Annotated in this window: 54 protein-coding genes, 1 tRNA gene, 1 rRNA gene, 1 pseudogene and 2 riboswitches; of the genes and pseudogenes, 13 read left to right on the top strand and 44 right to left on the bottom strand. The window is 37.1% G+C overall.

Features of this window, described 5'->3' with window-relative positions; translation table 11 throughout:
* Window positions 1-85: 85 nt before the first annotated feature.
* From ACIQXF_RS12925 to ACIQXF_RS12880, 10 genes are all read right to left on the bottom strand, one after another.
* On the bottom strand, window positions 86-697 hold the full coding sequence (locus tag ACIQXF_RS12925; RefSeq protein WP_402783461.1) for a response regulator: 612 nt from the start codon (window positions 695-697) through the stop codon (window positions 86-88).
* 16 nt (window positions 698-713) lie between these two features.
* Window positions 714-1,859 carry a sensor histidine kinase gene (locus tag ACIQXF_RS12920; protein WP_483869730.1) on the bottom strand — a complete coding sequence of 382 codons (1,146 nt, stop codon included), beginning with the start codon at window positions 1,857-1,859 and terminating at the stop codon, window positions 714-716.
* A gap of 158 nt (window positions 1,860-2,017) precedes the next feature.
* Window positions 2,018-3,052 (bottom strand): Delta(5) desaturase DesA, encoded by a 1,035-nt coding sequence (gene desA, locus ACIQXF_RS12915; protein WP_402783459.1) that lies wholly within the window; start codon window positions 3,050-3,052, stop codon window positions 2,018-2,020.
* A 316-nt stretch (window positions 3,053-3,368) separates the two neighbouring features.
* Window positions 3,369-3,869, bottom strand: a complete 501-nt coding sequence (locus tag ACIQXF_RS12910; protein ID WP_402783516.1) for a GNAT family N-acetyltransferase — start codon at window positions 3,867-3,869, stop codon at window positions 3,369-3,371.
* Between the two features lie 208 nt (window positions 3,870-4,077).
* Complete coding sequence (metH, locus tag ACIQXF_RS12905) at window positions 4,078-7,509, bottom strand: methionine synthase (RefSeq protein ID WP_402783457.1); 3,432 nt, start codon at window positions 7,507-7,509, stop codon at window positions 4,078-4,080.
* A complete protein-coding gene (locus tag ACIQXF_RS12900) occupies window positions 7,502-9,349 on the bottom strand; it encodes a bifunctional homocysteine S-methyltransferase/methylenetetrahydrofolate reductase (protein ID WP_402783455.1) in 1,848 nt (615 codons plus the stop codon). The genes metH and ACIQXF_RS12900 overlap by 8 nt, the downstream gene beginning before the upstream one ends.
* Window positions 9,350-9,439: 90 nt before the next feature.
* Window positions 9,440-9,539, bottom strand: a riboswitch (SAM riboswitch).
* A 125-nt stretch (window positions 9,540-9,664) separates the two neighbouring features.
* Window positions 9,665-11,053: a protoporphyrinogen oxidase gene (hemG, locus tag ACIQXF_RS12895; RefSeq protein WP_402783453.1), complete on the bottom strand. Its 1,389-nt coding sequence runs from the start codon at window positions 11,051-11,053 to the stop codon at window positions 9,665-9,667.
* Between the two features lie 373 nt (window positions 11,054-11,426).
* Window positions 11,427-12,719, bottom strand: coding sequence for a protoglobin domain-containing protein (locus tag ACIQXF_RS12890; RefSeq protein WP_402783451.1), 1,293 nt, complete (start codon window positions 12,717-12,719; stop codon window positions 11,427-11,429).
* A 483-nt stretch (window positions 12,720-13,202) separates the two neighbouring features.
* Window positions 13,203-14,489, bottom strand: coding sequence for an SEL1-like repeat protein (locus ACIQXF_RS12885; RefSeq protein WP_402783449.1), 1,287 nt, complete (start codon window positions 14,487-14,489; stop codon window positions 13,203-13,205).
* Window positions 14,490-14,914: 425 nt separating this feature from the next.
* Window positions 14,915-15,931 (bottom strand): YdcF family protein, encoded by a 1,017-nt coding sequence (locus tag ACIQXF_RS12880; RefSeq protein ID WP_402783447.1) that lies wholly within the window; start codon window positions 15,929-15,931, stop codon window positions 14,915-14,917.
* 173 nt (window positions 15,932-16,104) lie between these two features.
* On the opposite strand from ACIQXF_RS12880, the gene ACIQXF_RS12875 reads away from it, so the two are divergent.
* Together ACIQXF_RS12875 and ACIQXF_RS12870 are read left to right on the top strand one after the other, a co-directional pair.
* Complete coding sequence (locus tag ACIQXF_RS12875) at window positions 16,105-16,572, top strand: hypothetical protein (protein WP_402783446.1); 468 nt, start codon at window positions 16,105-16,107, stop codon at window positions 16,570-16,572.
* Window positions 16,560-16,847 carry a DUF2653 family protein gene (locus ACIQXF_RS12870; protein ID WP_402783444.1) on the top strand — a complete coding sequence of 96 codons (288 nt, stop codon included), beginning with the start codon at window positions 16,560-16,562 and terminating at the stop codon, window positions 16,845-16,847. The genes ACIQXF_RS12875 and ACIQXF_RS12870 overlap by 13 nt, the downstream gene beginning before the upstream one ends.
* Before the next feature lie 58 nt (window positions 16,848-16,905).
* On the opposite strand, the gene ACIQXF_RS12865 is transcribed toward ACIQXF_RS12870, so the two are convergent.
* From ACIQXF_RS12865 to ACIQXF_RS12850, 4 genes are all read right to left on the bottom strand, one after another.
* The gene (locus tag ACIQXF_RS12865; protein ID WP_402783442.1) at window positions 16,906-17,274 is read right to left on the bottom strand and encodes an ion channel; all 369 of its coding nucleotides are present in this window, start codon (window positions 17,272-17,274) and stop codon (window positions 16,906-16,908) included.
* 287 nt (window positions 17,275-17,561) lie between these two features.
* Window positions 17,562-19,184 carry an S-layer homology domain-containing protein gene (locus ACIQXF_RS12860; protein ID WP_402783440.1) on the bottom strand — a complete coding sequence of 541 codons (1,623 nt, stop codon included), beginning with the start codon at window positions 19,182-19,184 and terminating at the stop codon, window positions 17,562-17,564.
* A 91-nt stretch (window positions 19,185-19,275) separates the two neighbouring features.
* Entirely contained in the window at window positions 19,276-20,442 is a 1,167-nt protein-coding gene (locus tag ACIQXF_RS12855; RefSeq protein ID WP_402783514.1) for an endonuclease Q family protein, read from the bottom strand.
* A gap of 114 nt (window positions 20,443-20,556) precedes the next feature.
* The gene (locus ACIQXF_RS12850; RefSeq protein WP_402783438.1) at window positions 20,557-20,727 is read right to left on the bottom strand and encodes a hypothetical protein; all 171 of its coding nucleotides are present in this window, start codon (window positions 20,725-20,727) and stop codon (window positions 20,557-20,559) included.
* A gap of 146 nt (window positions 20,728-20,873) precedes the next feature.
* On the opposite strand from ACIQXF_RS12850, the gene ACIQXF_RS12845 reads away from it, so the two are divergent.
* The 4 genes from ACIQXF_RS12845 (at window position 20,874) to ACIQXF_RS12830 (ending at window position 22,593) form a co-directional block, all read left to right on the top strand.
* On the top strand, window positions 20,874-21,452 hold the full coding sequence (locus tag ACIQXF_RS12845; protein WP_402783436.1) for a TetR/AcrR family transcriptional regulator: 579 nt from the start codon (window positions 20,874-20,876) through the stop codon (window positions 21,450-21,452).
* A gap of 62 nt (window positions 21,453-21,514) precedes the next feature.
* On the top strand, window positions 21,515-21,865 hold the full coding sequence (locus ACIQXF_RS12840; RefSeq protein WP_402783434.1) for a DMT family transporter: 351 nt from the start codon (window positions 21,515-21,517) through the stop codon (window positions 21,863-21,865).
* A complete protein-coding gene (locus ACIQXF_RS12835) occupies window positions 21,865-22,179 on the top strand; it encodes a DMT family transporter (protein ID WP_402783432.1) in 315 nt (104 codons plus the stop codon). Before ACIQXF_RS12840 ends, ACIQXF_RS12835 begins: the two co-directional genes overlap by 1 nt.
* Before the next feature lie 105 nt (window positions 22,180-22,284).
* Entirely contained in the window at window positions 22,285-22,593 is a 309-nt protein-coding gene (locus ACIQXF_RS12830) for a monooxygenase (protein ID WP_402783430.1), read from the top strand.
* A gap of 175 nt (window positions 22,594-22,768) precedes the next feature.
* Here ACIQXF_RS12830 and ACIQXF_RS12825 read toward each other — a convergent pair whose 3' ends face one another.
* Window positions 22,769-23,560, bottom strand: coding sequence for a heme ABC transporter ATP-binding protein (locus tag ACIQXF_RS12825; protein WP_402783428.1), 792 nt, complete (start codon window positions 23,558-23,560; stop codon window positions 22,769-22,771).
* Between the two features lie 5 nt (window positions 23,561-23,565).
* Window positions 23,566-24,612 (bottom strand): FecCD family ABC transporter permease, encoded by a 1,047-nt coding sequence (locus ACIQXF_RS12820; protein ID WP_402783426.1) that lies wholly within the window; start codon window positions 24,610-24,612, stop codon window positions 23,566-23,568.
* Window positions 24,613-24,759: 147 nt separating this feature from the next.
* Window positions 24,760-24,951: riboswitch (cobalamin riboswitch) on the bottom strand.
* Between the two features lie 161 nt (window positions 24,952-25,112).
* Between ACIQXF_RS12820 and ACIQXF_RS12815 the strand changes: the two genes are divergently transcribed.
* On the top strand, window positions 25,113-25,709 hold the full coding sequence (locus ACIQXF_RS12815; protein WP_402783512.1) for a biotin transporter BioY: 597 nt from the start codon (window positions 25,113-25,115) through the stop codon (window positions 25,707-25,709).
* A 102-nt stretch (window positions 25,710-25,811) separates the two neighbouring features.
* Here the strand turns inward: ACIQXF_RS12815 and ACIQXF_RS12810 are convergent, their stop codons facing one another.
* From ACIQXF_RS12810 to ACIQXF_RS12755, 12 genes are all read right to left on the bottom strand, one after another.
* Complete coding sequence (locus ACIQXF_RS12810; RefSeq protein ID WP_402783424.1) at window positions 25,812-26,354, bottom strand: NADPH-dependent FMN reductase; 543 nt, start codon at window positions 26,352-26,354, stop codon at window positions 25,812-25,814.
* A 63-nt stretch (window positions 26,355-26,417) separates the two neighbouring features.
* A complete protein-coding gene (locus tag ACIQXF_RS12805; RefSeq protein ID WP_402783422.1) occupies window positions 26,418-27,035 on the bottom strand; it encodes a nitroreductase family protein in 618 nt (205 codons plus the stop codon).
* A 91-nt stretch (window positions 27,036-27,126) separates the two neighbouring features.
* Complete coding sequence (locus ACIQXF_RS12800; protein WP_402783420.1) at window positions 27,127-28,110, bottom strand: ring-cleaving dioxygenase; 984 nt, start codon at window positions 28,108-28,110, stop codon at window positions 27,127-27,129.
* Between the two features lie 50 nt (window positions 28,111-28,160).
* Window positions 28,161-28,589 carry a MarR family winged helix-turn-helix transcriptional regulator gene (locus tag ACIQXF_RS12795; protein ID WP_402783418.1) on the bottom strand — a complete coding sequence of 143 codons (429 nt, stop codon included), beginning with the start codon at window positions 28,587-28,589 and terminating at the stop codon, window positions 28,161-28,163.
* A 179-nt stretch (window positions 28,590-28,768) separates the two neighbouring features.
* Window positions 28,769-30,988: a YcdB/YcdC domain-containing protein gene (locus tag ACIQXF_RS12790; protein ID WP_402783416.1), complete on the bottom strand. Its 2,220-nt coding sequence runs from the start codon at window positions 30,986-30,988 to the stop codon at window positions 28,769-28,771.
* 134 nt (window positions 30,989-31,122) lie between these two features.
* The gene (locus ACIQXF_RS12785) at window positions 31,123-32,295 is read right to left on the bottom strand and encodes a glycoside hydrolase family 18 protein (protein ID WP_483869731.1); all 1,173 of its coding nucleotides are present in this window, start codon (window positions 32,293-32,295) and stop codon (window positions 31,123-31,125) included.
* A 231-nt stretch (window positions 32,296-32,526) separates the two neighbouring features.
* Window positions 32,527-33,084, bottom strand: a complete 558-nt coding sequence (locus tag ACIQXF_RS12780) for a hypothetical protein (RefSeq protein ID WP_402783414.1) — start codon at window positions 33,082-33,084, stop codon at window positions 32,527-32,529.
* The gene (locus ACIQXF_RS12775) at window positions 33,084-33,620 is read right to left on the bottom strand and encodes a hypothetical protein (RefSeq protein WP_402783412.1); all 537 of its coding nucleotides are present in this window, start codon (window positions 33,618-33,620) and stop codon (window positions 33,084-33,086) included. The genes ACIQXF_RS12780 and ACIQXF_RS12775 overlap by 1 nt, the downstream gene beginning before the upstream one ends.
* On the bottom strand, window positions 33,620-34,129 hold the full coding sequence (locus ACIQXF_RS12770) for an RNA polymerase sigma factor (protein ID WP_402783410.1): 510 nt from the start codon (window positions 34,127-34,129) through the stop codon (window positions 33,620-33,622). The genes ACIQXF_RS12775 and ACIQXF_RS12770 overlap by 1 nt, the downstream gene beginning before the upstream one ends.
* A gap of 313 nt (window positions 34,130-34,442) precedes the next feature.
* Window positions 34,443-35,216, bottom strand: coding sequence for a hypothetical protein (locus tag ACIQXF_RS12765; protein ID WP_402783408.1), 774 nt, complete (start codon window positions 35,214-35,216; stop codon window positions 34,443-34,445).
* Complete coding sequence (locus tag ACIQXF_RS12760) at window positions 35,182-36,519, bottom strand: AAA family ATPase (protein ID WP_402783406.1); 1,338 nt, start codon at window positions 36,517-36,519, stop codon at window positions 35,182-35,184. Before ACIQXF_RS12760 ends, ACIQXF_RS12765 begins: the two co-directional genes overlap by 35 nt.
* A 221-nt stretch (window positions 36,520-36,740) precedes the next feature.
* Window positions 36,741-37,160 carry a hypothetical protein gene (locus tag ACIQXF_RS12755; protein ID WP_402783404.1) on the bottom strand — a complete coding sequence of 140 codons (420 nt, stop codon included), beginning with the start codon at window positions 37,158-37,160 and terminating at the stop codon, window positions 36,741-36,743.
* A gap of 558 nt (window positions 37,161-37,718) precedes the next feature.
* On the opposite strand from ACIQXF_RS12755, the gene ACIQXF_RS12750 reads away from it, so the two are divergent.
* From ACIQXF_RS12750 to ACIQXF_RS12735, 4 genes are all read left to right on the top strand, one after another.
* Window positions 37,719-39,467, top strand: coding sequence for a methyl-accepting chemotaxis protein (locus ACIQXF_RS12750; protein WP_402783402.1), 1,749 nt, complete (start codon window positions 37,719-37,721; stop codon window positions 39,465-39,467).
* 131 nt (window positions 39,468-39,598) lie between these two features.
* The gene (locus ACIQXF_RS12745) at window positions 39,599-39,748 is read left to right on the top strand and encodes a hypothetical protein (protein WP_402783400.1); all 150 of its coding nucleotides are present in this window, start codon (window positions 39,599-39,601) and stop codon (window positions 39,746-39,748) included.
* 301 nt (window positions 39,749-40,049) lie between these two features.
* The gene (locus tag ACIQXF_RS12740; RefSeq protein ID WP_402783398.1) at window positions 40,050-43,214 is read left to right on the top strand and encodes an amino acid adenylation domain-containing protein; all 3,165 of its coding nucleotides are present in this window, start codon (window positions 40,050-40,052) and stop codon (window positions 43,212-43,214) included.
* On the top strand, window positions 43,214-43,897 hold the full coding sequence (locus ACIQXF_RS12735; protein WP_402783396.1) for a 4'-phosphopantetheinyl transferase family protein: 684 nt from the start codon (window positions 43,214-43,216) through the stop codon (window positions 43,895-43,897). Before ACIQXF_RS12740 ends, ACIQXF_RS12735 begins: the two co-directional genes overlap by 1 nt.
* A gap of 85 nt (window positions 43,898-43,982) precedes the next feature.
* Here the strand turns inward: ACIQXF_RS12735 and ACIQXF_RS12730 are convergent, their stop codons facing one another.
* The 4 genes from ACIQXF_RS12730 to groES all read right to left on the bottom strand — a co-directional run bounded on the left by ACIQXF_RS12730 (window position 43,983) and on the right by groES (window position 47,334).
* Complete coding sequence (locus ACIQXF_RS12730; RefSeq protein WP_402783394.1) at window positions 43,983-44,519, bottom strand: DUF6241 domain-containing protein; 537 nt, start codon at window positions 44,517-44,519, stop codon at window positions 43,983-43,985.
* Between the two features lie 289 nt (window positions 44,520-44,808).
* Window positions 44,809-45,150: a hypothetical protein gene (locus ACIQXF_RS12725; protein WP_402783393.1), complete on the bottom strand. Its 342-nt coding sequence runs from the start codon at window positions 45,148-45,150 to the stop codon at window positions 44,809-44,811.
* A gap of 127 nt (window positions 45,151-45,277) precedes the next feature.
* Window positions 45,278-46,909, bottom strand: coding sequence for a chaperonin GroEL (groL, locus tag ACIQXF_RS12720; protein ID WP_402783391.1), 1,632 nt, complete (start codon window positions 46,907-46,909; stop codon window positions 45,278-45,280).
* Between the two features lie 140 nt (window positions 46,910-47,049).
* Window positions 47,050-47,334: a co-chaperone GroES gene (groES, locus tag ACIQXF_RS12715; protein ID WP_053584792.1), complete on the bottom strand. Its 285-nt coding sequence runs from the start codon at window positions 47,332-47,334 to the stop codon at window positions 47,050-47,052.
* Between the two features lie 173 nt (window positions 47,335-47,507).
* Here groES and ACIQXF_RS12710 point away from each other — a divergent pair, with 173 nt between their 5' ends.
* Window positions 47,508-48,272, top strand: a complete 765-nt coding sequence (locus ACIQXF_RS12710) for a CPBP family glutamic-type intramembrane protease (RefSeq protein ID WP_402783388.1) — start codon at window positions 47,508-47,510, stop codon at window positions 48,270-48,272.
* A 132-nt stretch (window positions 48,273-48,404) separates the two neighbouring features.
* Here ACIQXF_RS12710 and tatC read toward each other — a convergent pair whose 3' ends face one another.
* From tatC to ACIQXF_RS12695, 3 genes are all read right to left on the bottom strand, one after another.
* Window positions 48,405-49,229 (bottom strand): twin-arginine translocase subunit TatC, encoded by an 825-nt coding sequence (gene tatC / locus ACIQXF_RS12705; protein ID WP_402783386.1) that lies wholly within the window; start codon window positions 49,227-49,229, stop codon window positions 48,405-48,407.
* A 16-nt stretch (window positions 49,230-49,245) separates the two neighbouring features.
* Window positions 49,246-49,431, bottom strand: a complete 186-nt coding sequence (locus ACIQXF_RS12700; RefSeq protein ID WP_402783384.1) for a twin-arginine translocase TatA/TatE family subunit — start codon at window positions 49,429-49,431, stop codon at window positions 49,246-49,248.
* A gap of 166 nt (window positions 49,432-49,597) precedes the next feature.
* A complete protein-coding gene (locus tag ACIQXF_RS12695) occupies window positions 49,598-50,233 on the bottom strand; it encodes a redox-sensing transcriptional repressor Rex (protein WP_402783382.1) in 636 nt (211 codons plus the stop codon).
* Window positions 50,234-50,448: 215 nt separating this feature from the next.
* Here ACIQXF_RS12695 and ACIQXF_RS12690 point away from each other — a divergent pair, with 215 nt between their 5' ends.
* Entirely contained in the window at window positions 50,449-52,392 is a 1,944-nt protein-coding gene (locus tag ACIQXF_RS12690) for an ABC-F family ATP-binding cassette domain-containing protein (protein ID WP_402783508.1), read from the top strand.
* A 419-nt stretch (window positions 52,393-52,811) separates the two neighbouring features.
* Here ACIQXF_RS12690 and tsaD read toward each other — a convergent pair whose 3' ends face one another.
* From tsaD to rrf, 9 genes and pseudogenes are all read right to left on the bottom strand, one after another.
* Window positions 52,812-53,828: a tRNA (adenosine(37)-N6)-threonylcarbamoyltransferase complex transferase subunit TsaD gene (gene tsaD / locus ACIQXF_RS12685; RefSeq protein WP_402783506.1), complete on the bottom strand. Its 1,017-nt coding sequence runs from the start codon at window positions 53,826-53,828 to the stop codon at window positions 52,812-52,814.
* On the bottom strand, window positions 53,828-54,280 hold the full coding sequence (rimI, locus tag ACIQXF_RS12680) for a ribosomal protein S18-alanine N-acetyltransferase (RefSeq protein WP_402783380.1): 453 nt from the start codon (window positions 54,278-54,280) through the stop codon (window positions 53,828-53,830). Before rimI ends, tsaD begins: the two co-directional genes overlap by 1 nt.
* Complete coding sequence (gene tsaB / locus ACIQXF_RS12675; RefSeq protein ID WP_402783378.1) at window positions 54,270-54,980, bottom strand: tRNA (adenosine(37)-N6)-threonylcarbamoyltransferase complex dimerization subunit type 1 TsaB; 711 nt, start codon at window positions 54,978-54,980, stop codon at window positions 54,270-54,272. Before tsaB ends, rimI begins: the two co-directional genes overlap by 11 nt.
* On the bottom strand, window positions 54,977-55,426 hold the full coding sequence (gene tsaE / locus ACIQXF_RS12670) for a tRNA (adenosine(37)-N6)-threonylcarbamoyltransferase complex ATPase subunit type 1 TsaE (protein WP_402783504.1): 450 nt from the start codon (window positions 55,424-55,426) through the stop codon (window positions 54,977-54,979). Before tsaE ends, tsaB begins: the two co-directional genes overlap by 4 nt.
* Window positions 55,427-55,617: 191 nt before the next feature.
* Window positions 55,618-55,836, bottom strand: coding sequence for a hypothetical protein (locus ACIQXF_RS12665; RefSeq protein WP_402783376.1), 219 nt, complete (start codon window positions 55,834-55,836; stop codon window positions 55,618-55,620).
* Between the two features lie 93 nt (window positions 55,837-55,929).
* Entirely contained in the window at window positions 55,930-56,271 is a 342-nt protein-coding gene (locus ACIQXF_RS12660; protein WP_402783374.1) for a hypothetical protein, read from the bottom strand.
* A 329-nt stretch (window positions 56,272-56,600) separates the two neighbouring features.
* Window positions 56,601-57,077 (bottom strand): annotated as a pseudogene (tnpA, locus tag ACIQXF_RS12655) (IS200/IS605 family transposase).
* Window positions 57,078-57,257: 180 nt separating this feature from the next.
* A tRNA-Asp gene (locus ACIQXF_RS12650) sits at window positions 57,258-57,333 on the bottom strand.
* 235 nt (window positions 57,334-57,568) lie between these two features.
* Window positions 57,569-57,671 (bottom strand): 5S ribosomal RNA (rrf, locus tag ACIQXF_RS12645); the annotation flags it as partial.

The following is a 57,671-nucleotide window of genomic DNA, read 5'->3' as shown; positions in this document are numbered from 1 at the left end:
GTCGCTTTTGAGGAAAATTTTTTATAAAATTGAAAAGGCAGAAACGTTGATTTAACAATGTTTCTGCCTTTCTCTATTGCTTTTGCTATTTATTCCACCCTTTTTCCTTAAAGCGCGCAATAGCTTCTATACGATTCCCAACATTTAATTTTTCTAATATAGTTGAAATATAATTACGGACAGTGCCTGCTGATAAAAATAGCTCTGCAGCAATTTCTTTTGTTGTTTTACCTTCTGCAACAAGCGTAAGCACCTGACTTTCGCGATCCGTTAAAGGGTTTTCGCTATCGTCCTCGTAGACAAAATCAACGAGTTCAGGCGCGTAAATTCTTTTTCCGTCCATTATTATACGAATGCCACTAACCAGTTCCTCGATCGGGCTATCCTTCAGCAGGTAACCTCGGACACTGGCCTTTCTTGCACGCTCAAAATAACCTGGCCTTGCAAATGTCGTTAGGATAATCACTTTACAATTAGAACCAGAGCTATGTAGTTCCTCTGCAGCATCTAGTCCAGTTTTCACTGGCATTTCTATATCCATAATACAAATATCAGGCCGATGCTCTTCTACAAGTGCCAATGCTTCCTCACCATTTTTTGCTAAGCCAACCACTTCCATATCATCTTCCATACTAAGTAAAGAACGAAGTGCGCCTAATAGCATACCCTGATCTTCAGCAATTACAATTCGTATCATGTCACAAGCCTCTTTTCTATATGTTCTTTAGATTTTCTTTGACCTTTTGATGCGTAATCGCCACTGGAATCGACACTGTTAATGTAGTGCCCTCTTCACTTTCGATTTTAAAGGAACCGTTTATAAACTCTAAGCGTTCACGCATTCCCTTTAATCCGTTCCCCGTTTTCCATGCTTGCTTTTTCGTGATGCCTTGACCATTATCGCGTACTACTAAATATACTTCTTTAAAATTTTGATGGAAGGCAATTTCACATTTTGTAGCACCACTATGCTTCACAACATTATTGACCGCCTCTTTTAAGCACATGGAAAGAACATTTTCTACAAGGGGCGGAACCTGCAATGTATCTTTATCGCCATCAAATACTAATTCCATTTCAGCCGCCTTTAGTATTTGAGAAATACGCATAAGCTCATCTTCAAATTTAGTTGTTCGCATATCTGACACTAATTCACGAACCTCTTTTAATGCGATACTCGCCGTTTGCCGAATATCCTTAATCTCTACTAAAGCCTGCTGTGGATCACGTTCAATTAATCTTGAAGCTAAGTCACTTTTTAAACCTATCATCGATAACTTTTGACCAAGAGTATCATGTAAGTCACGAGCAATACGTTGTCGTTCCTCAAAAACAATTAACTCAGCTATTCGTTCATTAGCAGTCTCAAGCTGGCCCTCTAAATTTTCACGTTTATTTTTTGAATAAATCGTTAGTGGGAGAAGCACAACCGCTAGGATTGTTAAAACAACGAATGGTAGTTGTGATAAAAATAAGTGAAGCTCCACAAAGAAGCCAACACCTGTCGAAATAACCGTAAAGCCAATATGTAGTCCATACATAATATAGAAGCCAACAGGTCTACGAATATTTCCGATAAAGAAAGCGGTGAAAATTGATAAATACACATAGCCATATAATATTGTCATAACGATATTAATGGCCATCTCAAAGCTAATCCACATATAAACAAGACCGTTCTTCGAATTCATGGAAAACCGATAGAAAATAAAATAGAGCATTAAAAATGTAATCCCTATTGAAATTTCTAAATAGGATGATTTCCTAAAAATAAAGAAAAACGGTAGGAAACAGAAAATAATCCATAAATATACACTGAGCATTGGACTATTCGGAATAATACTGGGCCATTTCCTCAACGTAATCTCACGCTCTTTCCTACTTTTCCCTTATTATAACAAGAAAATTAATTTTATGCCCGCACATGGTTTTTACCCGTCGCTGTCGTACAATATTACATAGCTGATACTTCTACGTAAAACAGCCATCCCCTAGAAGAGATGGCTGGAAAATTCTACTAAGCAGCTAAACTGCCTCTTGCTTTTCGCTTAATTATTTCCGGAATATCTTTAAAACTTACAAACTTACCTTGCTCTTCATCATATAACTTGTATCGTAATGATTCTAAGCTTGTACGTAATGTAATAGTCGTCGCATTGTGTAATGGCGGTATTTCATCATGCGCCTTTTCAAGATTATAGTTCGGTACACGAGGAGCTAAATGATGTACATGGTGGAAGCCAATATTACCTGTAGCCCATTGTAATAGCTTTGGTAATTTATAATATGAGCTTCCTTCAACAGCAGCCTTTACATAATCCCATTCTGAGTCATGCTCAAAGTAAGAATCTTCATACGTATGTTGGATATAAAATAACCAAATGCCTAGTGAACCAGCAATAAACAATGTTACGCCCTGCACTAATAAAAATGCTTGCCATCCCATAAAGTAAATTAAGGCTACACAAATTCCACCGATGATTAAATTTGTTAAATGAGTATTAAAGCGTTCCTTTTGTTTAGCATCCTTACGATTAAAACGATTTAATATTAACACCATAAATAGTGGACCTAAGCCAAACATTACGAACGGATTACGGTAAAAGCGATACCATAAACGTTGTCCTTTAGATGCTTGTAAATACTCTTCTACTGTCATCATATCGATATCACCAATACCACGCTTGTCTAAGTTCGAGCTTGTTGCATGGTGTATTGTATGCTCACGTTTCCATTTTTCATATGGGAATGATGTTAGCACCCCAGTAAATAGACCTACCCAGTCGTTAGCTTTTTTACTTTTGAAAAATGAACCGTGTGTACAATCATGGAAAATAATAAAAGTTCGTACGACAAATCCGGCAGAAATTACACTTAACCCAGCTGTTAACCATGGTGAAACATCTACTAACATATATCCAGCTACCCAAAGAGCGATTAACGGTACAATCGTATTTACCATTTGAAAGATACTTTTAGCTGTATCCGATTTCGCAAATGGCGCTACATCTTGACGAAGTTTTTTTGTTTTTTCTTTATCTGTTGTTGCCATCGTTTTACTCCCTCGTTTCCTTTTTCTTATGACCTCATCATAATACATGAGTGTAAACTAGCAACAGAAGCAAACATCATAAAAAGGATATGACAAATGTCATATCCTTTTTCACAGTGTTGAAAACAAAATGGCTAAGAAATATTTGTGAATATTCAGAACTTCAAATGAGCTGATTTCCGTTCCAGGTTACTGCTTTGTCGCTGTTGCACAGAGCGAAGCGTCAGCGGCAAAGCACCCAGTCGGAACGGAAATCAACCCCTCCTTTTGCAGAAGTCATATTTTATTTAATAGGTTTCATTGACACGATAGTTTTTTATAATGTTTGCCCAGTTAATTGTAGTTGATAAAATACAAGATCTAGCCACTGTTCAAATTTATAGCCTGCATTTTTAATGGTCCCTGCATATTCAAAGCCTAGCTTTTCATGTGCTTTAATGCTTCCAATGTTTTCACCATCAATACCTGCTATGAGCGTCTTTATACCATGCTCTTGTGCAATTCGAATAAGCTCAAGCATTAGTTTTGTAGCAATCCCCTTTTGATAATGATCCCTATGCACATACACGGAGTGCTCCATTGTGTATTTATAGCCGGGATATGGACGGAACTGACTATATGTTGCAAAGCCTACTACTGCGCCATTTTCGTCAAAGACAAGCAGGGGATTGTTAGATGCCTGCTGCTCTTTGAACCATTGTTTTTTTTCCTCTAACGATTGCGTTTCGTATCGATATACGGCTTTGCTCGTTAAAATAATGTCGTTGTAGATGTCTAAAACCTCAGGTAAATCTTTTTCTTCCATTAATCGAATCATCATGCTCACGTCCTTCATAAAGAATAGCCTTTAGAGCTCTATCAAGATATCAGAATTAGCACTCTGTGCAAGCTTCCCGAAGCGATTGCCGACACATATTACTGCAGCAATTCTTAGAAGTGTCAAACAGAGTGCTAAATCCTTTATACTACAAAAACTATCAAATTTATTTTTATTGATTACTAAATGTTATACCACTTTTTTAACTTTACACATTAAAATAACGAGCATCCGGATGTGCAAAGACAATCGCTGATACAGAAGCTTCTGGTTCCATCATAAAGCCTTCAGTTAAATGAACACCAATGTCCTCTGGCTTTAAGAGGCCAAACAATTTCTCTTGATCCTCTAAGTTTGGACATGCGGGATAGCCAAATGAGAAGCGCTGTCCTTGATATTTTGCTGCGAAACGATCACGCATTGTAAAATCTGTCGTATCTGGGAAGCCCCACTGGTCACGAATTTCTTGGTGCATGCGCTCCGCAAAGCCTTCTGCAAGTTCAAGGGCTGTAGATTGTAATGCATGGCTTTCAAGGAATTTCCCTTCCTCTTTTAGCTGGCGAGCCTTTGCCATGACACCTTGTCCTGCTGTCACAACCATTAGCGCGATATAATCCATTTCACCGCTCTCTACTGTTTTTAGGAAATCGGAGAGACATAAAAACGGTTCAACCTGCTGGCGCGGGAAGGTAAAGCGTTCAATTTCTGTTTTACTATCAGTTGAATCATAAACGACCACATCATCACCATCTGCTTGGGCAGGGAAAAATTGATACATACCTGATGGTTTTAGAAGATCACTTTGCAAATAATCATCTACTAATTCTTTTAATTCTGTTGCTCGTGCATCTCCCGCTTCAAGCAATTGCTGTACTTGTCCCTTTAATCCTAGATGATGGCCAAGTAATGTACGCATATTCACATATGGATATAAATGTGATACAGCATATTCTTTTTTTACATGGCGACGTAAATCAGCTGGTAAAAACACAGAAGAATCCTTTACCGTGCGTGCAGGCTTTACTGTTAGTTCTTTTGCAGGTCGGGCAGCTCGTTTTTCATCTGCCTCTAAGCGTTTTTGGCGAGATTCTTCAATCTCTGCTAAAAATTCGACACGTGTATTTGTTCCCATTAATCGGTTTACCTGCTCTAATCCTTGCATCGCATCCTTTGAATAAATGACTGGTCCATCATATTCGCCGGCAATTTTTGTTTCAGTAAATCGTCTAGATAATGCCGCACCTCCTACTAAAATCGGCACGTCGATTCCTGCTTCCTTGAAATCCTGCGCTGTAATTACCATTTGCTGTGCAGATTTTACAAGTAATCCTGAAAGCCCGATGAAATCTGGCTTTTCCTTTCGAATCGCTTCGATTAGCTGGGCAGGTGTCACTTTAATACCAAGATCAACAACCTTATAGCCATTATTACTTAAAATAATATCCACTAAATTTTTTCCGATATCATGCACATCGCCTTTTACAGTGGCAAGCACCATTTTCCCTTTGCCAGCGCTCTCTTCATTTTTCTCCATAAATTGCTCTAAATGTGCAACTGCTGCTTTCATAACCCCTGCTGATTGTAATACCTCCGCAACGATAAGTTGATTATCATTAAATAAACGGCCAACTTCAGCCATGCCATCCATCAATGGTCCATTAATAATATCAAGCGGTGTTTCGAATATTTCTCGTGCTGCATCTAAATCTTCGATAAGCCCTTCTTTTGTGCCCTCTAAAATATAGTAAGCTAAGCGACCTTCAACTGTTTTTGGGATGTCTGCCTCTGTCTTTTCCTTCTTTTTATCACGGTAAAAATCTGTGAATACTGCTAATGTTTCATCATTCGTATTAAACAGTAAATCATTTGCTAGTTTAATTTCCGCTTCAGGAATGGATGCATAGCGTTCAAGCTTTTCTGTATTAACAATGGCATAATCTAAGCCAGCCTGTGTACAGTGATATAGATATACAGCATTCAATACTTCACGACCTACAGGAGGTAATCCAAATGAAATATTACTTACACCGAGCACCGTTAATGTACGAGGCATCTTTTCTTTAATGAGACGAATTCCTTCAATTGTTTCAAGAGCTGAACCAATATATTGCTCATCACCCGTACCTACTGGGAACATTAATGGGTCAAAGATTATATCTTCAGGTGCAAGACCCCATTTTTCTGTTAGTAATTTATATGAACGTTCAGCAATCTCTAGCTTGCGGTGTCGATCAACCGCCATACCTTGCTCATCGATTGTGCCAACGACTAAAGAGGCACCATATTTTTTCACTAACGGTAACACTGCGTCAAAACGTTCTTCACCATCTTCCAAGTTAATAGAGTTAATGATGGCTTTTCCTTGAGAAAATTTGAGTGCTTCTTCAATTACTTTTTCATCTGTAGAGTCAATGACAAGAGGTACTTTTACTTTTTTTACTACCTCCTGCATAAAGCCACGCATATCAGCTAATTCATCACGATCAGGATTTGCTAAACAAATATCAATAACATGTGCTCCATTTTTCACCTGGGCACGTGCAATTTCTGCTGCTTCCTCAAACTTCCCATCTATAATTAAATTTTTAAACTTACGAGAGCCAATTACATTTGTACGCTCTCCAATAAATAACGGGCGCATAGAATCTTCATACACTAATGGCTCGATACCAGATACAACATGTCCATGTGTCGCTTCCGGTAATTGACGTGGTTTTTCGTCTTTTAGCACCTCTCGAATTGCTGCAATATGTGCTGGCGTTGTTCCACAACAACCTCCTACTATATTCAGCCAACCCTTTTCTGCAAAGCCTTTTAGCTTTTGTGATAGCGATTCAGGTGACTCATGGTAACACCCTTCCTCGTCAGGTAAGCCTGCATTCGGATAACAGCTAATATAGCCTGTTGAAAGCTCCGCTAATGACCGAATATGATCGGTCATAAACTCTGGGCCAGTCGCACAGTTTAAACCAACTGACAATGGCTTAATATGCTCAATGGAAATGTAAAAAGCATCTATTGTTTGGCCAGCAAGTGTAGTACCCATCGGTTCAATTGTTCCTGATATCATCACAGGAAGCTCTTTTCCCGTTGCCTCAAAGGCACGAGATACTCCCAGAGTACCTGCCTTAACATTCAACATATCCTGACTAGTTTCTAACAACAAAACATCTGATCCGGCCTCGATTAAGGCCTTTGCCTGAACATAAAAGTTTTCCTCTAACTCATCAAATGAAATTCCGCCAGTCACCGATAAGGTTTTTGTAGTCGGTCCCATTGCGCCTGCTACAAAACGTGGCCAATCGGATGTTGAAAACTCATTCACTGCTTTACGTGCAATTTCTACTGCACGCTTATTTATCTCCTCTGCCTTTGCACCTAGATCATATTCATTTAATACAAGGGGAGTACCCCCAAATGTATTTGTACAAATAATATCTGCTCCAGCCTCTAAATATTTTCTATGAACTTTTTCAAGCACATCTGGTCTAGTTAGCACAAGATTTTCATTACAGCCATCATATTCATCACCACCAAAATCCTCTGGCGATAAATTTTCATTTTGTAGCATCGTTCCCATTGCGCCATCAAGAATTAAAATTCGTTTCTCTAGTTGCTCTTCTATCAAATGCTTAGCCATTTATACTTACCCCTTTTTTCTGTTCATCCAATTGCTCAATAAATTTCATTAACTCTAGTGTCATGTCATAGCGTAAAAACGGCGTAATGAGGTAAATACCATTGAAATATTCCGCTGCTACCTCTACTAGTTCCTTTGCAATTGCAATTCCTTCTTGTGTTGCGCGCTCCTTATCATCACCACAAGCGCTCATACGCGCTAACGCATCATCAGATAGTTTAATTCCTGGTACTTCATGATGTAAGAATTCCGCGCTTTTATAGCTCGTTACTGGCATAATGCCTATATAAATCGGTGCTTCTAAATGCTTAGTTGCCTCGTAAATCTCCACGATTTTTTCCTTTGTATAGACAGGCTGTGAAATAAAATAGTCTGCCCCATGCTCAATTTTCTTTTCTAATCGAGACACAGCACGATCTAATACACGTACATTCGGATTAAATGCAGCGGCTACAGAGAAATTCGCTTTTTTACGAAGTGGTTTCCCTGAAAACGATACACCTTCATTTAACTGTTTTATTAATTGGATTAGCTCCATTGAAGACACGTCATAAACGCTAGTCGCTCCTGGGAAGTCTCCTACCTTCGTTGGATCTCCAGTAACAGCTAAAATATCATGAATTCCCAGTGCATTTAATCCCATTAAATGTGATTGAAGACCAATTAAATTGCGATCTCGACATGTAATATGTGTTAACGGGCGAACTGCATGTGTTTCTTTCAATAGTGCCCCCATAGCAACATTACTGATTCTTGGCGATGCAAGCGAATTATCTGCCATCATGACTACATCTGCGCCTGCTTCATATAATTTTTTTGCACCTTCAATAAAACCTTCAATTTCTAAATGTCTTGGTGTATCTAGCTCCACTATAACTGAGCGTTCACGTTTTACTTTTACATGTAGTGGCTCGTAATTTGGTGGCTCTGCCTCACGAACAACTTCTATCTTTTCTGGCTTCGCATATTTTTCTTCTACTGGAGATAGCTCCTCTAAGTACTTTTTCACTGCGGCAATATGCTTTGGTGTCGTACCACAGCAACCACCAATTAAACGTACCCCTTGATTACGAAGTGCTATTGCTGCTCGGCCAAAATAATCCGCTTCTGACTCATAAACAACGCGACCATCTTCCAAATCAAGAAGAGATGCATTCGGATAGGCTGACATAAATGCCTTTTCAGGAAGCTCTACACCTTCAAATGCTTGAATCGTATGGTGTGGACCTAAACGACAATTAACACCTACGACATCAGCTCCTAGCGCTTCAAGTTCATGTAAAGCATTATTTAAACTCATGCCATTTTGCAAAATTCCTGGCTCGTGCATAGAAACTTGAGCAATGATCGGTAATGTCGTTTTAGCGCGTAGCATCGATATTGTTGCTGTCAGCTCTTCAAAATCATAATATGTTTCAAGTAAAAGTCCGTCCGGATTCCCTGCAAGTAAAACACTTGCTTGTTCTTCAGCAGCTGCTAAAATTTCTTCTAATGTTGCGTCACTCTTTCGAATACCACGGATTCCCCCAATAGTACCCAAGACAAATTGTCCGCCATCTGCGGCTGCTCGCTTTGCAATTGTCATAGCCGCTTCATTAAATTGTTGCACACGTGATTCCAATCCATAGCGAGCTAATTTTATGGCATTAGCTCCATAAGTGTTCGTTTGAATAATGTCGGCACCAGCAGCAATATATTCTCTATGAATCTTTTCAATTAATTCAGGTCTCTGAACATTCATTTCCTCATGACAGTACTCCAAGCCGTAGCCGTATAATACCGTACCAATTGCACCATCTGCTGTAAGAACATGCGTTTTCAACTTTTCAAGCAATCCCATAAAACTAGCCTCTCTTCCCTTATTTCTAAAATATAAAAAAGCCTTCTTTCACAAAAAAAGAAGGCTTTTACGTTACGTAATTGTTTTTCCTTCTCATCTTCGACACAATGGTCTTCTGGATTTAGCACCTGACAAAAAGTTGGTTGCTGAAGCTTCACAGGGCCAGTCCCTCAGCTTCTCTTGATAAGAATTTAGTATGAATTTTTTAAATAATTAAAAGAATCATATCGTTTACGAACGATTGAGTCAAGACTATTTCACTTAACAAAGGATATTTTATACGAAAAATATCAGATTTTGATTTAGATCAAACAATTATGATAGTTTTTCTGCTAGTTCCTCACCAATTTTTTTACCATTTTGAATACAAGCTCCGATGCCTACTCCAAAATAAGAGCATCCCGCTATTGATAGATTTGGATAGTTTTTCTCTAGCTCGTGCAATAAACCTTGTAATGCCTCACGATGAGCCAGGTCATATTTAGGCATTTGATCGATCCATTTTGTCACATTGACAGCACTTGGTTTTTCTTCAATCCCCAAGCTTTTTCTAACGTCTTCAAGGGCAACTGCTGCTAACTCTTCATCTGTCATCATACGTAATTCTTCGTACGCTGGGTTAATGCTCTTATAAAAAAGTCGCACAAGCAATTTTCCTTCTGCAGATGTATGCTTCCACTTGCGGCTTGTCCACGTCGCCGCATTACACGTAACATCAGAATTATGTGACACTATAAAGCCAGTTCCATCTACTGGCAATCTACTATCAGGTACATCAAATCCTAAATAGATCGTAATGGCAGATGCTGTATTGAACTGTTCAAAATAGCGACTCAATAAATCATCCTGTAATAAGCTTTGTACAGCTTCATTAGGAAGTGCCATCACAACATGATTTGCCTCAATCACCATACCGTTTGCTAATGTAACAATGTATTGATTGTCCTGTTTTTTAACATTCGTTGTAGCGACTCCTTTAATAATGTCTACATCCGTCAATGTTTCTTCAAGTCGTTCAATTAACGACGATAAACCATTTTTAAAGGAAATAAATTTCTTATTAGCAGCTTTCACAAATTGCTCACGGTTTGCATCAAAACCTTTAATAATACTGCCATAATCATTTTTGTAATCGATTAAATACGGTAAAGTGGAAGCAATCGAAAGCTGACTTAAATCCCCCGAATATACCCCTGCAAGTACTGGTGCGATTTGGTTTTGAACAAGCTCCTCACCTAAATAATAGGTTAAAAATTCGCCAATTGAACTTTCCTTTGTAAAGCCTTCATTAGGCATTGTTAAATCTTTTAATGCTGCTTTTTTCCCCTCTTGTGAAACAAGTGTGCTTTGCTCTAGAGATTGTAAGCTCATTGGAATACCGAACGTAGAGTCTGACGGGATAGCATGCAACTCATTATTTGTGTAAATATACGAAATACCAGTTTCGTTGTAAACAAGATTTTGTTCAAAATTAAGTTCCTCAACTAACTCCATTACACCTTTATGACGGGCTACAATAGAATCTGCTCCTGTCTCTAGGACGAAACCTTGCTCGTATGCCGAATGTAGCTTGCCACCTAAGTATGTATTTTTTTCGATAAGCACAAGCTTTACATTTAATTTCTTCTCCCGAACCTGACGTTGTAAATAATGCATTGTACACAATCCTGTAATTCCGCCACCTAATACAACAACTGTTTTCATATTATACCGCCCCTATTTTTTATTTCTCTTTCTTCAGTATAAACTTTTTTTATTGAAAATTACGCTAAACCCTTTACAAATTTAGCAAAAATGGAGCCATCCAACAATTTGGATAGCTCCATTTTTATAACCAAATATGATCTCGATTATAGAAAATCAACAATTAATGTATTTACGTGATTTCCTACAAATTGTATTATGCAACACGATCATCTTCAAAATGCTTGATTTCCCTTAGAGGCTTTATGTTAACTAATACGAACACTCACCCATCTATTCTAATTCTATCCACATATTAATAGTTAATATAGTGTTTTTTGTGCTTGAATGCGTGATGCTGCCATTAATGCATGACTTGAATTTTTACTGTTATTTAATTTAAATTTTGTGCAACATTAGCCAATTTTTCAGCAGAATTTGTTACTTCATCAAAGGCAAGACCTAACTCTTTGAGAATTTCTGCTATCGCTAGTATTTCTTTTTCCATACAATCATTTTGACCTTTAGCTTCTGTCATAGAGTCTAATATTTTGGTAAATTGTCCTTCCGTCTGCGCCATATTTTCCTCGCCAGATGTGACCTCTTCTTTAATATTACTAATCGAGCAAGCAAGTTTATCTGTTCGCTCATTCGTTTTTTGTAATAACATCGCTACAGAGGTAACTGATTCTTTTGTTTGAATCGATAATTTACGAACTTCATCTGCAACAACACTAAAGCCTTTGCCCGCTTCTCCAGCACGAGCCGCTTCTATAGCTGCATTTAACGCTAACAAGTTTGTTTGGTTGGCAATATTCGTGACAACACTCATAATCGATTCCATTTCCTTTGACATTTCGCTCAACTGTCCCATATTTTCTGTTATATCATTAAGCGACAAAATAATATTACCCATATTTTGTGATTGACTCTTTAATCGCTCACGACCTTCTAACGCCTGACTCTCGGCAACCGTCGATACCTGAAGGGATTTTTTGGCTAATTGTTTAATTTCCTCTGATTGCTTACTTAAGCGATGAAATGAGCTATTCGTTTCCTGAGAAATTGTGGCAAGACCTTCTGAAGACTCTACGATTTTGTTCTCTATCGCTTCTTTTTTTCGTTCCATATTTTCCTTGAGCTGTTCAACTGTATTTTCAAATGCTTCTAAAACTAACTGTTGCTCGAAATTTGAAATTTTAGAAATGGCTCGAATTGTATTGAACTGATCCTCTGGGTGAGCTATATGCCTCTCCACTAAGTCAATAAATGAGATCGATAACTCTTGGAAAGCACAAATATACCACTGAGTACTTAGGCCGATGTGTACATGTACCTTTGCAATAATAGTTCGTCTCTGATAAAATTCTTCATCAATTGTACCATTAAACATTTCAATAATATGACGACGTAATGTGATTTTCAGTTTTTCGACAGAACTATGGCTATTAATAATAGCCACCAAATCATCTTCGGTCTCAACCATTGTGTAAAACCGGTCAACAATGTTGTCAATTTGATCCACAACAAATGGCTGGAAAGCTTTTAAATATTGTAAATCCCGCTTTGTCAAATTTAGCATCTCTATTTGCTTTATCATTGACTGGCGATTAGGCACATCCATTTTTACACTGTATTGGTGTAAATCCAACGCCGTTGTCTTTCTTTGTTTTTGAAAAATCACCATTTTCCCTCTTTCATGACGTGTACTTTTAGAAAAACCTAATTCCCTTTACAAAATATGCCTTCTTTTTTGATAATATTACAAAAAAATAATATAACGAAATAACAATGTAATTAGCCATTGTACTAATCTTCTCTTTCAAAATTACCTCATATACCTTATACATTTTATAAATAGCTGTCAATTTATTGATATACATTTTTTTACATATTTTGTGCTAAAAGTCCCTTCTTTAAGCTGATTGTTCGATACAGGAAAAAAGCTACCACAATACTTTTGGGTAGCTAATTCACATCATTTTTTGTGTTTTTTGCTCATTTTTTTCTTCCTTTTAGCTTGTTGTAATTACACCTTCATTATATTAATATTTTTACAACTTATTAACACTAGGTATTTTCTCACATCAAAATCCATTACCTAAAACCTAAGACCTAAGAGGAAGACTGGAATAATTGAATCTAAACACCCACTAATTTTTAAAAAAATTTACACACCTTTTAATTCATGGAGTAAAATAGCTGCCTCCTCAATCCCTGCATCCGCCGCAAGTCCATACCATTTTATAGCCTCTTTAATATTCCTAACTATTCCTTCCCCTTTATTATATATATGTCCCAATTGTAATTTAGCTTCTGAATCCCCTTGAAGTGCGGCCTGTTTAAACCAATGAATGCCTTTTTCAATATTGCGAATACCAGTTAATCCTTGGCTCCAAATAAACCCTAAATCATAAAAAGCATCCACATGATATTGTTCAGCAGCTTTTTCATACCAATATAGTCCACGATTTACATCTCTCGGTTGCTCTAAACGCCCCTCTGAATAAATTCCTCCTAGTCTATATTGGGCCTCAACATAGCCTGCTTCAGCAGATTTTTTATAGCAGATAAATGCCTGCTCCCCATCAATGTCCACGCCTAATCCTTGCTCATATATAATTCCAAGTGTAAACATTGCCTCTGCTACACCTTGTTTTGCGGCAAAGTCGAACCACTTCTTCGCAAGTACCATATTTTCTGGTACACCCTCACCGTTAAAGTACATATCAGCTAAGTTATTCGCTGCATCTGGATGTCCCTGTTCTGCCGCAGCCTCATACAATGTAAAAGCTCGGTTATAATTTTCTTGAACAACTATTCCCTCAAAATAAAAATTACCAAGTGCATATTGTGCATCAGCATTGCCCCTTGAGGCCGCTAACTCAAACCATTTTATTGATTTTTTAGGCAAGAAAGGTGTACCGTCATTTGCAATATAATATTCTCCGAGTTCAAATTGAGCATTGGCATCCTGTTCTTCTATCGCATCTTTGTACAAATCAATGATTACCTCATGATCTAGATCTTCTTCGTCAAACGTCTCAATCAGCTCATCTTGATGAATAAAATACCATTCCAAAACATCAAGAACATCATCAACAACCTCAGCACAATTGGCTAACTTCTCTAATGAAGAAATTTGCCAAATTAAAATATAGATAGGGAGTGAAATCGCTTCACGCAGTAAATCATCGTATTCAGCTAAAAGCGTTAAAACATTTTCCTGTACTGATTGAGTCTGCTCTGGTTGAACAATTTGCAAATGTCTTTGTTGATTTTTTTTAAGAAGTCCCCGTACAACTTGATAAAAGATTTTGTGTAAGGTTGTTAATTGTACTTCTTCCAATGTTAGTAATTTGATGTTTTGTGCAAACCATGTACCTTGAGTTTGCGTAAGATTTTGTAGGGATTCAATTCGCTCTTTATTTTGTTTTGCTAAAAATTGCCCGTACATTAGTTTCCCCCCTTGCACACTATTAATCAATTTCGCCTTGGCGTAATTGCGTCCGGATTTTTGAATTGTGCTATTTGTAGGAAGTTAACCTAAAACCGTCACTTCCTGTGACAACGGTTAACTGACCTACATCGGTAAAAACGCCACGTCCTGTGGCTTTACCGAAATGACCGACATCGTGTCGGCCCTCGTGCAGGCCTCCTTTGAAAATCCGTGACATCCGCAGAGGCTTTAGGCCAACACGATGTTGCTTAAAAGTAACTTAAACCGCATTCATCTCACCATCTTTAAAGGTGGGAGACTTCTGTACCTGTCGCTACGCTTTCGGTACAAAAAATATTTGTAGCTAACGCTACCAAAACACTTGCTGAAAGAAGTTAAAAAACTGCCTTACCACTATTATATGGAAGACAGTTCAAAATTGGTTACACATATGCTCTCAGTATTAATCCAATGAACAATGTAATAAATAAAAAGACAGTTATATGCATCCACTTATACATTTCTAATAATCCAATAAATTCTCGAGTAAAGGCATTTGGTACATAGTAGAAGGCTGTCTTTGAACCAATACCTTGTGCATCTAGTTTTGCTTTTTTGGCATAAATACTTGCACGAAACACATGAAAATTATTCGTTACAAATATGGAGCGATAGGTTTTCCCTCGAGCATGTTTATCCATGATAATCTTAGAGAATACCATGTTTTGTTCAGTATTTGTCGATTGATCTTCCATTAATACTTTATGAGCTGGTATTTGATGTACATCGACTATATATGTTTTCATCGCATAGGCTTCTGATACTTTTTCATCGTTTCCCTGGCCACCTGAGACGATAATGTAAGGTCGATCACCATATTTTTTATATTGTTTCACTGCTTCGTCTAAACGGCTAGCTAAAAGTGGTGGTACTCTATTTCCAATTAACCCCGATCCCAGTGCAATAATATAGTTAGGTTCATAAAAGATAGGTGTAAAATGGTATAGTGTAGCATAGGCCATTACACTCGTGTATAAAAACATTGTATAACCAAAAATCAAAAATGCATAGAAGAATAGAATATGCCAAATTTCATGTTCGATATTAGCAAAAATAACAAATACATACCAAATCATCATGATAAAAAAGCTCAAGCCAAATACTGCTAACAATAAATTATGAGCTTTACGTCCTTCTTTTTCAAGTAAAACCTTACTATTAAAAAACGTTACTATCGATAGAATAAACATTATACTTGGGAAGCCCCCAAGTGTAACAATTATTCCCATCTGTGACATAATGCCCTGCTCATTTGGAAGCAATAGAGGATAATGACTAATTATTGTAATCAAAATACACAACCCTAAAAAACCTAATATTACTACATTGAAAAAACGCCTCTTCTCCGTTAAATACAACATTAAAAAAATTGAAGTTAACAGTAATATTGTTGTAAACATCGTCTCACTCCTTTCCTTCAATAACATTTTCTGATGACACTATTTGTACAAATTTGTTGATATCCCTAAATTAGTGAAGGTGATTATTTTATTTTTCAAGGTGGTTCATGTAAAATTACTATTATTAATTAGTTTATGACAAAACTAAAAATTATATTGGAGGAATGTAAGTAATGAAAAAAATTCTTGCCGCTCTTTTTGCAGCGACACTTATGTTTGCGACTGTTGGTGCAACAATGTTCATCTCAGATACACCAACTGCAGAAGCAAAATCCTACAAATCGGGTAAAAAGGGATTTTCAAACAATAACAATAGCTCTAATTTCCAAAAATCTCAGGATAAATCTAAAGATCAAAACAATACAACAACAAATAAAAATAATACAACGTCTACCAACAAAACTGATTCAACAGCTAAAAAAGGCGGCTTCTTCTCAGGCGGTCTTATGAAAGGCTTAATGCTTGGTGGCTTAGCTGGCTTATTATTCGGAAGTCTTTTCAGTGGTATGGGTATGCTTGGTAATATTCTAGGCTTATTAATTAATGTTGCAGCAATCGCTGTAATTGTAATGCTTATTGTAAAAATTATTAATATGTTTAAAGATAAAAAACGTAAAGAGGAAGCTCAATGGCACAAATAATAAATGAGCAAGATATTATAAATGCAATTTGCTTATCTCAGGCCTATTATAAAAATACACGCCCTGAAGATGTGCTTGTAGAGCTCACATACGATGATGACACTGGCTTTGGTGCAGAAGTTGAAATTAATGGACAAATCGAAGTGTTAAATACAGCAGCAATGATTGGCGCATTACGCGTATGGATTAAAGATGTCCTACATGGCGATCCATTTTCAACAGGCATTGAACTTGTATTAGATGACGAAGAAGGCATACTTGCTAGACTATCGTAATATAGTAAAAGTATAGCAGTTCAATAAATCTTTTATTAGATTTATTGAACTGCTTTTGTTAATTTTGAAGACGCTTTTTTATCTGTTCTTTCTGTTCTTCATCAATCGAATAATCGACAACTGATCGACCAAGCATTAATAGCATGATAAACATGACGCCTGTTCCAACAATTAAATAAATCATCGTAAATATTTTAGAAAAATCACTAGCAGGATATAACCCCGTCTCAACACCTGTTGGAATTAAGCTCACTACTGCAAAATACAATGCATCAAGCCAATACCAACCTTCCGTCCCCTTGTAGAATAATGTTCCTGAAAGAATGATTAAAAATAATGTTGTAAATAATGATAGAAACTGTGGACGCTTAAATGATCTCCACAATCCTATTAGTAATCTTTTAGCGGATAAAATAAATGAAAGCATCCCATTCTCCTTTTGATTAATTCTATATCTGCAATATTTACAATTCTAAATTGATTCATCACCAAAACGTGGGGTTGATTTCCATTCCGACTGGGCATCCAGACTCACTCCAATCAACTTATATACATGGTATACGGTTTAATAACCCAAATTTTGATGAACCCCTAAATTGCTCTAGATATTCATAGCAATTAAATACATATTTAAACTATACATATTTTTCATTGAAAACGTCAAAAGGTAGAGGTTTCTATTTACAACCTCTACCTTTAATTATTTCATTATCTTTATTTTTTTAATAGAGTATTGAAATTCACAAATATTTTTGCTGCATGGCTACGTTTTGTCGGAGCATCTGGTGAAAATTTTCCCTCACTACCTATAATAATACCTTGTTCATACAACATTGTAATTGCACGCTTTGTTTCATCATTATAAGCAGTAATATCAGAAAATGGTGCCTTGCCTTTCACAGCATAAGGTTGCTTTAGTTGAAGTTCATAGGCTCGGTTAATCCATAATGCTAATTGAGCGCGGGTAACTGGCTGTCCTGGGTTAAACTTTTCATCTGTTTCCTTAATTATCCCATATGCATAGGCTGCTGCAATTTCTGACTGCGTTTCAGTGTTATAGCTTGAGATGTCTGTAAACGGTGCTTGTTCCTTCGTCGTTAAACCTAAACTTCTAACAAGCATCGCTGTTGCCTGTGCACGAGTTATGTTTTGCTCTGGTCTAAACGTACCATCTGGGTAACCTTTCATAATACCTGCTACAGCTGCCTGCTGAATAGACTCTTTCGCCCAATGATTTTCTATATCAGTAAAGTTTAAAGTTCCTTCAGTAGTAAAAGTTATCGTTGGACTTTGTACACTTTCATTACCAGCTGCATCCATAGCCTTCACTGCTACAGTGTATGGTGTATTCTCCGTTAATTTATCAAGCGTTATAGCCGTTGTATCAGCATTCTGTGTAGCAGTTAGCTCCCCATTTACATATACTTTGTATTTTTGAACTCCTACATTATCCGTCGCTTTCTGCCAATTTACTTGGACAGTCGTACTATTTTGAGCATTTACTTGGATAGCTTTTGATACATCCCATAACGTACTTGCTTTAATGGCTGGTAAAAACGCCTCTTTCGCTACTGTTAAATAACCTGCTTCACTTAAATGTATATTTTCTGGGTTTGGAAGATAGCTTGGAATATCTTTTGCTACAATATCGTATGTGGGAACAAAAACGGCACCCGCTTTTTCAGCAGTTGCTTTTAACGTTGTATTCATGACTGTTAATAGCACATTAAATGGTTTCTGTAAATCCTCACTATAGTATGGGAAAGAGTTATAATAGCCCATAACATAAACTTTAGCGTTCGGATTAAGCTTCTTAATTTCTGCTAAAATAGAGGCTATATTTGTGACTGCCTCTTGTGAAGTCTTTAAAATTGCTGTTGCATTAATACCTGTTGTCTGTGACTCTTTTAAAATGGGTATTAAATCATTAGCTCCAGCTGTTAAAGTAATAATCTCAGCCTCTTTAATAGATGAGCGAAGCTTTACCTGCTCACTTTGATAACCAAATCCTATGACTGGCTTCTCCACATCATTTCGTAAATCTTCCAACACATTTTTCGTTGTATAGCCTGAATATGCAAACCCCTTATTATAAGAAGTGATTAAACCTTCTTGTTGTAAAGCTTGTGCAACAAAATCTGCATAACCTAATCCAATTATCCCAAATTCATTCATGCCATGTGCCAAGGAATCACCAAGTGCTACGTAGTCTGCCTGCACTACCCAGCTTGGAGCTATAAGGTCTCTCTGCTCCTCAGCACTCACTCCCACCGGTACTGCTAATTGTAATGTCAGTATACTAGCTGCTAAAAAACGAAATTTCTTGGATAATCTCATACCCTCACTCCTCCAACTTCTAATAATTACTATTTTAATAGATGGAGGATAAAAATGGGTTAAATAATAATAAATTGTTTTCCTCTATTTTCTATTCAATCTGTATTTTCCCGTAAACACCCCCACCTCCAATTTCAATCGCTAATTGACCAGTTCTTGCTAAATCGATCATCATTGCAATTTTATGTGGCACGATTTGTTCGAGCTGTTGTAGTGAAACTCGATGCAAGATGTTCATTTCAGAACCAAATGCTTGTACTAATCTATCCATCATTTTGGGCCCTAAGCCAGGAATAAAATCCAGTGGTACTTGATGAATATATGGTGGTCGAACACGTTTATCTGTAAATTGCTCTGATAGCTCTTTAATACGTAATGCAACACCCTTTATTATTTGAGTACTTTCACAGTTTGTACAGATTGTTGCCGCATTACCAAGTTGTTCACCACATTTTACGCAGACAGTCTGATGATATTTGCCGAGCAATGGATTTAAGCCATAATTGGCCGTTACTGCTCGACCTTGCTGTTCATGAAGTGCCTTCTTTAACTCAGTAAAATTGGCATCAGATAACCGTAATTTTTGATACTCACGTGCCATCTTTCCTAGAGAGTGTGCATCAGAATTGCTGACAAATGTATACGCTTGAAGCTCACGGATATTACTTACCATATCGGTATCAGAGCTTAAACCAAGTTCAATTGCATCTATAAGCTGTGGGTCGAACACTTCAGTTAAACTTCGATGCACCCCTTTACCAAACAAGCTTTTAAATGGCGTAAAAACATGCGCTGGAATAAAAAGTCCTCCTAACTCATGAACCTTCTGTTGTAATATTTGACCATCACAATATATTCGTTGAGAGCTTAAATGGATATTTTTCATATAATTAGACATCCAATTTGAGAATTCCCTCATAAGCTTAAGCGTTGGAAAATAGGCAAGTACATGGATAGGCCCAAGACAATGTTGATCATAAATTTCAATTTCACTACCAGGGATAAGCGTTGTTTCCTGGTAACGAAGCCCTCCTTGTGGCAACTCCTTCAGATGGCCTTGTTCAATCATCTCTATCATCTCAGCTAGAACCTCTGGTGAATGACAATCAATAATCCCAATAATATCTAGACCTTTTCTAGCACTAGCCGTCTCTAGAATTCTTGCTAATGTGAGTGTTTTACTGCCAGTAATTTTGACAGCTCGTCCGCTAGAGGTACGTCCAATATGAATATGTAAATCTGCATAAAATTCTTTCATCATTGTAACCACTCCCATTATTTTTTGCTCACTACCTGTAGATGTGGTGAGCTGAATAAAGATAAAATGAAAAAACCTCACATTGCTGCAAGGTATTTCTCATTTCTCTAATCATTATGATGGATGATTGCTATGAGTGCTATTATTTGTCTCATAGGAACCCGAGCCCTGTGATGGCATTGACGAAGAATCATATGCCACTAATGTCACTCCAATGTTCTTTTCTAGCTCATTAATTTTTTCCAGCTGTTGCTGATCTAGTTGCGCAATCTTTATCTCTTCCACTATCCTCAAATCCTTTCATGAATAAAGTTCCCCGAATAACAATACATATACATAAAAAATAATGACTGATTGTCAGTCATTTTCTTTGACTTTATTTCAGCTATTTTGTAACATATTAAATAAGCAGGCCAAAAGCGAGGGATTTCATGTCAAAGGAAGAGAAAATTATTCAAGCTGCAATTGACGTTTTTTGTGAAAAAGGAATTGAAAAGACAAAGGTTTCTGATATCGTAAAAGCTGCAGGTATCGCGCAAGGGACATTTTATCTTTACTTCCCATCACGACTTTCAGTTATGCCAGCCATTGCGAAAGTTATGGTTGAAAAAATTATTGCTGCTATTAACGATGGTATTTCAACACAGGAACCTTTTGCAAAGCAGCTTGAAAAAGTGGTCGATATTGTTTTTTCCCTAACAGAGGAATATCGAGATGTTTTTGCACTTATCTATGCCGGTATTACACAAACTGAGCATATGAAAGAATGGGAAAATATCTATGCACCCTATTACGAATGGATGAATCATTTCTTATATGAAGCACAACAACAAGGAACGATACGCGCTTCTCTAAATACTACACGTTCATCTAAGCTTATCATCGGTCTAGTAGAATCTGCTGCTGAACAAATTTATTTGTATGATGACAGTGAAGAAGAAACAATTAGATTTCAAAAGCTTGAGCTCCTCGACTTTTTACATCATGCACTCGGTTTACGTCACATATAAAGTGACGTTATTTTTTAAATTAAAAATGACTGAATGTCAGTCATAAAGGGATGAATATTACTATGCAAAAAGATTGGATATACGTTGGACTAACTAGTTTGTTTGAATTATTTTGGATTTTTGGCTTTAATGCCGCTTATTCTTGGTGGCATTGGGTTATTATTGTGTCATTAATTGCGTTGGATTTTCACTTCTTATCGAAGGCTTGTGAAAACCTACCTACAGGAACAGTTTATGCGATTTTTGCTGGAATAGGTACAATTGGTACTACGTTAATGGACATTTTTATTTTTGATGGTGAGTTTAATGCCGTTAAGGGTATTTTCATGTTTATTTTAGTATTGGGTGTTATTGGTCTTAAATTAGCGGATAACTCTTCAGATTATGATGACAAGAAAGGAGCTAATGCATAATGGGATGGTTACTTGTTTTATTAGCCGCAATCTCAGAAATTATCGGTGTTGTAGGTTTACGTTTTTACAGTCAGAATAAAACAATACGTAATTTATTAATATATGTAGGTGGTTTTGGACTGTCCTTTGTGCTTTTATACGCATCCTTTAACTATTTACAGTTAAGCATTGCCTATGTAGTATGGATTGGTATAGGTACAGTCGGTGCTGTCCTTGTGAATATTATTTTCTTTGGTGAATCTAAAAACCTGACTCGTATTATTAGTATCATTGCCATTATCATTGGTGTGGCAGGCTTAAAAGCAGTATCTTAATTATATAGTGAGAACTTCTTTTATTAAAAATTTGTTTTTTCGCTGAAACTATATTTTATAATTGCATTAATATAATGCATCCTTAAGGAAAAGGAGTTTTGATGAATGGTTTATTTGTTACAGGTTGACTTTACTATGGACGGTCCTTTTGGCGCTGAGATGTCTGAAGGATTTAAGGACTTAGCGCATAGCATTAATAATGAGGAAGGGGTTATCTGGAAAATTTGGACTGAGAATGCGTTAGCTAAAGAAGCAGGTGGAATTTATTTATTCGAAACAAAAGAAAGTGCTGAAAAGTATTTAACTATGCACTCCGCCCGCCTTACAAGCTTTGGTATAACAAATATTCGTGGCAAAATATTTGAGGTTAATGAAGTATTATCTTCTATTAACCACGGTCCTATCCATCAATAATCTTCTTGGGGATGTCCAATAAGTCTTTTTTTATTGTGAAATTGAATTGCCCCTATCAGTAGGCAAAGGCGGCTTGAGTCCTAAATACCAGTGGACTCAAGCCGTTTAATCATTTCTGACAGCGATGGTTATTATATTGTGTCATTCTTGCTCCATGAATGAGGGTGAGTATGTATCAATTAGATTTACGGAGTTTTGTGAATTGCTCAGAGACATACGTTAAATAAGGTTTACCTGTAAGTGGATGTGTTTGAATGTCGGCATAAACACCAAATACATCTTGCAATAATTGTGGCGTAAGCACCTCTTCAGGTGTTCCATTACAGACAATTCGACCTTGCTGTAAGACATAAATTTGATCGCAATACATAGAGGCAATGTTCAAATCATGTAATGCAGCAACAACTGTTAAATGTAAGGTTTGAATTAGATCCATGAGCTGTAATTGATGTTGAATATCTAGATGATTTGTAGGCTCATCTAAAATAAGTACTTGTGCTTGCTGAGCGAGCGCACGAGCAACCATCACTCGCTTTTTTTCTCCGCCTGAAAGAGAACTGAAGCTACGTTTTTCTAAATGAGTGATGCCTGTTTGGTTTAGTGCTTCTTTTACTATTTGAAAATCACGTTCTTGATCTAGCTCCAATAGTTTTTTATGAGGTGTTCTTCCCATACTCACTAAATCATGTACAGTAAAATCGAATAAAACTGGTGTTTCTTGACTCACAACCGCTAAATTTTTAGCAAGGGTTTTACTCGATTGCTTTAATATATCTTGTTCATTTAACAAAACTGTTCCACTTTCTGGTTTAAAAAAACGGTACATATTCTTTAATAACGTTGACTTTCCACTACCGTTAGGGCCAATTAGCCCAACAAATTGCTTTTCCTTTATTTGAATACTTACATCATGTAATATACGTTGATCAAAAACGGAGAAAGATACTTGTTTTGCTTCTAATGTCATCTGCTTTAATCTCCTTCACCGAAAGAATAATTGTTGCGGCGTAGTAACCAAATGAAGAATGGACCTCCACAAAAAGCCGTGATAATTCCAATTGGCATTTCTTCAGGAGCAATTAAAATTCGGGCAATTGCATCTGCCCAAACTAAGAAAATCCCCCCTAATAAGGCGCTAATCGGGATGACATATTTATAGTTTGAGCCTACTATTATCCGTACAATATGTGGAATGATTAAACCGACAAATCCGATTGAGCCACTAACTGCAACAAGCACACCCGTTAATAGAGATACTAATAGGATAAGCTGCAATCGAAATTGCTGTAGGTTAACTCCTAATGTAACTGCGGCCTCTTCTCCAAGAAGCAATAAATTTAAACTTCGATAGTGGAGCCACAGTAAGACACATACAGCAATAAAAATAACAATCGGAATGAATAGATTACTCCACTTCGCGCCAGCTAAGCTTCCTAGCATCCAAAACATGACGGCTTTCATTCCCCCCTCTTGCTTCGACGTCATTAGTATAAAGTTTGAAATAGCGGATAAAACAAACGACACCGCCATCCCTGCAAGTAAAAGTCGAAAGATAGAAATCCTTCCTCCAACACGGGAAAGGAAGAAAACTAACCCCATCGCTGCGAGGGAACCTAAAAATGCAGATACGGAAAGAGCGTAAGTACCTAGAAATGAAAAGGCACCTAAAATGATGACAGCTGTAGCACCAACCGCCGCACCGGAAGAAATTCCTAAGATATACGGTTCAGCAATGGAGTTACGAACAAGTGCCTGAATAGCTGCTCCTGCTATCGCCAAGCCTGCACCAACGATAGCGGCAAGCAATACACGTGGAACTCGTATTTGCCAAATGATAATTTCCTGTGAGCGGCTCCAATCTTGCTCGATTGAATTTTGTATAATCGGGATTTTAGACAGAATTACCTTCCATACATAAATTGGCGTAACAGAAACCGATCCGACCATGATAGCTATCGTCATGGAAATAATAAGAACTACTAGAAGGATCGCTGATAATAACATAAATTTTTTGTTCATCTGCTTATTAACTCCTAAGAAATCATAATAGATATGAAGCAATAAAAAAGGGTATTCCATGCAAATTACGCATAGAAATACCCTAGATTCAACAAAATCAGAAAAATTACCTTCTTTTGTCCGTAATTGCGTTCATCCTCGTGGGCATTACAGGTATCACTAATTGGCAGGTCTCCTGGCTTCGAATCAACGTTACTATGATTGCCTTCCCATTTAGAACAGTGGCTAAATCATCATAGAACTCATCGTTACAGTTGCGGGACAGCGTCGGATTTACACCGACTTCCCTTTTAAGCGACACGTTGTAAAAAATGTCACACCATTAGTATTTGATATTTTAAAATTATGACGATTCTATCATACATTTTAATAGTTAGTCTATAACTAACAGTGATTGAGTAACTTCAGCCCCTTTGTGTTAACCAATAATAAAAATTAAGTTGACACGAATACTTTATTTTTTTAAACTATTTTTAACATTACTATTAAGAGGTGAAATGATGTCAACAGTTGCGGAACACTCACATCACAAGTTAAGAACAGTAGATATTGCATATATTGGATTATTCTCAACCTTGATGATGATTGGCGCTAATATTACTTCCATTGTACCTTTCATGAGTATTGGTGGCGTACCTATCACACTACAAACATTTTTTACTATTTTAGCAGGACTTATTCTTGGTAGTAGAAAAGGTGCGCTCGCTTGTACTGTTTATATGTGCATCGGTTTAGCTGGCGCACCTGTCTTTGCACGTTTTAGTGGAGGCTTTGGACAAATATTAAGTCCTACATTTGGTTTTATCGTCACGTTTATTTTAGCTGCATTTGTCGCAGGGCTTATTGTAGAGCGCGGTGGAACAAAAAAAAGCTATGTTGTTGCTGCATTAATAGCAACAGCCATTAATTACTTACTAGGGACAAATTGGATGTACTTTGCCTACAAACTATGGGCTAGTGCTCCAGATGCCTTCAATTATAAGATGGCTTGGCTTTGGATGATGCCTCCATTACCAAAGGATATTATGTTAGCTATATTCGCGGGTATTTTTGCATACCGACTTCAAAAGGTATTAAAAATAATCCCCATTAAATAACATTTTCCATCTTTAACCTCTAGCTAATTACGTTCTATCCGTTTCTAGAAGTAAAAATAAGAAATGCCATAAGCAGACGTATACTTATGGCATTTCTTATTTTTATAGGTATTTTCTTACCCAATTTATGAAGTTGTCAATCACTACATCAAGGAATTCTATAGTACCCTCATCTGTTAAATTGCCTTCTGCATCAAATTTAGTATGCACAGCACCAATATAAACGTCATTACCACTAAGTAATGGTGAATTCACACCAGGTGAGAATAGAATATCTCGTAAATGTAATTGTGCTTTAACAGTACCTAAATTACCCATTGATGCCCCCATCATGAACGACGGTTTGCCAATCAATACTTGGTCTACACGAGATAACCAATCAATTGCGTTAACCATAACACCCGGCACAGTACCATTATATTCTGGTGTCACCCATAGTACTGCATCTGCTGCTTTTACTTTTGCTTTAAAATCAAGCACTGTTTGCGGTGCTTCGTTTTCGATATCTTGGTTATACATTGGTAGATCATTTAAGCTTAATACTTCAAGCTCAAATTTCTCTGCATAATGTTTTTGAATAAATTTAGCTAAATGCATATTATATGATTCTTTACGGATACTCCCTACGATTGCTACTACTTTCATGATGCTTCCTCCTAAATGTACATTCTTCATATTATTTGTAAAGCCACTTTATTTTATGCAGCACTAATAATAGGTTGCAAATTCCTCTACTGGTTTACGATAACCACGTAAGCGGCGGCTGCTTTCTTTTTCTTTGCCTATTGTCATCATTAGTGCTATTTCATGTGTTTCTGGAACATTGAAAAGTGCTCTCATTTGTCGCTGATCGAAGCCAATCATTGGACATGTATCCCATCCGCGATTTTTGGCCGCCAGCATAAATAACATGGCTGACAATGATGCGTTACGAATGGCTTCCTCCTTCATAAATTCCCCGCCACGTTCTTCATAAAATTTCGTATTTTCATCGACAAGATTTTCTAGCTCACAGTCTGTAATAATTCCTAAATCCACCATACCCTGACTAAGATTAGCGGTATTCTTATAGGCTTCTTTATCCCCTAATACAAGGATTACCCCTGAAGCTGAATGCACTTTATATTGCCCATAAGCAGCCACTCTTACTTTTTCCTTCATTTCTTCATCCAATACTATGATGTAATTGGTATGCTGTAAGTTAAAGGCTGATGGAGCAAGCTTTACATCCTCCAAAATTGGACGTATATCTTCCTCGGTCATTTTGATGCCCTCTATAAAATTATTAGCAGAACGGCGCTTTTCTATTAGCTTTGTAAACTCCATAATTTCTGACCTCCAATCAAATTCATTAGATCGTATGTAACTTTCATTCAGCAGAAACTTATATATTTTCTGCTGAATGAAGAAAAAGGTATTACTTATATTCTTTATCGAACGTAATCGTGCTTCTTACAGTGTCAATAGGACGAACTAGTCCTTCAATTTGTGCACGCTTTGGCTCTAAAAATGGCGGCAATGATAATTTTTCACCTAAAGTTTCATAAGGCTCATCTCCCATAAATCCAGGGCCATCAGTAGCCAATTCAAATAAAATTTGTGGTGCTACACGTGCATAGAGTGATTCAAAGAAGTGACGATTGACATAACCAGAAGTGTGGAAGCCGAAACCTTCGAATCGTTCAATCCATTCGTTTAATACAGCTCGATCCTCTACACGGAATGCTGCATGATGTACTGTACCAAAGCCTTGGCGTGCAACAGGTAATACACTGTTAAATTCTACAACTATTTGTGCGCCATTGCCTCCTTCACCCACCTCAAATAGGTGGAAATCCCCTTCTTCTGCAACTTCTGTGAAGAGCATCACTTTTTCAAGCATTTCTTTGAAATACTTAAAATTAGCAATTCTTACAAAAACCGGACCTAGGCCTGTAATGGCATATTCAAGTGGAATCGGCCCATCCTGCCAGGGTGTGCCCGATGCTACACCTTTGTTGTTTTCATCAGAAATAAGCTGATATTGCTGATCGTCAAAATCAACGAAGGATAAAGTTTTTTTGCCAAATTGCTCTTTAATACCTGTATGTTTTACATTTAATCGATCAAAACGTTTTACCCAATAGTCTAATGCTGCATCCGTTGGCACGCGGAATGATGTTTTTGAGATCTCATTTGTTCCATGGACACCTTTTGGAATGTTTGGGAAGTCAAAGAAAGTCATATCTGTACCGGCATTCCCTTTATCATCTGCAAAGAATAAATGGTATGTTTGAATATCATCTTGATTAACTGTTTTTTTTACTAAACGCATTCCTAATACATAGGTAAAAAATTTATAATTTTCTTCCGCACTACTTGTAATAGCAGTAACGTGGTGAATTCCTTTTAAATGATTCATGTTATGTTCCTCCTATTTATCTCGAATTCGAGATATTTGTGTAAAATTTTTTACTTCGTGTTTAAGCCAACCTTTTTCAAAGACAGAATCATTGTGTCCATCTCCTGTTGATCTAATACTCCAAAAATCTCGTTAATTTTTTGTTCATGCTTTGGAAAAATTTCTTCCATCAACACTTGTCCTTCATATGTTAATAAAGCATAAGTGACACGTCGATCCTTTGGACAAGCACGTCTAGAAACAAAGCCTTTCTGTTCAAGCTTATCAATAACATAGGTAATACTGCTACTTGCAATTAATATTCTCTTACCAATCACTTGAATTGGCTGCTCCCCACGATGGTACAAAAATTCAAGTACCGAAAATTCAGTTTGATTTAAATCATATTGAAGTAAATCTCTTTTGGTTGCATCCTGAATCGTTTGATATGCTCGGAACAAGACCGTAAAAGCTTTTAAATTACGATTGATTTCCTTCATACGACTCCTACTTTCTATTTACTTCGAATTCATTTATCTTTAATTCGAGATAATAATAACACATATATTTTTAAACAGCAATCATTTTGTTTCTAAAAGAGAGAATGAAATGAACAGATGATGTATATTCGCTAAAAAAGGTACCTCCCACCATCTGGAGATACCCTTTCAATTACTGATTAATAATAATTGCGACTGCCTCTATCCTCGGAAGCAGCACGTGCTAATCGAATTGCTGATACAGCCAAATCTGCATATGTCACTTTTTCTGTGGCATTAAATTTATTGTTTTGTGTATCGAATAGTCCTAATGCGTTTGCTAAAGCAACATAACCTGCATACCCTGGATCAATAGAATTTGCATCAGCAAAGTTTAACTTGTAAATATCACCATGCTTTGCCGCTTTTTCTAAACCTAATGCACGGATATACCATTCTGCAAGCTCTTGACGAGTCAAAGTTGCATCCACGTCTAACTGAGTTGCTGGTTTTAAAATGCCCATTCTTACAGCCTGTTCAGCTACTCCATATAATGGATGCTTTTTATCGATGTTATTGAAGGATTGCTTATCCCCCTCATCTCCATAATAGCCATAATAGTACGTTAGAGATTTAACCAAAACTTTCAGTGCCTCTCCTTTAGTCACAGCAGTATCTGCATTAAAGTTTGCCGGATCTTTTACATCTAAGACATTTTGGTTCAATAAATAATTTAACTCATTAGCTGCTGTCGGATGTGAAATTAATGGTTTGTTCGTTGATTCTTCTTTGTTAAATAGCCATTTACCAGTAGTCGCGTCAATTTGATTGTATAAGTTACCACCATAAATTGGTGAGTAAACTAAATTATAATGTTGTTTATCATCAGTATCTTGTTTAGCATATTGAAGCTGTAATTCAAGTGCCTGACTATAGGATTCCTTTGCTTTATCAATAGCAATTGCATTACTTACAGATGGCCAGTTGTCTATTTTTTGCTTATTAGTATACAGTGAACCTAGAGAACCATCTGAAGTAATATTGACAGATATTTCATCTCCAACAACCGCAATACCATTGACAATGCGTGGGAATGAGAAGTAATATTCATTACTATATTTGTTGAATGCTGGCTCATCTATTGGCATCGAATATTCGTGTAAATAAGAAGGTACCAATTGCTTTAAGTATTCAATAGCCTTCGTAAATGCAGCGTCTTTAGAAATTGGTGTCTTATTAGTATTTGTAAAATCTCTACGTATATCACTGTAATAAATAATTTCACCTGTTGCCTTATTAATTTCAACTGAAGAACCTGAACTACTATTACCATACACATACATATAATTTACTGAATAAATTGTTTCACCATTTTCATTTTCTCGCTCGTTAACCATATCAATTTGTAGCTTTTCTTTATCCGAGTCAACTTTTAAGAGGGATTTTGCTAATTCTTCCGCTTCAGCTATTGTCATATCACTCTTTCTTGGTGCTAATGGCTGTGATGAAAGTTTTTCAACACTTTTTGTTTTTGGAACTTGTGAAGAAAAACCATTTGCCGTTTGCCATTGACCTGTTAAGGCATGTACCCCATTAAAGCCTGTCACTGGCGCATAGACTAGCTTAGCTCTACGATCACTTGTTTGATAATCATAGTCAATAGCATAACGTAATTCTATAGCTAAGTTATCACGAACTTGTGCAAGAATATCTGCTGCATCCTTTTTCTGTTCTAAACCATCAAACGTTGCCTTACTAGAAATTGATTCTCCATTGCGATACATACTTGTAATTTCTCCATTTGCAAGGACATTAATAGAGATATACTCATCACTAATGACCACACCATTATGCATTGGTGAATAGACAAAAGAATAAGTTATCGGCTCAGATATCGGTCTATTTGTATTAACGTAATACTCAAGCCCCAAGCCATCCTCTCGAAGTTTATAATTTTCAGTATTCTCTAATCTTTTCAGGAAATTCTGTGCGAACTTTTGTGCTTCTGCCTCAGAATACTTAGCAGGATACACAGCCTCTGCAATATTAGCAGGTTGATAATAGAAACTTTCTAATTCTAGACCGTCTCCCTTAAATGTAAAGCTGCCATTCACATCTTTACCATTGACTGTTTTATAGAAGCTTAAATCGTAACGGATTGTCTTATCATCTCTAAAGTAATGTCCGCTCCCTGTATAGAACTCATTGTCTGATACAAAATTGAACTTGTCTGGGAAAAGTGTATGCAATTGCTTGATTAACATGCTTTTCGAGACTTTTGTATCCGTCGATGCTACTTGAATTTCAATTTTCTCTGGAGATTCCTTTACATTCGCAGAAGCTTGTGTAATAGGGGAAAGTACACCAACAGAAAATGCTGTAGAGGTTAGTATAATACCTAACTTTTTAAATTTACCCAAAATATCCCTCCTAGAATACTATTTACCATAATTATAATATAAATCCCTAAGACAAGGAATACTATTAACAGTTTATTTCCACTTTAAAGAAAATAGATTTGGCATTGAAGGATTTCTATATCTCCTAATGCTTGTCATTTCTTCACCACATCAAAATTCGATCCTATTAATAACCAATTTTGCGGGAATGGTAGACCCAACTTCCAATAACCGATTCCTCGAAGTTTGTATTGCTTGATTAAATTAAACTTCGCTTGTATGGACCTTGCATCTTCAAACCACACGATATGCGCTCTACCTTGTTCATCGTAGTATTCGAAGAAAGGTGCTTGTGATCTCCTATCAAACTGAATAGCTGCATTATATTTTTTAGCTATCTCAATTGCTCTTTGTGGACTAACTGCTTCAGCAATGGGGCCGCCCTGTACAAATGGCAGTGTCCAATCATAACCATATAAATTCTGTCCAAGAATAATTTTATTCCGAGGTATTTCACTAACCGCATATTTAACTACTGCCTCTACCTCTGGAAGTGGCGACACAGCCATAGGAGGTCCTGCAGAATATCCCCATTCATAAGTCATTAACATGACAAAATCCACTATTTCTCCATGGGCTTTATAGTCATGTCCCTCAGTCCATGGACCTTTCTCACTAGCACTTGTTTTTGGAGCTAACGCTGTCGATACTGTATATCCCTGTGGATGGAATTTACTCACAGCTCTCCTTAGAAAGTTGTTATATGCTTGGCGTTGATCGCCCGGCAAATTTTCAAAATCGAAGTGGATATCTCTAACTGTTCCTAAACGCTTTGCCTCTGCAAGAATATTATCAAAGAGCAAGTCTTGTACTGCTGTACTTTGAAAAATATCTCGCGCTAAGTCCCCGCTAAAACTAAAATTCTCCAAATTTGAGACAACCATTGCAAGAGATGCCCCTGTATCATTAGTAATTTGCGTCACACCTTGACTTGGTGGAATCTTAAGCGTCCCATCTCGCCTTGCCTCATAGCTAAATAAAGCAAGATAAGTTAAAAAAGGACCTGCTTCTCTTGCTTGACTTAACAATGCTTCACTAACCGATGTCCCCCTCGGCTCTAAATAGGCTAATGTTTCAGCTTTTGTTTTTGGTGGGGGCGGAATATAGAGTCGCATTCCAACTGATAAAGGTTGATTTGCATTAATACCATTTACTTGTGCAAGCGTTTCATAATTGATGCCAAATCGTCGACCGATAGTCCAAAGACTATCCCCTGGCTGTACATAATAGAAGCTCCCGACAATTGGTATCACAAGAGCTTGCCCTATGACTAATCGATTAGGCTCAGGAATTTGATTGGCGTCTACAATACTTTGAACTGTTGTTCCATAGGCCTGTGCAATTCCCCATAACGACTCCCCTGCCCGTACAACATGTATTTGAATGTCAGTACCTCCTTCTACCGTCTTGATATCATACCTATAAAGCTTATGAAACTAAGAAGTAAAAGATGCCATTGCACATAAGAACAGATTCCTAAAACGAGAAAAATCCATTGCTTATTGTAGCGAATGGATTTTACTTTCATTTTTTTTATAAATTTTTTCACACGTTCGACAATAATTTATAAATAATATAAAGGAAATCAACTGTAATAAAGAACCTATAAAATGAACATTTTCTTGTAGGTTTGCTCCAACATTTATCGAAAATGCCTGTATCACGAAGCCACTAAGCATGCATGCCATAAATACCTGATATGTTTTGAAAGTTTTAGTTTCTAATGGTTGATTATTATAAATGTGCATTAATAATTGGAAGACCAAAAGCATAAAGACCATGAAAAGGAATTGCATAAATTGCTCTCCCACTTGCCCCAGTATTATTAAACCTAGCCATTGATCTAGCTCCACAAAAAGCGACATTATCATTAAAATAATAGCGAAATTTTTCGACCAACGCTTTAAGTTATGAAACGTCGGAAGTAAGTGGATGCCATATATAAAAAGTGCAAATCCGATGAAGTCTGGTAAGATATCTGGCATTACTCCATATAGTCTCAAATCAATAAAGATAAAACTTACTCCACTAGATAAATAACTATATGGGTTTTTCATTATTCTGTACCTCCCTCAATTTTTTTCATCAAATAGTCCCGTTGAATCTCATCTATACTTTCTCGCTTATTCGTAAAATCGTAGGATTCGCTATAGCTTGGTTGCACAATAGGTTTATCAATGTTTTGATGTTCTGCATATACTAGATTTCCTACCCATGCTAAGAAGGACAGTGAGAACGTCATATAGACAAGTCTTCCTTTTGTAAGTCCCTTATAATAAACGAACATAATGAACAACGAGAGCGCAAGCATTAGAAGAACACACAATATATTAGTAAGATTTTTCTCCTGATTGATGGTTAACTGTGCTGCATTTTTCAGTTGGAACGATTGTCCTGTACCAATTATGAAAACAAATAGAAGAACAGCCAGGGTCACTGGAACGGTTAGTATTGTTGCGATAGAAAATCGTTTTGTCTTCTTTTGATAACCCTTTTGGAGTCCTCTACGCAATTGATTGGAGAAATCTATATCTGGGTCTTTATCAGGGCGTTTTTTTAGTGCCTCAAATATCTCGTAATCACGCTCTTCCATCACTCATCCCTCCCTACTTTTTTCCGAAGTCTTGCCATTGCTCGGTGAAAATCAACACGTACTTTGACTTCCGAGATATCCAAAATCGTAGCGGTTTCTTGAATCGTGTAATCTTTTAACATCCGACAAATAATGATTGTTCGATCATGCGATTTTAAAGTCATTAATGCCTCCTGCACTGTTAGCCATTGTTCATTTTTTTCTACAATTTCCAAAGGTTTTGGAACCTCCCTCAGTGCAGGTTGCCGTCCAAGCTTTTCTGTTAATAGGCGTTTAATTTTCTGTTTTCTATGTATATCTACTGCTGTATTTCGCGCAATCGACATAATCCACGTTTTTACTTTATCCTTATCCTTTAAATTACCCAATTGCTTCATCAACTTGTAAAACGTTTCTTGCGTAATGTCTTCAGCCTCTTGCTTGCTGTTTGTATAATAAAGCGCAAAGTGATACACATCACGATGATAATAATCGTACAAACGTTCTATTTCCGCTATACTTTTTTGCAAAACTTCACCCCACTTTCTACACTCGCGAATAAGTCGTTACAACAGATTTTTTGTTACACTTTTCCCAATTTTTTTATACAACTAACATAAATACTTCATTCTTTTCGTTGTTACCCCTCTTGTTTATTAGAAGTTCATGACAAACGCAATATAAGCTTCGTGTGCTTGTACTAATTCCTTTGAAAAAATCAGATATTAAGGATCCAGCTATTTTAAGACATATCTGTGCTATGAACAAATGCGCTAGGAAATTTGTCCGCACAAAAACAGGTGACGACTACTATTCATCACCTGTTTCATGAAAACTATTATACTAACTCTGACTTTTCGTTCCGACATCGGATTTAATCATTTCAAATAATAAAGGTACATTCGTGCCGCGCCGTAACGAATTACAGCCAGCCATTAAAAATGACCAGCTCTCTTTCATTTTTTCTTTATACATCAGGTCTGGAGAAACAGGTAGAAATTCTTTTAAATACTCCTCAATGGAGCCTGATAAGTTTTCCATAAATTCATCAGCTTTTTGCACCTTTTCTGTCGCTACTTCATTTCGTTCATTCCATAATACATGCTCCAAATTTGTAGAGAAGTAAAATAGCTGATACGGTATTTTTAATCGTTGAATGTTAAAATGGTCATTCGCCACGAGGATTTTCGCATTATTCGCCTTCATTTCATTGCGTTGCTCGATTTGCTTTTTGCGTTTCTCTGACTTCACAAATATGGCGTCCTCTGTGTAATACAAATTTTGCTCAATATCCTCTTTCACCTTTACAAAATCAGGTGCAATAAAGCAACCATCCGCATCCGTAATGTGTACAACAGCTGTTAAATCCTTTGCTAAAAACTTATATTTGTCTAGATAGCTCTGGATTACTCGTACAACACTATTTTTAATATTCGGTATCCGCTTATTTGCATCCCATTTTGTCAAAATATCCTCATGTTGTACATCAAATCGTATCGTCGAGTTCGCAAAATATTCATCTAGATAATCCTCTAATATAATTTGTTCTGTCTGTCCCTCAACAATGATTAAAAGAACCTTTTTAGTCAGGTTGGACACCCGCTTTTCTAAAGGCACGCTTGATTTTAAACGTTTTTGTTTCCTTATAAACCTCTTCATCCTGTCCGCCCAATTGAATTGCGCGTAAATATACATCTCGAGCGTTATTAACCTCTTTAATGCCTTTTAGCTGTATATAACGATGATCTTCATTCGTTGACGTGAACCATAAGTTTTTAATAGCAAGCACCTCTAACACACGTAAATTATGAGACGTAAAAATAAGCTGTCCTTTTCCATCCTCATCAATCACTGTTAACAACTCGCCTAACAAATATTCAAAAACACCAGAATCTAATTCATCAATTACTACACAAGCATTTGGATTATTATAAACAGCAATGAGCACACTGAGCACAGAAATAATTTTCAAAATGCCCTCTGACTCTGTCCGAAGCGGTAATTCACGCTCCCCTCGCTGCGATAAAAATTCAAATCGAATTCCTTTTTCCCCGTTATCCATCGTTTGTTTTGAAATCACGTTAATCCTTATCGTTAGACCTGGAATAATCGCTGATAATACACGATTGCTTTGCTCAATCACTTCACATAATACATAAAATGCATCCTCAGGTAATAACGCTGGACCTTTCAAATCATAGGAAATGGAACCTCGAGTTTTTTCTAGGTGAATACTAAAGGGCATAATGCGTTCTTCAAATAATGGAGCGATATTTTGATTATTCACGACATGCAAATCATGATTGAAATCTATTGCTATATTATGGAACAATTGCATTTCTAGCTCTGACAACCCGTCCTGTAATAATGGTTTTAAATCTTTGTGAAAGACAAAGGATGTATATTGCCTTTTTGCTAGTTGATGAATCACTAATAATTGAATACGCGTATTTTCATTCATATCAGAAAGATTAACTTTACGTATCTGTATATCTTCTTCTGTCACATAAACTAAAACCTTTGAGCGCTTCCCTTTCTCATTTTCTCTGTAAGTTATACGCTCAACCGTTGTGTATAGTCGTTTATCATCCTCTTGTAACTCTACATAATAATTGATGAAAAACGTGCCAAATGGATTTTCTACTAGAAACTCAAACTCAATACTGGCCGTATCCGCCCCTGCCATAATTAACCGCTTTTCTTGAGAGGGTAATTTTACTTCAGTAACCCAACCAGAAATAAGTACCTTCAATAAGCCAAATGCATCAACAATCGTTGTTTTCCCTGAACCATTCTGTCCGTATAAACCAATAACATTTGCCTTTAAAAATGTATTAAAGTTCACCGATAATACGATTTCACCTTGTCGTACATTGCGTAAATTCTGCACCTTTATTTTCTTGATTTTTATAATTGTCATTTAACTAAACATCCCTTTTGTATCATTTTCTTCTATTATAATTAAAATTGCTATATTTTATAACAATTCACATTTTATCAAATCCCAATATTACTTTATTCATTCATAGTCTAAAGCCTATGACAATCATAATAGACGGCATATGTTAGAAGAGAAAAATAAAGAAAGGTGTGTTCCATTGGTATATCCTAGATTAACTCCCGATGATTTTAACCGTCCGTTTAGTCCTGGCATGCCTCCTGGCTCTCGTCCACCTTCATATCCGCCGCAGCCATATCCACCACAACCATATCCACCACGTCCGCCGCATCCGTATCCGCCACAACCATATCCACCGCGTCCTCCGCATCCGCATCCGCCACAACCATACCCACCGCGCCCTCCACAGCCATATCCGCCGCAGCCATACCCACCGCGTCCTCCACAGCCATATCCGCCGCAGCCATACCCACCGCGTCCTCCACAGCCATATCCGCCGCAGCCATATCCACCGCGTCCTCCACAGCCATATCCGCCGCAGCCATATCCACCACAACCATACCCGCCGCGTCCTCAACCATATCCAGGTGGGCAATATCCTGGTTTCCCAGGTATGAATCTACCAGGAATGTGATATGTTGCTTCAAAGATAAAAGTAACAAAAAAGCCTTCCAAAAGTTCTTATTACGAACTACTGGAAAGCTTTTTTGTATATTAAATTACTGTCAAACTACCTCTTTTGTGTTTACGCCATTTTTAAAAATCAATAAAAAAATTGTTGTCTTGGCATAATAATATATGTAATTTACATGAACAAATAATAAAAAGAACCTATTTCTAACTCATTTGAAATCAATCTGAATAACTTCTTCTTTTTATTAATAAAAGCTAGCATTTTTGTATAAATATCAACACAACACAGAATTTTATAGACTAAAAAAACTATTTTTTTATTTTATGTCCGAAAAGCAAAAGTTGAAATAGTAAGTTTTCTGGGTTGTTAATCATTTTTTTTGGCAGTATAGTTTTTAATGTTAGGGATGAATGGATTACTTTACATTCATAAATATTTTAATAAAAAGGTACAGAGTCTTCCATGATTCGTTACAAACGGACTACCAATTGTAACATTTGCTTCTCATTACTATTGACTATCTCAGCTACGATTGTCCCTTTTTTTACTTAAAATATGTCTTGTATATAATTTTAGGAGGAAGAGCATGAAGAAAAGCAAGAAACAGTATATGTCCATCAGTATGAAATTAACAGCTATAATGCTAAGTATTTTATTATTATTCGGATTAGTTACTCTAGGTCTTTCCTATTATATAGTAAAGACTAGTAATTTAAAAGATATGGATCAATCTCTTTTTGATAAAGGGATGATACTATCAAAGACTATCGATCAAAAGACATTGTACTCTGTATTGAAGGAGCCAAACGCTAAAAACCCAGATGTCCTTCGTCTAACAAAAGAAATGGATGATATAAACGATCATTCAGATATTATCACTAACCTCTTTATCATTACTGTAGATGGAGAGAAAATAAATGCACCAGTTCTTTCATCTAGTGTACTGGATACAGGCGCCGAATATAATCAGGATATGATAGCAATGGGGCTATCTGAAGATTTCCTTGCACGGATTAAAGAGGTTTTTGATACGCAGAAAGCTACTGCTACTGAAATATATAGTGATGAGTTTGGTAGCTATAAAACAGGACTTACACCTATTTTGGATGAAAACGGGACTATTTTAGCAGCTTACGCAATCGACTATGATGTATCGATGGTAAACGCTAAGGCAATGTCCGAAGTATTATGGACTCTTTTAGTTACAGTAATTTTCTTAGTTGGTGCTTCTATTGCGGTTTACTCGCTTTTAAGAAGGAAATTGACACCAATCCAACAACTTTCTCAACAATCTAAAAAAGTAGCAGAAGGTAATTTAGAGCTTGAGCCTTTACCTGTAAAATCAACAGATGAAGTGGGCCTACTTACGCAAAACTTTAATTCCATGATTGAGAATTTGAAAACAGTTATTAAAAGTGCAACAAACGTTTCTGCTCAAGTTTCAAACACTGCAAATGTTTTATCCACAAACATGCAGGAAGCAACAGATTCATACAATGGTGTAGCCTCATCCATGCAAGAGATTGCTAGTGGCGCTGATTTACAAGTTCAAAAAGCAAAAGAAAGTGCCATTACTATTGAAGAAATGAGCATTGGTATTCAACGCATTGCCATGACATCAAATCAAATCTCTGAATCTTCTATTCTTGCTTCAGAGGAAGCTGAAAAAGGAAACGACTCTACAAATAAATCTGTCGCTCAAATGAATGCAATTAGTAAAGCGGTGAATCAATCAGCCGCTTCCGTAAAAATGCTTGGTGAGCATTCAAGTAAAATTGAAGAAATCGTTGGTATTATTACAGGCATTGCTTCTCAAACAAATTTATTAGCATTGAATGCAGCAATAGAAGCTGCTCGTGCTGGAGAAGCTGGAAGTGGCTTTGCTGTTGTAGCAGATGAAGTTCGTAAGCTTGCTGAGCAATCAGAAGCATCAGCTCGAGAAATTTCTACCCTTATCTCACATATCCAACATGATACGAACGAATCAGTAAATGTAATGGTACGAGCTGTGGAAGAGGTTGATAATGGTTTGGTGATGATTAATGATTCTGAGAAATCATTTAGTAAAATTTTAACTTCGATACATCATGTTACTGGACAGTTTCAAGAACTATCCGCCACGATTGAAGAAATGGCAGCCGGTATGGAAGAAGTAACTTCTGCGGTTAAAGATATGGAGGGCTTCTCGGTCCTTTCGAGAGATAATACGAGAGCAGTAGCTGAAGCCTCTGCATCCCAACTTAATACTGTACAAAGAGTTTCTGAAGAAGCCCAAGTGCTGACTGATTTGTCAGATGAATTGTTTAATGTTGTCAATACATTTGAAGTGAAATAATGAAGTGAACCTTCATTCAGAGGATTCACACAGGATAGAACTAATCGGACATTCATTGGCAGTTGAGCCCCCTTTATCTTTATTCAGTAGGTGTTTGGACACCCACTGAATGAAGATAAAGCCTCCGGCGGATGTCACGGATTTTCAAAGGAGGCCTGCACGAGGGCCAACACGATGTCGGTCATTTCGGTAAAGCCACAGGACGTGGCGTTTTTACCGATGTAGGTCAGTTAACCGTTGTCACAGGAAGTGACGGTTTTAGGTTAACTTCCTACAAATAGCACAATTCAAAATCCGGACGCAATTACGCCAAGGCGAAATTGATTTGCTTTAGTTTACCCTCATCAACTTAAAGTGGGGTTTTACTGCCAGCTAAAAGAAGGAAAAAATGATAGGGGCCATCGAATAAGCAGAAATAAAGTCATAATACCATTTGTTCGAAATAAGGTATCTCGCAGATTGTATTATACAACTGCGGGATCTAACCGCTTTGCAGAACGTGAGCTGTTTTTTGATTGACTATATAATTCTGCTTATTGATAGGCTTATTAGACGGTCCCCTTTAAATAGGAGTTGTAATGATTGAATATAAAACGAGACCTTGATTTAATAACACGACGTCAAACAAAACAACCTGAACAACAAAATCCTTTATCCAATCGCACACAACTGTTAAACGAGAAGGATTTGCTTTTATATCAGGCTTTAAATCAAACAAAGACCTATTATGATAAGAATAAATCAATACCAGAAGTGTTTTATCAAGCTGCCAAACAATTTGCTGACAAGATAGCGCTGTCTTTTGAAGGAGGCATGATGACTTATCATCAGCTAAATGAAGAGTCAAATCAGATTGCCCATATGTTAGTAGCTAAAGGTCTTCAAAAGGGTGATTTTGTAGCAATTGTCATGGAACGAAGTAAAGAGACAGTAATTAGTTTGCTAGGCGTATTAAAAGCAGGAGGTATTTATGTTCCTATCGATCCAAGCTATCCAAAAGAGCGTTGTCATTACCTTTTGAACGACACAGGTGCCTCATTTATATTAACAAAAGATGAACATACTCAATTGATTGATGAATGTATACATAATGATTCCCTACCTCGTACCGTCTTTACCCTGAGTCGGATGGAGCTATCCTATTCGAAAGAAAATATCCACTGTGATCTCAGCCCATCAGACTTAGCCTATATTATTTATACATCGGGGTCGACAGGCAAACCAAAGGGAGTAATGCTCAAGCATGAAGCCGTTATTAACCTGATTACAGATAATCAAAAAATCTATCAAGCCACAAAAGATGACGTCTTTTCTCAGTTTATCTCCTACAGCTTTGATCCATCTGTGACGGAAACATTTACAGCTTTCTTTTCAGGTGCAAGATTACATATGTTAACTAGTATCGAACGAATATCGGTTGAAGCATTCGCCGATATGATTGAACGAGAACAAGTAACGACAGCTACTGTTCCAAATGCATTTTTTACACAACTTGCTACATTCCTTTCCGAAGACTATCGAGTAAAACTATCCTCACTTAACTATTTGTCAGTAGGTGGAGAAGCTCTTATGCCCGCTGTCGTACAAAGATGGCAAGAAAAGTTTGGCACAACTACAGAGATTATTAATGTTTATGGGCCAACAGAATGTACAGTGTTATCTTCTTATTACAGGGTGAAAGATGAGATAAAAGACATTCAGGCAAGTATTCCTATCGGTAAGCCAATTGCCAATTATGAGATGTATATTGTTAATCAGGAAGGCCAGCTTTGTCCTATTCACGAAGCTGGAGAATTATGTATCGCGGGTGCAGGTCTAGCGGCAGGCTATTTAAATCAACCTGAAAAAACGGCTGAAGCATTTGTTCCCCATTTATTTAAATCCAATGAATTGATGTATCGAACAGGTGATTTAGTGCGTTTATTGCCAAGCGGTGTTATTGAATTTGTCGGGCGCAAAGACTCACAAATCAAAGTAAGAGGTTTTCGTATAGAGCTTGGGGAGATCGAAACGGTATTAAGTAATCATCCTCATATTCAAGAAGCTGTTATTGTGGCGAAGAAAATTTCAGATGGCAATAATACTTTATCCGCATACTACACTACGTCAGTTGATATGCAAGTAGAGCAAATCTCGATTAGAGATTATTTGACAAGTAATCTACCAGATTATATGGTTCCTGATCACTTCTTTGAATTACAACAAATGCCGCTGTCGCCAACAGGCAAAATTGATCGTAAACAATTAGCCGCAATGGAAGTATCTACATCTCTCAACAGTCCATATGATGCACCAGAAAATGACCTACAACAGCTGTTAGCAAATGCTTGGGAGTACGTGCTTGGTATTGAGCGTGTCGGAATTCATGATAACTTCTTCCACATTGGTGGACATTCTTTGAAAGTACTTGAGATACTAGTACAAGTTAAAAAGCATATTCCATTTTTAAAAATTCAAGATTTCTTCCAGCATCAAACGATTGCTGAGCTTGATCATTATATTAGTAACTATCAGCCTGAGGATAATGAAAATCAGGAGCAATCCGCTAACCTAATCGTGAAGGAATTAATGGAGCCAAGTGCCCACTCAGTTTTTCAAACGGTGAAACCATTACCTATGAATACAGTTTTGTTGACCGGAGCGACTGGCTACCTAGGCAGTCATGTTTTATACGAGCTGTTGACGAAAACAACCGCACATATCTACTGTCTGATTCGACCAAATGCTCATACTTCACTCGAAGAAAAACTAAAGGATAGTATGCTATTTTATTTCGGCAATGACATAGATCTCCTGATGAAAAATCGAATAACCGTTATACAAGGTGATTTAGGTAAACATGCACTTGATTTATCAAAAGAAGATGAACAGACAATGACGGAAGAAATTGACGCCATTATACATTGTGGAGCTGATGTAAGACATTTCGGTGCGGCAGATCATTTTAATGATGTAAATGTCGAAGGGACTAAATATTTACTTGAACTCGCAAAGCGTAAAAAAGGAGTCCATTTCCACTATGTTTCAACAATGGGGATTCCGGAGGAGCTTGCCGCACATCAATGGGGCCTTAACGAGGAGCAAGGCAACTTTAATTATGATATAAAGCTCGACAATGTTTATACGCAAAGTAAGCTAGTGGCTGAGAACCTTGTTCGAAATGCAATACACGATGATATTCTCGTTTCAATATATCGTGTAGGAAATTTAACATGCCATTCTGAGACAGGAAAATTCCAACGAAATATAGACGATAATGCTTTTTACCGAATGATAAAATCTATGCTTTATTTAGGTAAAACGCCAACTGCTAATTGGCATGTCGATTTTACTCCGATTAATTACGCAAGCCAAGCACTAGTAGCTCTAGCTAGTCAGCCAGCGGCAAATGGACATATATTCCATTTGTGTAATCCTGCTCCCCTAACTTATCTTGCGTTTATCAACATGATTAAGGAACTTGGGTATGAGTTAGAGATTGTGACGGCACAGGCATATACGAACTGGCTTTTAAATGGGAATCATTCTGAGGAAGCGCAGGACTATTTATCATTAGCCATTGCACAGCTTGAAGGCGATGGAGCAAGTGATTCTCCGTTTGTATTTGATTGTCGCCAAACACAGAAATTCTTAGAGAATACCGATATCACATGCGCGGTACCGAATGTAGCCTTTATTCGTAATATGATTAATTATGGCATTAAAATGGGTTATTTCCCTAAGCCAGAGCCTGTTGAAGTTGGATAATGCTAACATTTAATGACGGACACATATTTGCGCTTCCTATTGGTCCACAATTAAAAAAATCGGAACGGGATATGTTTCTCTCTTCCCTTTCCAATGATGAACAGCTAAGGATAGTAAAATACAAGCATTGGAAAGACCAACAAAGAGCATTACTAGGAAGTATCCTTGTCAGATGGTCCATCCAACATTTAACCGATGTGCAACATATCCAAATTGCTCGAGATAAACAAGGTCGTCCATATATGATAGGAAACGATAGTTGGAAAGGCGATTTTAATCTGTCTCATTCTGGAGAATGGATTGTTGTTGCACTGACGCATGAAGGTAGTGTTGGGATTGATGTTGAAAAAATAAAACTTGTGAGCGACGATGTCATGCGATTTGCAATGTCACAGGATGAATTGCAGATACTACAGCAACATGCAGAACTAGAACAATTAAAGTTGTTTTATGAGTTCTGGACAATGAAGGAAGCTCTTTTTAAAACGGGTTTATTGCCGATTACAGCACCGCATTTGTTGAATACAATTGCTATACGCGATACGTATAAAGATTTTCAGACACAATTGATCTATCTCGATAAGTTGCATCCTGTATCTATTTGCTGGTCTCAGAAGCAATTGCAAGTAGATGTAACGATATTGAATAAACAAGAGATCAAAAGCAAACTAGGAAGTTCCTAGTTTGCTTTTTCAAATAAAAAAACGGACGTACATTACCTTGATTTTCGCTAAAAACAAAAAGAATGCAGAAACATATTGCTGAGCGTTATTTATCATATAAGTCATATGTTAAATTGTTTTCAATATAAGCTTGCTCTTCAGCAGGAGTCAACAAACGAATTGCTTTCCCTGAATTTCTTGATTCGTCGCCTCCTTGCATCTCCCAAATTGCGTTATGATCTTCTACAGCATGAGAAAAATCACCTTCTGACCATCTTTCCAATATTTCAATGTAAAGTTCTTTATATTTATAATTGCTTTCTTTGGAAATTTCCAACAATCGATCAACTTTAGCTTGTGTTATTTGCGTGTGACCCCATTTTACTTTAGCTTCAACTTTTTGATGAGACATGCTATGAATGGCTTCGTTCACTTTGTGCTCTATTAAGTTATCAGGATATAGCAATTCTTCTTTTGTAACAATTTTATCTTCAAGCGTTACTCCATCATGTTCAACAAGTGCTTTTTCTTTTTCAGGAACAGGTTTTTCTATTTGTTCGGTGGATTTGATATAACCAAAAATTCCACCAAAAGTGAACAATATTACAATGATTACAATTGCCGATTTTGTTTTTCTCTTCATGTTATTACCCCTCAATAATTTTTTATCTTTATGTAATTATGTATTGGTTTATATTATGTAATTAGGATAATAATAACAGAAGATTGTAACAGGGTTCAATGAATATATATTTAACGTCCGCCACTTGAGACGGCGCCAGGGTGTAACCTCTAATTATACCCTTTAATGCGTAAACATTCCTTATTGCACTATAACCTATAATTATACTGCCATAAGCTATTACATACCTATTGCCAAGCAGGTAAACACATTACCTTCTCACCACATCAAGCGTACCAATGGTTCCCAACTACGACACATTGTCCGAGTTGGATTCCAACATCGGAGCCACCAATTTTGAAATTCTAATCGTCCCACCCATTTTTGCTTTAAACATGAAAGCAACGAATATACCAATAAACATGGCAAATACAAACAATCCTATTACTACAGTTTGTACGAAATTATTTTTGATAACTTTTAGTACAATTGCTTTCATCAGAAATGGTCTTGTAACAAAAGAGTTTCTTCTTTCGTCCACGCAATAATCAATGAATTTGCCTAAAAGCATTTTGTAGTTTTGAATGTTCACCTCGCTCGTATTTTTAAATTTCCTGTCATCTAAAAAATCTTGATATGCAAATTTAAGCAACAAAAAACCACTCCTCTTGATTACCGAGAAGTGGTTATTGTTATTGAAATTAATTATTTACATGACTGCTTCACAAATTGGGCGAATAACAGCAGTGACTATTTCTCAAAATGGAAGGGAAAAACCCTTACATCATTCCTGGCATGCCGCCCATACCAGACATGTCTGGCATTGCTGGAGCTGCTTCTGGAATGTCTGCTACAACAGCTTCTGTTGTTAAGAATAGAGCTGCAACTGATGCTGCGTTTTGTAGTGCTGAGCGAGTTACTTTCGCTGGGTCTACTACGCCCGCTTCCATCATGTTCACCCATTCGCCTGTTGCTGCGTTGAAGCCTACACCGATTTCTTCGCGTTTTAGGCGATCCACGATAATTGAGCCTTCAAGACCTGCATTGTTTGCGATTTGACGAACTGGCTCTTCTAAAGCACGTAGAACGATTTTCACACCAGTTGTTATATCGCCTTCTTCTGCATCTGCCACTTTTTCAACTGCTGCATAGACGTTAAGAAGTGCTGTACCACCACCTGATACGATACCTTCTTCAACAGCTGCACGAGTTGAATTAAGTGCATCTTCAATGCGAAGTTTGCGTTCTTTTAGTTCTGTTTCTGTTGCAGCACCAACTTTGATTACTGCTACACCACCTGCTAATTTTGCAAGGCGTTCTTGTAATTTTTCTTTATCGAATTCTGAAGTTGTTTCAGCAAGCTGAGCACGGATTTGACCAATGCGGCCTTCGATTGCATCTGCACCGCCAACGCCTTCTACGATTGTTGTATTGTCTTTTGTGACAACAACTTTCGCAGCACGACCAAGTGATGTAATATCTGCTGATTTAAGGTCTAAGCCTAATTCTTCTGTAATTACTTGACCACCTGTTAAAATTGCGATATCTTCCAGCATTGCTTTACGACGGTCGCCAAATCCTGGTGCTTTAACCGCTACAGCATTGAATGTACCACGAAGTTTATTCACTACAAGAGTTGCAAGAGCTTCACCTTCAACATCTTCAGCAATGATTAAAAGTGGGCGACCTTGTTGTACTACCTGCTCTAATAATGGCAATACTTCTTGGATGTTTGTAATTTTTTTATCCGTAATTAAAATGAATGGGTTGTCTAGTACCGCTTCCATTTTATCTGTATCTGTAACCATGTAGTGTGATGCATAACCACGGTCGAATTGCATACCCTCTACTACATCAAGCTCAGTTGTGAAGCCTTTAGATTCTTCGATAGTAATAACACCATCGTTACCTACACGTTCCATTGCTTCTGCAATTAATTGACCTACTTCTTCATCCGCAGCTGAGATTGCAGCAACTTGTGCAATTTCCTCTTTATTGCTTACTGGGCGAGAAATAGCGTGTAATTCTGTAAGTGCTGCTGCAACTGCTTTGTCGATCCCTTTACGGATACCTACAGGGTTTGCACCAGCTGTTACGTTTTTCAAGCCTTCACGAATAATTGCTTGAGCTAGTACTGTTGCTGTTGTTGTACCATCACCAGCGATTTCGTTTGTTTTAGAAGCAACCTCTGCCACTAATTTTGCACCCATGTTTTCGTACGGGTTTTCTAACTCAATTTCTTTAGCAATTGTTACACCGTCATTTGTAATAAGTGGTGAACCGAATTTTTTTTCTAAAACTACATTACGACCTTTAGGCCCTAAAGTAACTTTTACTGCATTTGCTAATTTATCTACACCTTGTAGCATTAATGAACGAGCTTCTTCTGAGAATTTAATATCTTTTGCCATGTGAATTTACCCTCCTGAAATGGAATATTCGTTAAGCTTCATCAATATATTTTAACATTTCGCCATACAGTCTTATCACTATCCCATCTGTGACAAACACTGAAGGCATTAACTTTATTAAAGCAAAATAAAGCGTTGGTTTATTCAATAATTGCAAGAATATCGCTTTCGCGTAAAATTAAGTATTCATTACCCTCATATTTAACTTCTGTACCAGAGTATTTAGAGAAAATAATGCGGTCGTCAACTTTAACGTCAAGCTCTACACGTTGTCCGTTCTCTAATACACGACCTGTCCCAACTGCTACAACTTTACCTTCTTGTGGCTTTTCTTTTGCAGAGTCTGGTAGGACAATACCGAATGCAGACTTTTCTTCTACCTCGATTAGTTCAATTACAATACGATCTCCTAGTGGTCTTAACAAGTGAAACAACCTCCTATTAATTAAATGTATGTGTTGAAATTTTATTAGCACTCTATACAGTTGAGTGCTAATACAATATTATGATAATCAATCACACTTTTTTTTGCAAGCCGGAACTTCGAAAAATTTTGTTTTCTTTCCATATTCCACTACAATAGAAAGGTAGCTTATAAATGGAAAGGATTTTGACTGTGAGTAATTCTCAAAAAGTAAATAAACATAAAAAAACAGCTCTTTATGTTTTGCTTATCTATATTCTCATGCAGTTATCAGGCAGATGGCTGTTAAAACCGTTTCATCAACTTGTTATGAGTACAACCGGGTTACCTCATGAACAAGCTGCTCCACTTACGCAAGGCTGGTATATCGCACTTAGCTTTGCCATTGCATTAATTCTAAGTTTAGTTCTAACCTCTCGTGATAAAGCGTTTTGGAATATCTATCAAGGAAAAAAAGAAACTATCCCACTCACAATAGTATGGGGAATTCTTGGTTTCTTCTTAGTATTCTTTGGTCAAATGATTGGTGCCGCTATCGAAATGGCCGTATTTGGTATCAAAGGCGGGTCACAAAACACTGCTGATATTGTAGCCATTGCAAAAGGCGCTCCAATCGCGATATTAGCAATCGTCGTATTTGGACCAATTTTAGAGGAATTCGTCTTCCGCCGTGTTATATTTGGATCGCTTGTCCAAACAACTAATTTCTGGGTTGCCGCTATAGTAAGTGCAATTTTCTTTGCAGTTATTCACTTCGACTTCTCACATATCTTGCTTTATACAATTTGTGGATTGATTTTTGCCTTCTTATATCACAAAACAAAACGCATATGGACGTCAATCATTGCACACGTCATGCTTAATGGTTTTGTGACCCTTGTACAAGTGTATGCAGAACCATTGCAAAAGTTTCTTGAAGAACTAGAAAAAATGCAATAAAAATCAGTGGGAGTTTTTCATCCCACTGATTTTTTATTGCATTAATGATCTATACCATATTTTTGTACTTTCCCACTTATCCAATTACACCAAAAAAGCTCGATGCTATTAAGATGCATCGAGCTTCTACCATTATTGTTGATTTAATTCTTCGATTTGAAGTCGCTGCTGTTCTAGTGCCTCTTCAACCTGACGCTTTTGTTCAGCTTCCTGTTCTTCCTTCAAACGTAGTTCCTCTGATTTTAAGTATTTCTTGTAACCGATACGAGAAATCATAATACTAACTTCATATAGCATAAACAATGGTACTGAAACCATTAAGTGTGAAGCTAATTCAGGTGGTGCAATAATGGCAGCACACACAAACAAACCAAAATAAGAATACTTTCGAAAACGAACTAGTATTTCTGGAGATAACATTCCGATACGTGAAAAGAATAGGACTACAATCGGTAATTGGAAAAGGAAACCAAATGGTATTGTAAGTCTAAATAAAAATGAAAAATACTCCTTTATGCCAATTGTCGGCTGTACTTCTAATTCATTCGATAAACCCATCATAAATTTTATGACATAAGGAAATAAGTAAAAGAATGAAAAGGACAACCCTGCTAAAAACAATAAAAACGCATACGGAATATACTTTAAGGTTGCTTTTCGTTCTATGTCCCTTAGTCCAGGACTTATAAATGCCCACAATTGGTACATCAATATCGGCGAAGAAAGAATTAATGATATTAAAAAAATAACTTGGATATAAATTGAAAGTGGTGTTACTACATCAAATGAATGGAGTACTATATTGTAAGATTCCCCAGTAATTTGAAGATATTTAACAATTGGCTTTGCAACAAAAAAGCCAGCAACCATAGCAAGAACAAAGAAAACGGCAACAATGAAAAGCCGTTTTCTTAATTCTTCTATATGCTCAATAACAGTTAGATCTTTTGGATTCATTCCTCAACATCCTAACTTACTTATCTAGTTCTTTCTTTTTCTTGTCATCATCGTCATCGTCTGCTAATCCTTTAGTAGCATTTTTGAATTCACGTAGTGTTGAACCGAATGCCTTACCAAGCTCTGGTAACTTCTTAGGGCCAAAAATTAGTAAAGCGACAACTCCGATAATAATGAGGCTCATTGGACCTATTGGACCCATTTCAGCCACCTCCTCTTTATATCCATCATTTTAACGCATCTTTCGTCATTTTGCTATTTAATTATATGTGAACTTTTTTCGTCACTCTAGTAGGATTATTTCTCGATTTATTTAATACTTCTACTGTACAGAGACTGTGAACTATACGTTTAATTATGTACAAATTTCACTCTTCTTGATTGCGAATTAAATAAATGAGTGCCTGCAATTCTACCGACAAATCTATTGTTAAAAGCTGCATTTTATCTGGTACGGTAATACGCTCTGGTGTAAAGTTTAAAATACCTTTTGCGTTCATTGCTGCTAATCGGTCTGCCATCTTCTGTGCAGAGTGTGGGGAAACCGTTAAAATCGCAAGCTCCGCTCCGTATTCGGCATATTTTTCCTCCAATAATTCCGGGTGGAAAACGGGAATATTACTAATCATTTTTCCTTCCTTTGGAGCCTTAGGATCGAACGCTACAACGATGTGGGTATTATGATTTTTTTGAAAATTGTATTTTAGTAAAGCACTACCTAAATTCCCTACGCCAATTAACGCTACTTTTGTCGTTTCATGTTGATCGAGCGTTTGACTAAAAAATTTTAATAAATGCTGCACATCGTAACCATAACCCTTTTTCCCAAGTGCGCCAAAATAAGAAAAGTCACGACGAATTGTTGCAGAATCAATTTTCATCGCTTCACTTAGTTCCTTCGACGAAATGCGTTCCATGCCTTCTTGCGCAAAGTTTTGGATAAATCGATAGTAAAGAGGAAGTCTTTTGGTAGTAGCTTGTGGAATTTTTAATTCTTGTTTCAAACTTTTTCCTCCTTAATAATGTATAAACTATTTATGATACATGCTTAAAGTTTATTGTATTTACTGAAGGATTTCTCCTTAGTCAATGGTGCTGTTACGCTATTAATTAAAGGGAAATCGTTTCAATCTTACATGACAGCTTGGAATAAGTAAAGCATCGACATTGCAAGCAAATCTCTCATCCATTACACTAAGGAAGAATTGAGGTGTCAAGAATGATTGTTTTACAAGTCAATCAACTATATAAATCCTTCCTTGTAGATGAAATTTTAAGTGGCGTTAAATTAGAGGTCCAACACCGTGACCGCGTAGCTTTAGTAGGACGTAATGGTGCGGGTAAATCCACTTTACTTAAAATAATTGCTGGTCAAATGTCATATGACTCTGGCGATATTATCATTCCTAAAGGTATACAAATCGGATATTTAGAGCAGCATGCTGGTTTAAACTCGACGTTATCAATTTGGAACGAAATGATGACAATTTTTGAACCACTTATTGCACAAGAACAAACACTTCGGTCACTAGAACAACAAATGGCCGATCCTGCTGTTTATGAAAACCCTACTTTGTATGCAAAGATAATGTCTGAATACGATCATTTACAGCATAATTTTAAAGATGCTGGTGGCTATCAATATGAATCTGATACACGTTCTGTACTTCATGGTATGCAATTTTATCCTGGAGATTATGATAAACCAATTAGCTCATTGTCAGGGGGACAAAGAACTCGTTTAGCTCTTGCTAAGCTTCTTTTAAGTAAACCCGATCTATTAATACTCGATGAGCCTACAAACCATTTAGATATTGAAACACTCTCTTGGCTGGAATCTTACTTAAAAGGCTATGAAGGTGCTATTTTAATTGTTTCTCATGACCGCTACTTCCTAGATCAGGTTGTTTCTGTCGTCTATGAAGTCTCCCGTCATCGCGTTACAAAATATACTGGCAATTATAGTGCCTATTTAGACGAAAAGGCGAAAAGTTATGAGCGTGACGTAAAGTTATTTGAGCGCCAGCAAGATGAAAAAGCCAAACTCGAGGAATTTATCCAAAAAAATATTGCCCGTGCTTCTACTACTAAAATGGCACAAAGTCGTCGTAAAATGCTCGAACGAACAGAATGGATGGAGTCCCCTGATGGCGATGAAAAGTCAGCAAGCTTTGGTTTTACGATAGAGCGTCAAAGTGGTAATGATGTATTATCTATTGATAACTTAGCTGTAGGTTATGGGGATAAGAAAATATCAAACGGCATCACTTTAAGGACTTTCCGTGAGGACCGTATTGCACTTGTTGGTCCAAATGGAGTTGGTAAATCAACTTTATTAAAAACCATCGTAAAAGATTTACAGCCACTCTCAGGAGAGATCCGCTATGGCACAAATGTTCAAATTGGTTATTATGATCAGGAACAGGCAAAGCTATCGAGTAATAAAAGTGTACTAAAAGAGCTATGGGATGAATGGCCATTAATGAATGAGAAAGATATTCGCACAGTGCTAGGTCGTTTCTTATTCTCAGGAGACGATGTAGATAAAACCGTGACATCTTTATCTGGTGGAGAGAAGGCACGACTGGCACTGGCCAAATTGATGATGCAAAAGGCAAATTTCTTAATTCTCGATGAACCTACAAACCACTTAGATTTAGACAGTAAAGAGATACTCGAAAATGCATTAATCGATTATCCTGGTACACTCCTATTTGTATCACATGATCGATATTTCATTAACCGAATTGCTACTAAAGTAATCGAACTGTCTGGTGATGGTTCCTTTGAGTACCTAGGAGACTATGATTATTATCTTGAAAAGAAACAAGAGCTATTGGAAATAGCACAGATGAAAGCTACCACTCAACCTCAATCACAAATAAAGATACCTGAGAAAACTTCAACCTCTATGATTGATAAAGAGGCTAAAAAACGAGAGCGCCAAATTAGACGTTCCATTGAAGAGCTAGAGGAAAAAATGCAAAAAGTAACTATTGAAATAGCTGATTTAGAAGAAGCTCTTTGTGATCCTGAAATTTTTACAGATCACGAAAAAATTACAAAGCTCCAAGGTAAATTATCCACTGTTAAGGAACAGCATGAGCTATTTGAGATGGAATGGCTTGAGCTAAACGAGGAACTCGAAAATATTATTGTGTAAAATTACGTAAAGTCATGTGCCTGTCACATGGCTTTTTCCTTTACTCGCCTCCATTTTTCATATATATTGGTCAAGTGCTATTTTTCGACAAAAAATGCCCACAACTTTATACACATAATAAATCTAGTAATACCAACATATCAACAGACTTTTCCACATTGTCCACAATATCAAATTATTTTTTTCACATCATTTTGTGAAAAACACACCACTAGATATAGAATAATCACAAGTTATACACAAGTTATCAACATTTTGTGCATAAGTACGAATGTTCGCAGTATATTTTTCAACCTAACCTGTGGATAATTTTCTGAAAAATTAGTTAATTAAACAGTTCTATTTCCAATCTTTTTCTACAATTTTTTCAAAAATCAAAAGAGGTATCATAGAATCAAATCTAAGATACCCCTTCCGTTTTATACCCAGGATTTTAGCTCCATCCCAGGGCGACCATTCATCGATAAATTACTGCGGATATTCGCTTCAAACATTGGTGTTGCCGCCGCTCCTATCATCGCGGCGTTATCTGTACATAGTTTTAATGGTGGTACGAAAAATGGTATGCCTTCCTCAGCAAATACCATCTCAAGTGATGTGCGCAATCCCTTATTAGCCGCAACACCTCCAGCCGCAATAACTTGTTTAACTTTATATTCACGCGCAGCCCTTAATGTTTTTGCTGTTAGCACTTCAACTACGCTATCCTGAAATCCTTTTGCAACGGCAGTAGGAGAAATGTCTTCACCGCGTTGATCCATGTTATGCTTATAATTGATAACTGCTGATTTCAGGCCACTAAAGCTAAAATCATAAGAATCTTCTTCTAACCACACTCGTGGAAAGGATACAGCCTCATCCCCCTCGTGTGCTAGTTTATCAATACGCGGTCCTCCTGGATACGGTAAATCTAGGACTCGCGCAACCTTATCATAAGCCTCACCGGCTGCATCATCTCTCGTCTCACCGATGACCTCAAAAGAGCCATGTTCTTTCATATAAACTAGCTCAGTATGGCCACCTGATACAACTAGTGCTAATAATGGGAATTCCATTGGCTGCACTAGTGCATTAGCATATATATGCCCAGCTATATGATGTACACCGATAATCGGTAAATTATTTGCAAAGGCAAAGGCCTTCGCGGCATTAATTCCAATTAACAATGCACCTACAAGGCCTGGTCCTTCAGTAACTGCAACCGCATCTAAATCAGTAGGTTTCATATTTGCCTGAGCTAAAGCTTCTTCAATAACTACTGTAATTTGTTCAACATGGTGACGAGATGCAATTTCAGGTACAACCCCGCCAAATCGTTTATGACTTTCTATTTGAGAAGCAACGACATTCGAAACAATTTCAGAGCCGTTCCGAATAATCGCTGCTGCTGTTTCATCACAGCTTGATTCTATTGCTAATATAATTCGATTTTCCATCATAAATTCACCCACATGACAAGGGCATCCTCCCCGTTATCAGTATAATATCCTTTCCGTATGCCACCATCTTGGAAATCAAGCTTCCGGTAAAGGTTTTGAGCAACTGTATTCGTCACTCGCACCTCTAAACTCATGACTTCCATACTATGGTCTCTAGCAATACGCATTGCCTCTCGCATCAATCCTTCACCGATTCCACGGCCACGAGCTGTCTCTATAACGGCTACATTCGTAATTTGCGCTGCGTCTATAACCATCCACATTCCACAAAAACCTATAATACCTTCATTTTCATCCATAGCTAATACGTAATGTGCATACTGGTTTTCATGCACTTCATAGTAAAAGGAATCTAGTGTCCATGGTGTAGGAAATGTAGCAAGCTCAATTTCATATACTGCTGGTACATCATCAGATTCCATTTTACGATACGTTATATTACTGCTCATGAGCCTTCTCCTTTTGTTCCTTCAGCCAGTTTGCCTCCGCCTCTGCAATGCGTTTATATTGCGGAATAAAATGATGAACTGCATCCACACTCGGTAGCTCTACTTTAGTAGCTAGTCGAATCAGTTCACTTGCTCGTGGTAAATCATTGCTAAACGGCGTACGCTGAGCATGCTCACCCATTACCTCAACGATTTTATGCCAAAAAACATCTATATCTGCTCCAACAAATAGAACTGGTGCCTCTAAAGCCTTTAAACGTTCTAACAAGCCATCAATATGATCGTGATAATCATCTATAACTACTTCAAGATTAGAACCCTTATAAACAGCCGTATAGACATTTTCTCTTCGTGCATCAATAATAGGACAAATAAATCCATTGTAAAGAGCAGCATTTGCGGCCAATATCTTTAAACTCGATATTCCAACTAAAGGCTTTTTCAATGTCCATGCTAACGTTTTTGCAATTGTCACACCTATTCGTACACCTGTATAAGAACCAGGTCCTTCTGATACAGCAATCGCATCCAACTCACCCGACTTTATTCCAGCTTTTTTTAGCAATTCTTCAACCGCTGGCATCGCTCCTACCGAATGTGTTAATTTTATATTTTGTACAATCTCTGCAATCACTTTTCCATCCCTTACAACAGCAACAGAAAGTGGTGCATTCGCTGTTTCAATCCCTAACCAAATCATCTCATTAGCTCCTCACATAATGACTCATATCGCTTTCCACGAGGTGTTAACACAAATCGTCGTTGATTTTCTCCGATTCGGTAAATCTCTATTCCTAGACGCTCCTTTGGTAAATCCTGTTCAATTAGATGTGCCCACTCTACGACTGACACAGCATCTCCATAAAATAGTTCGTCCCATCCAAGATCTTCATCGCTTTCTGCTAAACGATAGACATCTAAATGATTAAATGGTAAACGTCCCTCATATTGCTTTACAATCGTAAATGTTGGGCTATTAACCGTTCTTTGTACACCAAGCCCCTTTGCTAAAGCCTTCGTAAATGTCGTCTTTCCAGCACCCAAATCACCCTCTAATGTAATCGTATCCTGGGCTTCTAGTAAGCTTGCAAGCTTTAAGGCAAAATGCTCAGTATCGTCAAGTGAGTTCATTATTTTTTCATACATCATTTCTTTTTCCTTTCCTAGCTCCATTACCTCTAGTTTACCGAAACAATCGTAAATGTTCAAAGCATCCAACGATTTTCAAAAGTTTTCTCGCTACAAAAGCATGACATCCGTCGGGAGGCTTTTGGCCAACAGATGTTTTTTGCGCGAAAGCGAAGCGTCAACAGCATGATGTTGATCACAGTCGTGTGTTATTGCTGTCGCTTCGCTTTCGCACAGATAAAACCGTGTTGCTGTCGCTTCGCTTTCGCACAGTAAATTGCCACAGGACGTGGCGTTCTTAGACTGAGCTCCCCTATTTCAGCGGATGTTTGGAAACCCGCTGAAAAGTGACTTAAAACCGCATTCATCTCACCACCTATAGAGGTGGGAGACTTCTGTATCTGCGCTGTCGTTATGCTTTCGCGCATAAAACATTTACCGCTTCGCTTTCGATACAAAAGGCATTTGCTGAAAGAAGTTTAATGAAGATCAAAACACGCCTTCTTTTGTAGAAGGCGTGCCTACTTTCGTGTTAAATAACCCTTTACTTCAATAACCTCTTTATCAATTAATTTATCATCTTTAAATCGTACTATATAAGCTTTTGTCATAAGTATCTCATCCTTCCAGCGATATTGATTATTTTTAATCATTTTACCTGCTCCTCCTGCAGTTTTTACTACCTCCATATATGTCATACCCTCTTTTAATTTTTCGAATTCTTCTTCATTCATATTTTTTTGCCAGTGATACGTATTGGATTCCTCAATGTCTATAATAGGGTCTCCACAACCCACCAACATCATCGTGGTACCAATGAGCAAAGGTATGTAAAGACGTTTTAAGAAATAATTATTTCTCATGCAAACACCTCCGTATACAGACCAATTACTTTTCAATTTTTACCCTTATTTTACTCCTTAGAATCAACCGTTGTTTTATATTGATCTTTCTATACATATGCCTTAGAAGGTATTTAAGTGCTAAGCTAGATTGATCGAAGGTTTCTGTCTGATAAATAACTGCCCGTTTATACGAGATATATTTAATTTGAATCCATAAATCAGAACCACCAGTCTAACTGGTGGTTTGCTCTACGCGTGAAACGCTGGGGTACTGGCCCATGTCTAAAGACACACTGAAAGGTCTGCCAACCGCACTCCGTTTTCACGCTACCACTAAAGTGGTTTTATTATCTTCGTTTTTTTGCTTTTATTTCTTCTCCTGTAAATGGATCAATAAATTCTTTCATGGTCATTTGATCCTCAAGAATATCCTCTTGTAATTGATTTTATATATATTCCTGAATGATTTTTCTGTTTCTTCCTACTGTATCTACATAATATCCGCGACACCAAAACTTCCTGTTTCCATATTTGTATTTCAGGTTCGCATGTCGATCAAATATCATTAAACTACTTTTCCCTTTCAAATAACCCACAAACGATGAAACACTTAATTTTGGTGGAATACTTACCAACATATGAATATGATCAGGACATGCTGTTGCTTCAATAATTTCTACTCCTTTTCTTTCACATAACTGGCGAAGAATTCTACCTACATCTACTTTGATTTGTCCATAAATAATCTACCTTCTATATTTTGGCGCAAAGACGATGTGATACTTACAATTCCATGTTGTGTGTGCTAAACTTTTATTATCCATTTGGATCCCCTTTCGTACGAAGTCGGTTGACCAGACCTGATTTCATTGTACGGCTGGGGTTTTTTTCTTGACCATAGCTAGAAGCTCTTTGGAACCCCTCGCATAGCAAGGGGTTTTCAAAAGCTACAAAAAAAGCTCTTATGATATTAAATATCATAAGAGCTTTATAATCATTTATAATGGCGGTCCCGACCGGGATCGAACCGGCGATCTCCTGCGTGACAGGCAGGCATGTTAACCGCTACACCACGGGACCTCTTTAAGACATTTATAAATATATCATAGAGAAATCTTAAACGCAATACTTCTTTATAAAATAGTCCACCTTATTCTATATAAAATATATTATTTCTTTTACTTTAAGCTTTTGTGTCTATTACCACTGAATCTGTTTGTTGCTGAGTTAGAATAGCTAATGCTAATGCGCAAATTGTGTCCCTTCTCTTGCTCTACATAAAAAAACAGCCAGCACACAGCTGACTGTCTTCATTGCCTAGCAACGTCCTACTCTCACAGGGGGAAGCCCCCAACTACCATCGGCGCTAAAGAGCTTAACTTCCGTGTTCGGTATGGGAACGGGTGTGACCTCTTTGC

It is taken from the genome of Lysinibacillus sp. NPDC097231 (assembly GCF_044761885.1).
Classification (GTDB): Bacteria; Bacillota; Bacilli; order Bacillales_A; family Planococcaceae; genus Lysinibacillus.
Note: the sequence above shows the minus strand (reverse complement) of the source record. Positions and strands in the feature narration are given on the sequence as shown.

What these genes read in the sequence shown, in the direction of transcription:
- ACIQXF_RS12665 (WP_402783376.1), bottom strand. Translation starts at nt 55,836, where the DNA reads ATGCGCGAAAGCATAACGACAGCGCAGATACAGAAGTCTCCCACCTCT.
- hemG (WP_402783453.1), bottom strand. Translation starts at nt 11,053, where the DNA reads ATGAAAACAGTTGTTGTATTAGGTGGCGGAATTACAGGATTGTGTACA.
- ACIQXF_RS12880 (WP_402783447.1), bottom strand. Translation starts at nt 15,931, where the DNA reads ATGTTTACAACAATATTACTGTTAACTTCAATTTTTTTAATGTTGTAT.
- ACIQXF_RS12710 (WP_402783388.1), top strand. Translation starts at nt 47,508, where the DNA reads ATGGAAAGGATTTTGACTGTGAGTAATTCTCAAAAAGTAAATAAACAT.
- tsaE (WP_402783504.1), bottom strand. Translation starts at nt 55,426, where the DNA reads ATGTATGAAAAAATAATGAACTCACTTGACGATACTGAGCATTTTGCC.
- ACIQXF_RS12925 (WP_402783461.1), bottom strand. Translation starts at nt 697, where the DNA reads ATGATACGAATTGTAATTGCTGAAGATCAGGGTATGCTATTAGGCGCA.
- ACIQXF_RS12780 (WP_402783414.1), bottom strand. Translation starts at nt 33,084, where the DNA reads ATGAAAAACCCATATAGTTATTTATCTAGTGGAGTAAGTTTTATCTTT.
- ACIQXF_RS12810 (WP_402783424.1), bottom strand. Translation starts at nt 26,354, where the DNA reads ATGAAAGTAGTAGCAATCGTAGGGAGTATCCGTAAAGAATCATATAAT.
- ACIQXF_RS12775 (WP_402783412.1), bottom strand. Translation starts at nt 33,620, where the DNA reads ATGGAAGAGCGTGATTACGAGATATTTGAGGCACTAAAAAAACGCCCT.
- ACIQXF_RS12795 (WP_402783418.1), bottom strand. Translation starts at nt 28,589, where the DNA reads ATGAAGGAAATCAATCGTAATTTAAAAGCTTTTACGGTCTTGTTCCGA.
- ACIQXF_RS12805 (WP_402783422.1), bottom strand. Translation starts at nt 27,035, where the DNA reads ATGGAGTTTACAAAGCTAATAGAAAAGCGCCGTTCTGCTAATAATTTT.
- ACIQXF_RS12885 (WP_402783449.1), bottom strand. Translation starts at nt 14,489, where the DNA reads ATGTACGGGCAATTTTTAGCAAAACAAAATAAAGAGCGAATTGAATCC.
- ACIQXF_RS12745 (WP_402783400.1), top strand. Translation starts at nt 39,599, where the DNA reads ATGTCACGGATTTTCAAAGGAGGCCTGCACGAGGGCCAACACGATGTC.
- ACIQXF_RS12730 (WP_402783394.1), bottom strand. Translation starts at nt 44,519, where the DNA reads ATGAAGAGAAAAACAAAATCGGCAATTGTAATCATTGTAATATTGTTC.
- ACIQXF_RS12845 (WP_402783436.1), top strand. Translation starts at nt 20,874, where the DNA reads ATGTCAAAGGAAGAGAAAATTATTCAAGCTGCAATTGACGTTTTTTGT.
- ACIQXF_RS12855 (WP_402783514.1), bottom strand. Translation starts at nt 20,442, where the DNA reads ATGAAAGAATTTTATGCAGATTTACATATTCATATTGGACGTACCTCT.
- ACIQXF_RS12735 (WP_402783396.1), top strand. Translation starts at nt 43,214, where the DNA reads ATGCTAACATTTAATGACGGACACATATTTGCGCTTCCTATTGGTCCA.
- ACIQXF_RS12870 (WP_402783444.1), top strand. Translation starts at nt 16,560, where the DNA reads ATGGCACAAATAATAAATGAGCAAGATATTATAAATGCAATTTGCTTA.
- ACIQXF_RS12910 (WP_402783516.1), bottom strand. Translation starts at nt 3,869, where the DNA reads ATGATTCGATTAATGGAAGAAAAAGATTTACCTGAGGTTTTAGACATC.
- ACIQXF_RS12900 (WP_402783455.1), bottom strand. Translation starts at nt 9,349, where the DNA reads ATGGGATTGCTTGAAAAGTTGAAAACGCATGTTCTTACAGCAGATGGT.
- desA (WP_402783459.1), bottom strand. Translation starts at nt 3,052, where the DNA reads ATGGCAACAACAGATAAAGAAAAAACAAAAAAACTTCGTCAAGATGTA.
- ACIQXF_RS12865 (WP_402783442.1), bottom strand. Translation starts at nt 17,274, where the DNA reads ATGCTTTCATTTATTTTATCCGCTAAAAGATTACTAATAGGATTGTGG.
- ACIQXF_RS12860 (WP_402783440.1), bottom strand. Translation starts at nt 19,184, where the DNA reads ATGAGATTATCCAAGAAATTTCGTTTTTTAGCAGCTAGTATACTGACA.
- metH (WP_402783457.1), bottom strand. Translation starts at nt 7,509, where the DNA reads ATGGCTAAGCATTTGATAGAAGAGCAACTAGAGAAACGAATTTTAATT.
- tatC (WP_402783386.1), bottom strand. Translation starts at nt 49,229, where the DNA reads ATGAATCCAAAAGATCTAACTGTTATTGAGCATATAGAAGAATTAAGA.
- rimI (WP_402783380.1), bottom strand. Translation starts at nt 54,280, where the DNA reads ATGAGCAGTAATATAACGTATCGTAAAATGGAATCTGATGATGTACCA.
- tsaD (WP_402783506.1), bottom strand. Translation starts at nt 53,828, where the DNA reads ATGGAAAATCGAATTATATTAGCAATAGAATCAAGCTGTGATGAAACA.
- ACIQXF_RS12750 (WP_402783402.1), top strand. Translation starts at nt 37,719, where the DNA reads ATGAAGAAAAGCAAGAAACAGTATATGTCCATCAGTATGAAATTAACA.
- ACIQXF_RS12820 (WP_402783426.1), bottom strand. Translation starts at nt 24,612, where the DNA reads ATGAACAAAAAATTTATGTTATTATCAGCGATCCTTCTAGTAGTTCTT.
- ACIQXF_RS12800 (WP_402783420.1), bottom strand. Translation starts at nt 28,110, where the DNA reads ATGAATCATTTAAAAGGAATTCACCACGTTACTGCTATTACAAGTAGT.
- ACIQXF_RS12875 (WP_402783446.1), top strand. Translation starts at nt 16,105, where the DNA reads ATGAAAAAAATTCTTGCCGCTCTTTTTGCAGCGACACTTATGTTTGCG.
- ACIQXF_RS12760 (WP_402783406.1), bottom strand. Translation starts at nt 36,519, where the DNA reads ATGACAATTATAAAAATCAAGAAAATAAAGGTGCAGAATTTACGCAAT.
- ACIQXF_RS12660 (WP_402783374.1), bottom strand. Translation starts at nt 56,271, where the DNA reads ATGAGAAATAATTATTTCTTAAAACGTCTTTACATACCTTTGCTCATT.
- ACIQXF_RS12825 (WP_402783428.1), bottom strand. Translation starts at nt 23,560, where the DNA reads ATGACATTAGAAGCAAAACAAGTATCTTTCTCCGTTTTTGATCAACGT.
- groL (WP_402783391.1), bottom strand. Translation starts at nt 46,909, where the DNA reads ATGGCAAAAGATATTAAATTCTCAGAAGAAGCTCGTTCATTAATGCTA.
- ACIQXF_RS12815 (WP_402783512.1), top strand. Translation starts at nt 25,113, where the DNA reads ATGTCAACAGTTGCGGAACACTCACATCACAAGTTAAGAACAGTAGAT.
- ACIQXF_RS12890 (WP_402783451.1), bottom strand. Translation starts at nt 12,719, where the DNA reads ATGGTGATTTTTCAAAAACAAAGAAAGACAACGGCGTTGGATTTACAC.
- ACIQXF_RS12830 (WP_402783430.1), top strand. Translation starts at nt 22,285, where the DNA reads ATGGTTTATTTGTTACAGGTTGACTTTACTATGGACGGTCCTTTTGGC.
- ACIQXF_RS12835 (WP_402783432.1), top strand. Translation starts at nt 21,865, where the DNA reads ATGGGATGGTTACTTGTTTTATTAGCCGCAATCTCAGAAATTATCGGT.
- ACIQXF_RS12690 (WP_402783508.1), top strand. Translation starts at nt 50,449, where the DNA reads ATGATTGTTTTACAAGTCAATCAACTATATAAATCCTTCCTTGTAGAT.
- ACIQXF_RS12700 (WP_402783384.1), bottom strand. Translation starts at nt 49,431, where the DNA reads ATGGGTCCAATAGGTCCAATGAGCCTCATTATTATCGGAGTTGTCGCT.
- ACIQXF_RS12840 (WP_402783434.1), top strand. Translation starts at nt 21,515, where the DNA reads ATGCAAAAAGATTGGATATACGTTGGACTAACTAGTTTGTTTGAATTA.
- tsaB (WP_402783378.1), bottom strand. Translation starts at nt 54,980, where the DNA reads ATGATTTGGTTAGGGATTGAAACAGCGAATGCACCACTTTCTGTTGCT.